Raw genomic sequence first — 57,671 nt, forward strand, 5'->3', positions numbered from 1 at the left:
GCAACGGAACCGAGACCATCCTGTGGCCCGGCGGGCGGGCCGGGGTTCCCTTATACCCTGTTCAGGTGACCGCCCCCCGTCACCCCGGCCGCCTCCGGAACGATCCGTGACTACCTCCAGTCGAAGGGAGTCAAGCTCGAGGCGCAGAAGCCCGAGGGGCTCAAGGCGCTCGACATCACCCTGCCGGTGCCGGCCCGCTGGACCCAGGTGCCCGACCCCAACGTGCCCGACGCGTTCGCGGTGATCGCCGACCGGCAAGGCAGCAGCATCTACACCTCGAATGCACAGGTGGTGGTGTACAAGCTGGTCGGCAACTTCGACCCCCGCGAGGCGATCAGCCACGGCTACGTCGACAGCCAGAAACTCCTGGCCTGGCAACCGACCAACGCCTCGATGGCCGATTTCGGCGGCTTCCCGTCGTCGATCGTCGAAGGCACGTACCGCGACGGCGACATGCTGCTGAACACCTCCCGGCGCCATGTCATCGCCACCTCCGGGAACGACAAGTACCTGGTGTCGCTCGCCGTGACCACCGACCGTGCGGTGGCCGTCGCCGACGCGCCCGCCACCGACGCCATCGTCAACGGCTTCCGGGTGACCGTTCCCGGCGCTCCCGTTCCCGCGCCGGTCCAGACCCCGGCAGCCTCGCCGGTCGGGCTGGCCCCGGCCCCGGTCCCGGCCGCGCAGGTGCCCCCGGTCGCGCAGGTACCGGCTACCGCTCCGGTGGCGCAGGTTCCGGCGACCGCTCCGGTGGCGCAGGTTCCGGCGACCCCGCCGCTCGGGCAGGCGCCCGCCGCGGCTCCGCTGCGGCAGACATCGGCGACGGCTCCGACGGGCCTGCCGGTACAGGGACCCGTGCCCAGCCGCCAGCCCATGCCGAACCTGTTGACGCTGGTCCCCGGCCTGCCCCCACTGCCGAACTTCTCGTTTCTGCAGCACTAGGGCGGTCCCGCGGCACCGCTGGAGCCCGCTGAGCGAACCGGCGGCCGGGCTCGTATTGTGAGGCCATGCTGATTGCGGGGGTGCTGTGCTTATGCGCGGCGGTGGCTTCGGCCGGGTTCGGAACGTGGTCGCTCGCGCGCGGCCAACATGTCGATCCCACCGCGTTGGCGTTGCGATCGGTGGCCCCCGCGCAACTGGCGGCGGCGATCATGCTGGCCGCCGGCGGGGTGGTGGCGCTGGCGGCCCCGCCGCACACCGCGCTGGTGGTGGTGATCGTCTGCGTAGCCGGCGCCTTCGGAACGCTGGCCGCCGGGTCGTGGCAAAGCGCGCGCTTCGCGCTCCAGCAGGAAGCGGCGGCGCCGACGTGCACCGGTACCTGCTCCGGCTGCACGCAGTCCTGCCACTGAGCTAGCGCGGACCCCCCGGGCGTGGGGGAGTGGCGTTAGTTGCGGCTGAGGTCGATCGGATGGGTCGCCAGCAATGACAGCGGCAGCGGCTGGCGACGCAGCACCTGCCCCCACAGATCGGACCTCGCCCCAACGAGAACGTCAGATGGCAACGCCGACAAGACAATCCAGTCGTCGCGTTCAATCTCGCCTTCCAGCTGACCGATGGTCCAGCCGGAGTAGCCGGCGAAGATTCGCACCCCCTCCACCACGGGCGCAATCGTGTCGGGGTCGGCGTCGAGATCGACCATCACCACCCGGCCGGCCACGTGCCGCAGGCCGGCCACACCCTGGGGGTCGGCACCGACCCGCAGCGTCGCCAGGCAGAGGGCCGCGTCGCGCTTCACCGGGCCGCCGATGAACATCGTTTTCGGCTTGGCGGCCAATTTGGTCCACTGCGGCAGCACGTTGTACACCGCCGTTTCGCTGGCGCGGTTGAGCACTACTCCCAGGGTGCCGCCGTCGTTGTGCTCGACGATGTAGATGACGCTGCGCCGGAACGTCGGCTCGAAAAGATCGGTGTTGGCAAGCAACAAGGTCCCCGCCCGCACCCGCTGCGCGGCCGGCGCGACATAGTCCTCTGGATCCTCGGGCGGCGGCACCACACCATCATCGCATCCAGCACTTGCCGCCCGGGGGAATCAAGCGCGGGACGCAAATATTTGTACTGTTGGTAAGTCAGCTCGGGCCGTGACGAGCTTGCTAGACCCTAATCGTGGAAGTCGGTTTTGTGATCCAATCCCGGATGCACTCAAGCGCACCCGCCGAAATCTGGCGGTCGGTGCGCGGTTTGCCGGACTTCTGGCGGTTGCTGCAAGTGCGCATGGCGAGTCAATTCGGCGATGGGCTGTTTCAGGCGGGTCTGGCCGGCGCGTTGTTGTTCAATCCCGACCGAGCCGCCGATCCCATGGCGATCGCGCGGGCGTTCACGGTGCTGTTCCTGCCCTACTCGTTGTTGGGTCCGTTCGCCGGCGCGCTGATGGACCGTTGGGACCGGCGGCTGGTGATCGTCGGCGCCAACGCCGGCCGCCTCGTCCTCATCGCCGCGATCGGCACGATCCTGGCGGTCAGAGCAGGCGACCTGCCGCTGCTGTTGGGCGCGTTGTTTGCCAACGGCTTGGCCCGATTCGTCGGCTCCGGGCTGTCGGCTTCCCTGCCGCACGTCGTGCCGCGCGAACAGGTGGTGACGATGAACGCCGTGGCCAACGCGTCGGGGGCGATCGCCGCCTTCATCGGCGCGAACTTCATGCTCGTGCCCCGGTTCGTGTTCGGCGCCGGGGACAAAGGCGCCTCGGCGATCATCTTTCTCACCGGCGTCCCCGTCGCGACCGCCTTGCTCCTGACCTTGCGATTCGGCGCCCGCGTGCTGGGCCCGGACGACACCAAGAGGGCAATCCACGGACCGGTTTTCTACGCAGTGATCACTGGCTGGTTGCACGGCGCGCGCACGGTGGCGCAGCGGCCCACGGTGGCCGCCACCCTGTCCGGATTGGCCGCCCACCGCATGGTGATCGGCATCAATTCGCTGCTGGTCTTGCTGCTGGTCCACCACATGAGAGACCCGCAGGCCGGGGGATTGGGCACCGCGCTGGTGTTTTTCGGTGCCGCCGGCCTCGGGGCGTTCCTGGCCAACGTGCTCACTCCGCCGGCGGTCCGGCGCTGGGGCCGCTACGCGACGGTGAACGGTGCGCTTGCGGCGTCGGCGGGCATCGAGGTGGCGGGAGCGGGATTACTGCTGCCGGTGATGGCGGTGTGCGGGTTCTTTCTCGGTGTGACCGGGCAGGTGGTCAAACTGTGCGCCGACTCTGCGATGCAGATGGACGTCGATGACGCCCTGCGTGGACACGTCTTCGCGGTGCAGGACGCGCTGTTCTGGGTCGCGTTCATCGCCTCCATCACGGTGGCCGCGGCGCTGATTCCCGCCGACGGGCATGCGCCCGCATTCGCCTTGTTCGGCTCGGGGCTCTACCTGGCCGGGCTGGCCATGCACAGTTTCCTGGGCCGGCGCGGCGATCAGGCGAATAATCGTTCCCCGGCGGGGGCGACCGACGAGCGGAGGCAATGATGGCGGGTCCCGAATCGATCGTGGCCGACCTTCGCGCCGAGAGCCACGACCTCGATGCCCTGGTCGCGCCGCTGCCGGCCGACCGCTGGGCCGACCCGACGCCCGCGCCGGGATGGTCGATCGCCCACCAGGTCGGCCACCTGTTGTGGACCGACCGGGTCGCGCTGACCTCGGTCACCGACGAGGCGGGGTTCGCCGACGCGCTCCGGGCCGCGGCCGCCGACCCGACGGGCTTCGTCGACGCGGGCGCCGAGGAATTGGCAGCTCTACCGCCGGCCGAACTGCTCGCCGACTGGCGGGCCACCCGGGGCCGGCTGCATGAGGAGCTCCTGACGGTTCCCGCCGGACGCAAACTTCCCTGGTTCGGGCCGCCGATGAGCGCGGCCTCGATGGCTACCGCTCGGCTGATGGAGACGTGGGCTCACGGACTGGACGTTGCCGATGCGCTGGGGATCAAGCGGGCCGCGACCGATCGGTTGCGGTCGATTGCTCACCTGGGGGTGCGCACCCGCGACTACGCCTTCTCCGTCAACAATCTGCCCGCCCCGGCCGAGCCCTTCCTGGTCGAACTGCGCGGACCCGGTGGGGACACCTGGACCTGGGGGCCGCCTGACGCGACGCAGCGGGTCACCGGTTCGGCGGAAGACTTCTGCTTCTTGGTCACCCAGCGGCGCCCGCTCAGCGCCCTCGACATCACTGCCGACGGGCCCGACGCCCAGCGTTGGCTGGAGATCGCGCAAGCCTTCGCGGGCCCGCCCGGCGCCGGTCGATGAGCGCGGCTACGCGCGAAGAGAGCCGGCGCCCATCCCAACCAAGCGCCGGTCGATGAGCGCGGCTACGCGCGAAGAGAGCCGGCGCCCATCCCAGCCAAGCGCCGGTCGATGAGCGCGGCTAGTGCAGCGGGCCGCCGTAACTCGCCCGGTTCTCGGCCTCGGCCTCTTCGCGCAGCGCCGAGATAGCAAGGTTCAGCCGGTCCGCCAGCTCACCGTGCGCATAGCCCGTCATCACGCCCGGGTGCAGAGTCAGCTTGAGCAGCCGGCCATCAGAGTTGGCCACCGCATAGATATCACCGAGATCGACGCTGTAGGTGACCGCCTCAGCCTGGGCCACGAGGGCTTCCCACTTGTCGGCCGCGGCGCTCAATTCGCGGAGAACTGATTCGACGAGATCCTTGTCGCTGAGATTCGCGCGACCGCCCGAATCCGACACGATCACAGTATGTCGACCCCTCCAACCAGCGTCAATTCAAACTCGCAGGCCACGAAAGCGCGTCGCGTCGGAGCTACGCGCCCGGTACCTGGGCGACGAGTTTCCGATACCAGGAGAGGTGGTAGTTCGCCGAAACCGGGTCTCCACTCGCGAGGCCTTCGGTTGCGGCCATCAGCAAACACTTCAGCAGGAGTGCCGGGTTCACGGCCGGATACTGGACCAGGAGCTGATAGCGCGCCGTATCGAGGTGCACCCGCAGCACGTCGACCTCCTGGTCGATGATGACGGCTTCGGCCGCAGCAGCATCCGCGAGCCTCTGCACAATGCGGGGGAGTCCGTCGAACCGGCGGGTGGTCTCGCTCAGCACTCTGCCCAGGTCCTCGATCGCGGGCAGCTCCCGCGGCTCGACCGACGACTTCGTCGTCGCGAAGTCCGCCGAGCGGCGCAGCGAATCACCGGGAGCGTAGGTCACGACGCGCGCAGCGTCGCCGATCAACGCGGCGACCCTGCCGGTGCGACGCTCGGGCCCCAACAGCCGCACGCCGGCCGGAAGGTTGATGCCCGCCGGTATCCAGCCGTGGGCCAGATCGGTTACCAGAACGGTCGCGCCGTCCGGAAGGTCGCCCACCGCCCAATTCAGCCGCGGCTCTTGGCGGACCACGAACTCAAGCAGTCGATTCAGCCGCTCTGCATCGAAACCCGTTGTAGTGAAACTTTTTTCGCGAGATAGGTGGGTGGGCTCCGGTTCATCCCGCGCAGCGACGGGTTCGTCGACGATAGCGTGATGGCGACCGCTGTCCGTCGGCTCGTCGACGACAGGGTGGGACTCGGTGATCGCCGGGATAACCTGGGTCTCCTCCATCGAAGCCGCCGGTGCGGCGTCGGCGGGCTCCGCCTCCTCAGCCGGCAGCGCCTCCGGGCCCGGCGCCGCCTCCTCGTCGACATGGTGGCGGCCGTTGGAAACCGGCTCCCACTCGGCCGCCGGGGTCGCGACCGGCGGCTCGACGACCGGACCGACCTCGGTCAACGCGGGAATGACCTGCGTCTCCTCCGTCGAGGCGAACGCTGATTCGTCCTCATCGAACGCTGATTCGTCCTTCTCGAAATGGGGGCGAACCGGCTCATCGAGCAAGGGTGGGCGCTCCCAGTCCGCCGCAGGCACGCTCTCGACCGGCTGGTCAGCGACCTGCTCGACTTCGGTGATCGCGGGAATGATCTGCGTCTCCTCGATCGCGGTCACCGCGGCGTCGGTGTCCACCGCCGAATCCGGTTCATCCCGCTCCGGCGCCGGCTCCTGCACCTCCACCTGGCGACGACCGTCGGCGACGGGCTCCCGGCCGGGCTCTGCGCGATCGGCCGGCGCTTCGACGATGTGCTTCACGTCAGTCACGCTCGGAATGACCTGCGTTTCGTCCATATCCGGCGTTTTCGGGGTGGTGGCAACCTCCGCAGCGACCTCTTGTGCAGTGGTTTCCGGTTGCGGCCCCGGCTCGACCGCACCGGGGTCCGGCACCATGGGAGCCGGCTTGTCGACCCGCCAGCGCGGCCTACTCGTCGTCCTGGTGGGCGCTTCGGAAGGTCTGGCGCCGCTGACCGCGGGAAGGATTCGGGTCTGCGTCATGTCCGGTGGCGACGGTTCGGCGAGCTGCCTGCGGGGATATCCGGCGCTCACTCCGCTCTTCGCCGCGTGCAGCTGGCGCATCGTCGACTCGACTCGCCGCACGGCGCGGCCGCGCGCTTCATCGATCACGCGGGCTTCTTCCGCCTGGCGGGACAGGTCGGCCAAGCCCGCGCGCTTGATCATCTTCAGCTGCTCGTTCGCGCTTTCGGCGATCCGCTGCAGGTCGGCTTTGAGATACTCTGCGAGCGTGGCGTTTTCGGCCGTCACCGTCGACAGTTCGGCAGGCCAAAGTCCACCGATCACCCATGGGGTGCAATCGATGGGAGAGCTGAAAGCCGGCATCGCCAGTGATTCCCGGGTAGCTCTCCGGAGGCGCTGGCGCGCCGTCATCCGACCGAAGATCGCCACCGGTTAAGGGTACCGGTATTTGATGGATCGCTTATTCGGTGAGTGAATTGTGCAGGTGTGAGGGCCTGGGTAGCGTGGGGACATGGCTGAATCTGCGCTGCAGCAGCAACTCGATGAAGTGCGTGCCTTGCTTGCCCGTGCGCGAGAGTTGTTCGGCCCCAACCCTGTAGAGCCGCCCACCGATATCGCTCCAGATCCCGAGGCGGCCAAGACATGGCTGTTGTAAGCCCTGCGAACCGGCTAGATGGCCCTGTTGCGGCGACGCAGTTTGTGTGCCAGTAGCTTCTCGATCGCCGCGTCGAGGTCTCGCGGGGTCGGAACCTCGGCCGAGGGCGTGTGTCCGGCCGCCACGATCTCGTCGCGGATTTCCAGCAATGCCTTGAGGCAAGAGACGTCGGCGGTCAGCAGAATGCCTCGTGCCAGCGTCTCGGCGTCGGTCTCCATCGCCTCTTCGCTCAGCGCAACGCTGTGCATATAGCCGCCGCGACAAGAGCGGACGAGGATGTGCCCACTCGGATGAACGGTGTCAAAAGCGGGATTCGCGTCCGTCATCGACCGCGGTCAGCGATGCCGCCGAGGTTGCGAGCCGCATCCTGCTCGTGCTGTTCCCAGATCGCCGCCGAGGCCGTCAGTTTGTCCGCCAGGTCGGCGTGGTCCGCGGCCTGTTGCTCGTAGCACTGGCGCCTGAGCTCGAGCAGTTCCCGTCCGGCGTCGCGAAGTTCACCGAAGATCGGCCCTAGCGAATCCAGGCTTTCCTGGATCGCCTCGTGCGACGAAGGAACCGTCCGCAGGTAATCGGAGGTTTCCTGGTGGCGCGCGGCGGCTTGACGCAAGTGCGCGGGTACCACATGGATCGAATCTGCCATCCGCTGTCTCCTGTTCCCGGCCGCCGGCGAAAACCGGCGAGATCACTATTGTCAGGTGGTCGACGAAGCCGCCGGCCGCGTGGGTGTGGGTGTATCGGGTCTCGTCGGCGGGGTCACGGCTGCGGCCGGCGCCGGCGGATGCTCCCAGCCTAGAAAGCTTGGCCCGGTCACGGTGGCGATGTCTTGAATTTGGCCGTCGAGAAGGGCCTTACCTGGACCGAGGGCAAGAGCATGCCGGTCGATGAAGATCCCGATATCCGCCGGGCTCACCCGCGTCGGCTCGATCGGGTTGGTGACCGCGGAGCCCGGGGGCGGAATCGTTATTCCCTGCTGTTGGAACGCATCTGGTATCGCCACTCCGCCGACCGCGGCTTTGATCGCCGCTGCCAATTGGGGGCTCGCGGCCGTCACCGACTCGCCGTCGGGCAGGGTCACCGTGGTGGGACCGGCCGCCGCCGGTTCATTCTCGGCCGCGGCCGCCTCCCGACCACCGTCGTCGTGCTGGTCGCCCGGTTCGTCTGATCCGGACTCGGTCTTCGGATCCGGCCGCTCGGAGGGGTCCACCGGGCCTTCGTCGTCGAGGCCTCGCAGCATCGGGTCCGTTCTCTCCTCACCGCCCAGCGCGGGAAGTGGCAGTCCGGTCGGTGTCGCGCCGAAGCTCGGCAGGCCTGGAGCGACGCTGGGCATCGGCGGCGGCACGGGAGCGATGGGCGCCGTCGGGGCGGTCCCGGCCTCCGGGGTACCCGTGCCCGATAGGTCATCGGTCGCCAGACCCGGGTCGTCGGCCAGCAACGAGTCCAGCAGCGGATCCCAGTCCGAGTCCCCTGTCGACGCTGCGGTTTCCGCATCGGTGCCAACCGCGCGGTCCGACGCACGCTCGTCGGGACTCTTGGATGCGTCGTACAGCGACGTCCATGCGGCCATCAGTGCCGACTTCGACGTGTCGTCGAGGCGAGCGTTGAGGACCACCGAGCGAATGTCACGGAGCTTGCCGATCAGGAAGCGCTGGAAGTCGCGTGCGCCTGCCGGGGTGTCGAGGTCCGATCGCATTCGGACCGCGGCTTCCGTGTCTTGCTGCAACCTCGTCAGCGCCTCGCTGCCATCGACGGCATTGAGATGGGCGTTCAGGATAGCCGTGATCACTTGCATGTCCAGCTGAGAGCTGGCCGAATTCTGGTGGGCGAGGGCTGCTTCGGCGTGCGCGATGGCTTCGGCCGCCTCACCCCTCTCTCGATCCGGCGGAGCCGCGAGTTGTTGGCGGATCTTCCCCGCGATCGCCTGGAGTTGTTCGGGACGTGTCGTCGGGGTGATCACGGCGGCCAGCTCACCGGGCGACAGGCCCGCCTGCCACGCGTTCGGGTCACCGGTGCGGTCTCGGACATCTTTCACCGCCGCGAGAAGCTCCTCATGCGCCGACATCAGCTACCCGACCACGGTTGCAGTCACGCGAAATGCGTGCGGGATGCGTTGCGACCTCTCCATGCCCGACGACCGTACCCAGGCGTTCGGACGTCGACAATTCACCGTGCCGTGCGGTTGTGGACGACACTGCGACCGTGCCTGCTAGCCGCCGCCGGCGCTGTACTGGTCCCGAAGCGCTTCCAGCACAGCCTTTTTCGCTCGACTGAGTTCGCGCGCGTCCTCGACGACGGAGGTGATCTCGCGGTGTTTGGCCAGCAAAAAGCGCTGAAACTCGCGCGCGCCCATCGGGGTATCGACGGCGAGGCTCGCCTGGTGCGCGGTGGCGTGGTCGAGCTGCTCGGCGATGGCATCCAGTCGACGGGCGCCTTCGCGCATCGCGGCGTGCGCACTAGAGAGCACTTCTCCCAGCACGCGGTCGGCGTCGGCTACCGTGCCGTGCTGGCCGGCGAGCGCCGACTGGCGCGCCTGTATCGCGGCGACCGAAGGTCCGCTTTGTTCCGTCATCGGCTCACCCTGTTCGTCATAGCGGTCGGCGAATAGCGACGTGGGGGCCCAGCGGGCTGATCCGCACCGAGGCACCCGCGTAGGGCGCCTCGATTACCAGATCGTTTCCGATGGCCAGCTGGACGTGTCCGGCGTGCGGGAAGACGAGATCACCGGGCCGGACCTGTGAGCGGGGCACCGGCATCCCGTCGTTGATCTGCTGATAAGTGGTGCGGTCCAAGTGAATTCCCGCGTGTGCGTAGCTCCATTGGACTAGACCCGAACAATCGAACTGGTCGGGCCCCGTCGCACCCCACACGTACGGGCAACCCAGACGCGACAGGGCAGCGCGCACCGCGGTCGCCGCCCGCGCGGTCAAGCCCAATCCCGCGGCGCGCCGGCGCCATAGTTGGTAGCGCAGCGCACGTAATTCGGCGAGGCGCCGACGAGCCCGCAGCCGGGCCGACACGACATGGGCGTGCTGCGCCCGTAGTCGTGCCGCGCGGCGGCGCATCGCTTCGCGCTGGGCCATCGGGGTCGCCGAAATGCCGGCGGGTTCGGCGCGGGCTTCGTCGACGACGTTTCGGGTCAGCTCGCGGGCCTGGGCCCGGTCCCGGTCGGCGCCGGCGATGACACCCGCCATCGCCGCGTCGGTGGCCGCGGCGGCGCCGAGCCGTTGCCGGCTGTGTTCCGCGGCGAACCGGTAGCCGCGAGCCAATCCGTCGTTCGCCCCGGCAGCCCCGAGCAGCACCTTGCGGTAGTGCGCGGCGCCCGCGTCGAGCGGCGGCTGCCGTGTGCCGCCGGCGAACAGGTCATGGGCGCGGCTCAACAGCGCGATTTCGCTTTGATTCACTGCGGCCCCTCGCCCTGTTGGTTTCCCGATTCGACGGCGTCGACGAACGCGCGCACGCGGGGGAGCGCTCCGGGCGGGATAACCCCCCGGTTGCGGATGTCCCACATCTCGTCGAGGCCGACACCGATCAGCGTGGCGACGATGGCCTCGGGCAAGGCCGACTGCGCGCACGCCCGGTCAAACCGGGCACTCAAGCTGGTCGGCATCCGTTTCAGCAGGGCGGTCCGCGTCGCCTCGAGGGCTTGGAGGTGGTCCATCAGCCGGCCCGTGGAGTCCGCGCCGGCGTTCACCGCGACCCGCCAGGAACCGGCGGCCAGCATCTCTGCCTTCACGCACTGAGCGATCACAGACAGAATATACGTCTCATATTCGTTTGATGTTGTCGCTGGCAACCGATCGATGACCGATTTGAGCGCTTCGAGCTGAGCTTCGGCATACCCTTCCAGCACTTCGGTGTCGCTGTGACGGTCCACGACCACGGGCCCGCTGCGCCTGGCGGGTACGGCGGCAGGCGGCTGCGCGGCCATCAGGCGCGCCAGTTCCGCATCCGGATCGGCCGCCACGAGCAGGCGAGAATAGGTGCCCGGCGGCAAGCCCAGCCCATTCTCAACCTTCTGAACTGTGCTTTTATGCGGCTTGCGGGCGCCGCGCTCCAGGAAGCTCAGCCCCATGATGCTGACACCGGTCGCGGCGGCAAGGTCGGCTAGGGACCAGTCGCGCGACTCTCGCAAAGCGCGGATGGCCGCGCCGGCCGATTCACGGCTCACCGCACGCTCCGGCCATAGGCCGGATATTACACAGCCGGTCCCGTATCGCTACGCATATACGTTTCTGTCACGTTTCTCTTGCGCGGAGCACCCGTCTGTGTATACGCTTTTGCCTACGTTTCACGTTCGACCAAGGAGACCGACATGGGACACCCGTGCGCTGCCAACCCGGAACTGTGGTTCGGCTACCCCGACGACGACGGTGGCGACGGCGCGGCGAAGGCCCGCGCGTATGAGCGGTCGGCCGTCGAGGCGCGTCTCCAGTGCCTGCGCCGCTGCCCGTTGGCGCAGCAGCGACGGTGCGCCCAACACGCCATCGCGCACCGCGAGGAGTACGGAGTCTGGGCCGGCGTCAAACTTCCCGGCGGCCAGTACCGCAAGCGCGACCAGTTGGCCCAGGCCCACGACGTCCTGCGGCGCATCGCGTCCGGAGAGATCAACTCCCGCCAGCTGCCGGAGAATGCGGCTCTGCTGGCAAATCATGAGCACGAGGCGGTTGCGGTGACCGCGGTGGTGCTGCACCTGCCCCTCGCAAAGGTGGGGCCTCGCTCGGCGGCCTGAAGCTCCGTCGTCCTCAGGGGCCGTTTGCTGGCGTAGCCAACGGGGTAGAGCTTCGGCACGACCGAGTCTGTCGACCCGAAGGCGGGATCCATGACGTTCGACCTGACCCCGACCGCAGCACAGCACGACCTGGCCCGGCGGGCCCACGAGTTCGCCGAAGACGTGATCCGGCCCGTGGCGCTCCACTACGACCAACGGCAAGAGTTCCCGTGGCCGGTCTTGGAGGAGGCGGCCCAGCGCGGCTTCTACAGCCCGCTGTTTTACCGCGATCTGATCGGCGACCCGACCGGCCTGTCGTTGCCGATGTTCATGGAGGAGCTGTTCTGGGGTTGCGCCGGGATCGGGCTGGCAATCGTGATGCCGGCGTTGGCCTTGTCGGCGATCGGCCAGGCAGCGTCACCGGAACAGATGTTGGAGTGGGCACCCGAATGCTTCGGAACCCCAGGCGATCTCAAGTTGGCGGCGCTGGCCATCTCGGAGCCCGAGGGCGGCAGCGACGTGCGGAATCTACGTACCCACGCTCGCCGCGACGGTGACGACTGGATCATCGACGGCCACAAGATGTGGATCGGCAACGGCGGAATCGCCGACGTGCACGTGGTCAACGCCGTCGTCGACGAGGAACTCGGTCATCGCGGGCAGGCGCTGTTCGTCGTGCCCGGTGGAACGCCCGGGCTCAAGCTCGTTCGTAAATTGGACAAGCTGGGCTGTCGCGCGTCCCACACCGCCGAGTTGCTGTTCGAGGGCGTCCGCGTCCCCGGCGCCAATCTGCTTGGCGGAGAAGAGAAGCTGGAGCACAAGCTCGCCAAGGCTCGCGAGGTCGTGGCGGGCGGCAAGCGGTCGGGCTCCGCCACACTGGGCACCTTCGAACAGACCCGCCCGATGGTCGCCGCGCAGGCTATCGGCATCGCGCGCGCTGCGCTGGAGTACGCGACGGCATACGCCACCGAGCGGGAGGCATTCGGCGCGCCGATCATCGACAACCAGGGCATCGCCTTCCCGCTGGCGGAGCTGGCCACCCAGATCGACGCGGCGCGGTTGCTGACCTGGCGAGCGTCGTGGATGGCCGCCAACAACGTGCCCTTCGAACGCGGGGAGGGGTCGATGTCGAAAATGGCCGCCAGCGAGGTGGCTGTCAAGGCCACCGAACGCGCCATTCAGACCATGGGCGGCTGGGGCTACATCACCGATCACCCGGTGGAGAAGTGGTATCGGGATGCCAAGCTATACACCATCTTTGAGGGCACCAGTGAGATCCAGCGTATGGTCATCGCCAATGCGCTGGGAGCCAGCGTCGGCACTCCGCCGCTGCACGTGGTGCTCGAACCGTCCGGCGGACCTTTGAACCGCGTCTTCGGTCGAGGCACTCCGCTGCGCTCCCGCGCCGCCGACACCGCGTTGTCGATGCAGGACCGGGTGCCCGAGCCCGTCATGCGGCTGGCGATGAAGGTGCTCCGACCCCCACGTAAGTAGCGAGTATGGGTACGGTCGGTGTGGACGATGAGCAACCTCGAGCCGGCGCCGATCGAAGTTGCCTGCGCTGCAGCACCGAGCGCGGGCACCGAGGTGCTGCGCCCCCGCGAGGTGCCGTTGGGCGGACCCCGGGCGATGCGCGTACGACGCTCGCTGCCGCAACGGCAGCGCTCGCTGATCGGCGCCTGGTGCTTCATCGACCATTACGGCCCGGCGTCCGCGCGCATGGACGTCCCCCCGCATCCGCACACCGGACTACAAACCGTCAGCTGGTTGTTCAGTGGGGAAGTGGAGCACAACGACAGCGCTGGCGTGTACGCGGCTGTACGTCCCGGCGAGTTGAATCTCATGACCGCCGGTGCCGGTATCTGCCACTCGGAGGTATCGGTTTCGTCGGCGGCGGCCTTGCACGGTGTCCAGCTCTGGGTGGCGCTGCCCGATTCCGATCGCGACACCGACCGGGGCTTCGATCACTATGCCCCCAAACCCGTACCGCTCCGGGGCGGGACGGCTCGCGTGTTCCTCGGGGACCTCACAGGCAGCCGAAGCCCGGTGCCCACCTTCACTCCCTTGCTGGGAGCCCAGCTCGATCTCGACGCCGGAACTCACCTGGACCTCGACGTCGATCCGGCTTTCGAGCATGGCGTGCTCTGCGATTCGGGTGCGGTCCAAGTGGAGGAAGCCGCTCTGACTGTCGCCGAACTGGCCTACCTCAGACCCGGCCGCTCGTCGTTGCGGCTTGGCAACGAGGGGGAGCGGCCCGCGCGGGTATTACTGCTCGGCGGGACACCGTTCGCCGAAGAACTGGTGATGTGGTGGAACTTCGTGGGACGAAGCCACGACGAGATCGTGGCTTACCGCCAACTGTGGGAGGCCGGCGACGAACGCTTTGGCGCCGTCAACGGCTACCGGGGTTCGCTCATCCGACTGCCCGCCCCGCCGCTGCCGACCACCCGGCTGCGGCCTCGACCGATACCGCAACGAAAGGAAGACACAAATGGCCACCGATAAGACCGGGGCAGAGACGACCGTCAGCCTCGAGGAGGGGCGATACACCATTGCCGTGGAAGGCAAGCAGGTCGGCCTCGCCGACTTCGCCGACCGCGGCGACCAGCGCGTCTTCTACCACACCGAAATCGACCCGGCGTATGGCGGACGCGGCCTGGCAACCATCCTCGTCGAAGAGGCGCTCAACGAGGCGCGCGGCGAGGGCAAGCGCATAGTTCCCGTGTGCTCGATGATCGGCACCGTGCTCAAGAAGCACCCCGAGTACGACGACATCACCGACGCCGTGACGCCGGATATTTTGCGGTGGGTGAATTCTTAGTCTGGTCGCGACGCAATGACGTAGCAGGTTCGGAGAATAGCAGTGCAGATGCGCTCCTGGTGGCAGTCCGCTCGTCAGCCCGCGCCGGATCGCTTAAGTAAGCCCTTGCTGCTCTCGCCAGCTTGACCAATACCTTTCCGCATTCGCACGACACAGCGCACACAGCCCGTCACATGTGGCTTTCAGTGTCGAATCGTCTGAGAAGAGTCTTTCGACGGCGTCGAGATTCTCACGCATCCAGATTGCTTCATCCGAAGCAGGCAAATATCGAATTACTGGATCGTTGTCAATATATTGTTTGATCAGCGAAGGCCAGAACCAGTTCTCTGGATCCATGAGTTTTGTTGGCGCGACCACGATTTCTATTTGGTCCCGTTCGTTGATGAGCTGAAATGTTGATGCTGGCCCGACTATCGTCAAAGAAGCACTGGGCGCCTGCTTCGCCACGTCTGAATCAGCGACCCGGTAGCGCGGGTCTAAGTACAGGAAATCGAAGTACTCCAGAAGAAATTCGAAAAGGGCCTTCATCGAAGGTGCCCCAATCGGACGATTCGAGTCAAGCACGCTCGACACGTTACTCGGCGCCCTTCATGATGTTAGCTACATCTCCTCAACTGACTGTTTCCGAAATCACTGACTACGGTTGCGCGCCGTGACATCGAGATCGCCTTCCCATCTCTTGACGCTGGCAGGGCAATGCCCTGGGCTATGCGGACGATTCTTACATCTCAGCCGGCATCTTAGATCTGAGTTTTCTACAGATACGCAGCTACCGAGACTCGGCCTAGATCGTGTCCGGTTTCGGCCATCCCCACTTCTTCGACGAATTGGACCGGCGTAGCGAGATCAACTCGTCAGCTGTGCGCTCAGCAGTGGGCGGATCGGCGAAAAGCTGCTCTACGCGTTTCAGATTTACCGACAGCCAATTGGCTTGATCGACGGGTGATGCGGCGCCAGTGTCGTCCCCGCCTTCAAGGTACTGACGAATTAAGGAAGCCGCGAACCAATTGTCGCCACCTCCCTGCAGCATGGGCACCGCCGCGAAGTAGATCTGTCCACGATCATTCACGACATCCCACCTGAGCAACTCACCGGTGAACGTAATCGACGCATCGATGTCAGCGAGGCCCCGGGTGTTGGAATTTGTGATTCGGTATTCAGGGTTGAGGTATAAGAATCCCGCGTGTTGCATAATGAACTCTAAAAGCGCCTTCATCATGGGCCTCCGGCCTTGGGGGGTACTAGTGTTGAACCGTCGATTGCTTCGTATCCGTGAGCTCGCAGATAACTGAGCTCGGCGGCAGTGTAAGTATCGTCGAGAACCTGATCGATTGGCACTGACAGCTTGATCGTATCTCGATTAGCAATTGCAATGTCGAGCACATGTTGGTTGGCGGCAAATCGCTCAACGGGCGTGGCAGCGTCCCATGCATCCCCAATGTCGAAGTAGCTGGCGCCACGTTGTTGCGCGAGCTCGATATAGGAGGGGCCGCCCAAAGGATTCCTGTACGGCCCAAGGACCGTTTCGCCGCTCCCGGTCAGGTGTTGCTCAGACAGCGCCCGCAACTCCGGCGTCATGTAGTCGAGGGGGTTGTGGAGGGTGAACTCCGGGTGGGCTGGGTCGATCACGACCGGTGGGGCACCGTCCGGTGCTACCGGCACATGCGGTCCCGCCGGAGGTCCGGCATCGGGCGGAAGCTCACCTCCGCCACCACCCCCCGGGTGCGGCGTGTGCTCCACCACGGGCGCGGGACCGGGGTGGGTGCCCGGCACCGGTTCCCCGCTCACGCCGGAAGTTGGCGAGCCATGCGGGCTCAGGTCCTCTTCGGCACTTGCCGCGCGCTCCTCCGCACCGACCAATGCGCGAGGAAAAACATTTTCGCCGGTCACGCCCTCAATCGCTTCGCGAGTGAAAAGCGTCTTCAGCCCCTGCCAGGCCACCTGACCGCCCGCCTTCAGCACAGCGCCGCCGCCGACCGCGGTGGTGATCGCGCTCCACAACGGCTCAGGGGTGGCTACCACCTTCCCGGGATCCAGCGTGCGCATGCCGGTCAACTTGCCACCGCTGAAGGCGTAGGACGTGCCCATGGCCTGATCGAAGAACTCACCCGTGCCGTCCTTGAGTTGCCCGTAGACCTGCACCGGCTGTCCATCCACGGTGTGGGTGAACATGAAATGACCGTCGGGAGCGATCGTGATCGACGCGGGGTCGACGTCCCTGTAGTCGGGGATCTTGCCCAGGTCGTCGAGCGCGTGAGCGAGGTCCTCCCTGAGCTTGGGCAGCCTCCCGCTCGCGGCCTCGCCCTCGGGCGACCCCGGGCCGTGCGTATAGAGGTCGGCCATCGCCTTGTTCAGGGCATCCTGCGCGGCACGCACCTTGCCCATTTGATCCACCACCGCCTCGTCGGTGCTCCGGCGCAGGTCGGCCAGCGCCTGCAGCTGGGCCTCAGTTGGCTTCGGTGAGCCGTCGGCGTCGAGATCGTGAAGGCGAGCCGGATCATAGCCCTCGATTCGTAGGTTGGTCAGTGAGTTCCGCAAGCCATCGGAGTAGCCATTCCGTATCGAATTGAGCTGTGCCAGTGCGGCTTTGGTGTCATCGATGGCATCCCTCTCGCAATTGCGGATGAGGGCATCGAGGGTGTGCCGGTCCTCCGCGCTCAGGTTGCCGGATCGTTCCATTGCGACGGCCTGCCCGATCAAGTCGTCGAGTGTTTGCAACTGGTTCTCGAGGGTCGCGATCTGTCCCGCCGCGGCCTTCTGCGCCTCGGCTAAGGAGGCCGCGATACTTTCCAGGTCGACGCCGATCTTGGGCAGCTGAAGCGACTGGGCACCAAGCGACTGCGTCACCCGTTGCACATCGGCGGAGTCGGTGATCGGATTGCCGCCGCCGCCCTGGCGATTCCATGCGGCGTCGAAGCGGTTGCGCGCTTGCTCGAAGGCGTGCTGGGCCTCGTCGGTGCATCGGCCCGCTCGGTGGAAGGCCTCGGCGAGCGAGGAGATCTCCCCGGGCCTACCGGCTTGCAAGCTTCCGTTGATTGCCCACGGATCACCGCCGGCCTCGGCGATCAGCGCCGCAATGCTTATGTAGCGCAGCTGCATCGCATCACCCGTAGCTGCGCAGCGCCACACGCCGCGACGACCATTGCCACCCCTCCTGAGCTGGCAATTACGCTACTAACGCGATAGCAGACGTCAATTCACTGCCGCGGCCAAGCGCAGGGCTCGGCACAACATGGCGGAAAACACGAAGGCCACGAACTCCTCGAGTCCGTGACCTCAGCGCATCGGTTCGGAGAACCGCTCAAATGTGGGCGAAGGGGGACTTGAACCCCCACGTCCCGAAGGACACTGGCACCTGAAGCCAGCGCGTCTGCCATTCCGCCACTCGCCCGGAAAAACAACCGATGGACCATACCACTCTAATGGCCGCGTCCCCCAACCCGCCTGGTCGGGCCCGGACGCCGTGGGGCGCTGGGAGACAACGCGTCTGAGCAGGGCCGACCAAGTTCTCAGAGTTTCGACGGTGCCGCGCCGTCGCGCTGTCCCGATAACATGCTGGGGTGAGGGACACGCGCCGAATCGTTTGCCGCGCGCCAGCGGCATGCTGCGGCAAGTGCATGCGAACGGCGGAGCATGAGTAGCCAACGAGGGTTGGCCGCGCGGATCGAGCGCAAGCTCGAGGCCACCGTCGACAACGCGTTCGCCCGCGTCTTCGGCGGATCGATCGTTCCGCAGGAAGTCGAGGCGCTCCTGCGCCGCGAAGCCCGCGACGGCGTCCAGAAACTCCACGGCAATCGGCTTTTGGCCCCCAACGAATACATCATTACCCTCGGTAGGCACGACTTCGAGAAGGTGGGCGCCGACCCTGATCTCACGTCGGGTGCTTTCGGTAGGTACTTGGTCGACTACATCCATGAACAGGGGTGGGAAACGTATGGTGATGTGGTCGTCCGGTTCGAGCGGTCGTCGGATTTGCGTACCGGGCAGTACCGCGCCCGCGGTGCTGTCAATCCCGATGTGCAGCCCCGCCCGACGGTCCACGATCCCGTCCCGCCACAATCAAATAGTGCGTTCGGCGCAGAACGAGGAGTAGCACCAATGACTGACGATTCGAGCTACCGCCCTCCGGGGCCGGGGCGGCCTGGCGACGAGTACTACGACGAGCGCTACGCGCGCCCGCAGGACGACGCGCGCGCCGGTGACCAGCCGCAGGGCGGCCCTGACCCGCGCGCGGGGTACCCGCCCGAGCAGGGCGGCTACCCGCCGCAGCAGGGCTACCCGCCGCCACGCCACCCCGAGCAGGGCGGCTATCCGGAGCAGGGCGGCTACCAAGGTCAGGGCGGCTACCCCGATCAGCGCGGCTACCAAGGCCCCGGCGGCGGCTATCCCGACCAGCGCGGCTACCAAGATCAAGGGGGCTACCCCGACCAGCGCGGCTACCAAGGCCCCGGCGGCGGCTATCCCGACCAAGCTCAGGGCGGCCCCCCGCCGCAGTATGAGCAGCGTCCTCCCGCGCCCACGGGATACGGCGGCCAAGGCTACGACCAGGGCTACCGTCAGGGCGGCGGCTACGCCCCGCCGCCCGGGGGAGGCCAGCAGGGTTATGGCGGCTACGGCGATTACGGCCGCGGGCCGGCCCGCCAAGACGAGGGCTACGCTCCGCCCGAGCAGCGGCAGGCCTATCCGGAGCAGGGCGCCGGCTATGAGCAAGGCGGCGGCTACGAGCAAGGCGGCGGCTACGAGCAGGGCTACCAACAGGGCGGCGGCTACGGCCGGCAGGAGTACGGGGCCGGCGACTACACGCAGTATGCCGAGAACGTGCCGGCCGGGGGATACCCCGGTCAGGCCGGCGGATACCCCGAGACCGCCCACCGCGACTACGAGTACGGCCAGCAAGCCGATTACGCCCAGCCGAGCGAGTACGGCCAGCCCGCCGACTACGGGCAGCCGGCGGACTACGGCCAGCAGGCCGGCGGCTACGGCGCTTACGGCGCCGGCGGTTACGGCGCGGCCGGAACGACGGTCACCCTGCAGCTCGACGACGGCAGCGGCCGCACCTACCAGCTGCGTGAGGGTTCCAACATCGTGGGCCGTGGACAAGACGCGCAGTTCCGGTTGCCCGACACCGGCGTCTCCCGGCGTCACCTCGAGATCCGCTGGGACGGGCAGGTGGCGCTCCTGTCGGACTTGAACTCCACCAACGGCACCACCGTCAACAACGCGCCGGTTCAGGAATGGCAGTTGGCGGACGGCGACGTGATCCGCCTGGGTCATTCGGAGATCATCGTCCGGATCCACTAAACCCGCTGGGCTCAACGCTGCCGTGCTTCGCCCCGCGTCGACCGCCGTCCAAGTATCGTGACGTTGCCGATGTGCTCGGGGTCACGGGCGCCAGGGGGACGCTGGATTTCGGGGCCAGGACGGAAAGGACGCCAGATGCAGGGACTCGTACTGCAGCTGACGCGCGCCGGATTTCTAATGTTGTTATGGGTATTCATCTGGTCCGTGTTGCGAATTCTGCGGACCGATATCTACGCGCCCACCGGGGCCGTCATGGTGCGCCGCGGCTTGGCGCTGCGCAGCACCCTGCTGCCCTCGCGGCAACGCAGGCACGCGGCGCGCTACCTGGTGGTCACCGAGGGCGCGTTGGCGGGGGCGCGCATCACACTCAGCGGGCAGCCGGTGTTGATCGGAAGAGCTGACGACTCGACGCTCGTGCTGACCGACGATTACGCCTCGACGCGGCACGCCCGCCTATCGCAGCGCGGTTCGGAATGGTACGTCGAGGATCTAGGATCGACCAACGGCACTTACCTTGACAGGGCAAAGGTGACGACTGCGGTACGAGTTCCGATAGGGACGCCGATTCGGATCGGCAAAACGGCGATCGAGTTGCGCCCGTGACCCTGGTCCTGCGATATGCCGCGCGCAGCGACCGCGGCCTGGTGCGCTCCAACAACGAAGACTCCGTATACGCCGGCGCGCGGCTCCTCGCGCTGGCCGACGGGATGGGCGGTCACGCCGCCGGCGAGGTGGCCTCCCAGTTGGTGATCGCCGCACTGGCCCACCTCGACGACGATGAGCCCGGCGGCGACCTGCTGGCCAAGCTCGACGCCGCGGTGCGCTCGGGCAACGCGGCCATCGCGGCGCAAGTGGAGGCCGAGCCCGAGCTCGAGGGGATGGGCACCACGCTCACCGCAATATTGTTCGCGGGCGACCGAATCGGGTTGGTGCACATCGGCGACTCGCGCGGCTATCTGCTGCGTGACGGCGAACTGACGCAGATCACCAAGGACGACACGTTCGTCCAAACCCTGGTCGACGAAGGGCGGATCACCCGGGAAGAGGCGCACAGCCACCCGCAGCGGTCGCTGATCATGCGCGCGCTGACCGGTCACGAGGTCGAGCCCACGTTGACCATGCGCGAGGCGCGCGCCGGTGACCGCTACCTGCTCTGCTCCGACGGGCTCAGCGACCCGGTAAGCGACGAGACCATCCTCGAGGCGCTGCAGATTCCCGACGTCGCCGAAGCCGCCTACCGCCTCATCGAGTTGGCGCTGCGCGGCGGCGGGCCGGACAACGTGACCGTGGTGGTGGCCGACGTCGTCGACTACGACTACGGCCAGACCCAGCCGATCCTTGCTGGAGCTGTTTCCGGGGACGACGACCAGATGACGTTGCCCAACACCTCCGCGGGCCGCGCCTCGGCGATCAGACCGCGCGAAGAGGCAGCGAAACGGGTTGCGCCGCAACCGGAAACGCCGAGCCGGCCGCGGTGGCCCCGTCGGCGGATGTTCTTCGTGGTGACGCTGGCGGTGCTGTTCGCCCTTTCCGGACTGGCCATCGGATGGTGGGTGATTCAGCGCAACTATTACGTCACCGAGTACGACGGCAAAGTTTCGATCGTCCGCGGAATCCAAGGGTCCTTGCTCGGCGTGCCCCTGCAGCAGCCGTATCTGGTGGGCTGCCTGACCGCGCGCAACGAACTCTCCCTGATCAGCTACGGCCAATCCGACCACTCGAACTGTCAGCTGATGACGTTGCGGGACTTGCGCCGTCCCGGCCAGGTCCAGGTTCAGACCGGACTGCCGGGCGGCAGCCTGGATCAAGCCGAGTCACAGCTGCGTCAACTGCTCGCCGAATACCTGCTGCCCACCTGCCCGTCCCCGCGCGCCACGTCACCGCCGGGGCAGCCGGCCCCCGGGAGCGGCACCCCCGAGTCCAGTGTCGCGACATCTCCAGCACCGACCACGCCACCGACCACCGCCCCTCCCGGCTCCAGCACCCCAGCTCCTACCAGTGCCACAAGCGGCCCCGCGCCCTCGTCGCAGGCGGGCCCCACGACCACATCTCAGACGGTCACCGCGCTTCCAGCGCCTCCACTTCAACCGGGCATCGACTGCCGGACGGTGGCATGACGACCCAACTCCAGCCGCCCGTCGCGGTCACGCCTCCGCTGCCCACCCGTCGCAACGCCGAGCTGCTGCTGCTGTGCTTCGCCGCAGCGATCACCGTCGCGGCGTTATTGATCGTCGAGGCAAACCAGGACCGTGTCTTGCGCTGGAACGTCATCAGCTACGGGCTGATATTCCTGCTCGTGTTCGGCTCCGCGCACCTGGCCATCAGACGGTTCGCCCCATATACCGATCCGCTGCTGTTGCCAATTGTGGCTCTGCTCAATGGACTTGGGCTGGTGATGATCCATCGGCTCGACCTCGTCAACAGCCAGACAAGCGGCCGCAATCATCCCAGCGCCACCCAGCAGTTGATGTGGACGGTGGTCGGCGTGGTCACGTTCGCGCTCGTGGTCACGTTTCTCAAAGACCATCGACAGTTGGCTCGCTATGGCTATATATGCGGCATCACCGGCCTGGTGCTGTTGGTGATTCCCGCGCTCCTGCCGGCTTCGCTGTCCGAACAGAACGGCGCAAAGATCTGGATCCGCCTCCCCGGCTTTTCCATTCAGCCCGCCGAATTCTCCAAAATCCTGTTGCTGATCTTCTTTTCCGCCGTGTTGATCGCCAAGCGGGGGCTATTCACCAGCGTAGGAAAGCATTTCATGGGTCTAACCCTGCCGCGCCCGCGAGACCTCGCGCCGCTGCTGGGCGCCTGGGTGGCCTCGATCGGTGTGATGGTCTTCGAGAAGGACCTCGGCACCTCGTTGTTGCTTTACGCGTCGTTCCTGGTGGTGGTTTACCTTGCGACGCAACGGATCAGCTGGGTGCTGATCGGCCTGGTGCTGTTCGCAGTGGGCAGCGTCATCGCCTACTTCATCTTCGCCCACGTCCGGGTCCGCGTGCAGATGTGGTGGGACCCGTTTTCCGACCCCGACGGCAACGGCTACCAGATCGTGCAGTCGCTGTTCAGCTTCGCCACGGGTGGAATCTTCGGCACCGGGCTCGGCAACGGTCAGCCGGACACCGTGCCGGCCGCGTCGACCGACTTCATCATCGCCGCATTCGGTGAAGAGCTCGGGCTCGTCGGGCTCGCCAGCATCTTGATGCTCTACACCATCGTCATCATCCGCGGCATGCGCACCGCGATCGCGACGCGAGACAGCTTCGGCAAGTTACTGGCCGCGGGCCTGGCCTCCACCCTGGCCATCCAGCTGTTCATCGTCGTCGGCGGCGTCACCCAACTCATCCCGCTGACGGGCCTGACCACACCGTGGATGTCCTACGGCGGATCGTCGCTCCTGGCGAACTACATACTGCTGGCGATCCTGGCTCGCATCTCCAACAGCGCCCGCCACCCCCTGCGCGGACGCGACCGCAAGGATTCCCCGATCGCGGCGGCGAAGACCGAGGTGATCGAGAAGGTATGAACACCTCTCTGCGCCGCATCTCGGTCACCGTCATGGCGTTGATCGTTCTGTTGCTGCTCAACGCCACCATGACGCAGGTGTTCGCCGCCGACTCGCTGCGCGCCGACCCGCGCAATCAGCGCGTGCTGTTGGACGAGTACTCGCGCCAACGCGGGCAGATCATCGCCGGCGGCCAACTGCTGGCCTACTCGGTGGCCACCGACAGCCGGTTCCGCTTCCTGCGGGTGTATCCCAACCCGTCGGTGTACGCGCCGATCACCGGCTTCTACTCCCTGCGCTATTCGAGCACCGGCTTGGAGCGCGCCGAGGATGCGCTGCTGAACGGATCCGACGAGCGGCTGTTCGGCCGCCGCCTGGCCGATTTCTTCACCGGCCGCGACCCCCGGGGCGGCAACGTCGACACCACAATCCGGCCGCGGGTCCAGCAAGCGGGGTGGGACGCAATGCAGCAGGGCTGCGGCGGGCCGCCGTGCAAGGGCGCCGTGGTCGCCCTCGAACCGTCCACCGGCAAGATCCTGGCCATGGTGTCATCGCCGTCGTATGACCCCAACCTGCTCGCGTCGCACGATCCTCAAGTGCAGGCGCAAGCATGGCAGCGGCTGCGCGACGACCCCGACAACCCGCTGACCAACCGCGCCATCTCGGAGACCTATCCGCCCGGTTCCACTTTCAAAGTCGTCACCACCGCGGCGGCGCTTGAGGCCGGGGCGACCGACGCCGAACAGCTCACCGCCGCTCCGTCAATCGCTCTGCCCGACAGCACCGCGACGTTGGAGAACTATGGCGGCCAGCCCTGCGGCAGCGAGGCCACGGTGTCGCTCAAGCAAGCGTTCGCCCTGTCGTGCAACACCGCCTTCGTGCAACTCGGCATGCACACCGGCGCCGACGCGTTGCGCAGCATGGCGCGCGCGTTCGGCCTGGACTCCACGCCGAGCGTCATCCCGCTGCAGGTCGCCGAATCGACCGTCGGAATCATCCCGGACGCCGCCGCCCTGGGCATGTCCAGCATCGGCCAGAAGGATGTCGCGCTGACACCGCTGGAGAACGCCGAGATCGCCGCGACCATCGCGAACGGCGGGGTACAGCTGCAGCCTTACCTGATCGACAGCCTCAAAGGGCCCGATCTGGCCAACATCAGCACCACCGTTCCCTATCAGCAGCGCCGCGCGGTGTCGCCCCAGGTCGCCGCTAAGCTAACAGAGCTGATGGTCGGCGCCGAGAAGGTCGCACAGCAGAAAGGGGCCATTCCCGGCGTGCAGATCGCATCGAAGACTGGTACCGCAGAGCATGGCACCGATCCGCGTAATACGCCGCCGCACGCGTGGTACATCGCCTTCGCGCCCGCGCAGACGCCGAGAGTCGCCGTGGCAGTGTTGGTGGAGAATGGCGGCGACCGCCTGTCCGCGACGGGAGGTGCACTCGCCGCGCCGATCGGACGGGCTGTGATCCAAGCCGCGCTACAGGGAGGACCATGAGCCCGCGAGTTGGTGTGACGCTGTCTGGCAGATACCGCCTGCAGCGCCTGATCGCCACCGGCGGCATGGGCCAAGTGTGGGAGGCGGTGGACAGTCGGCTCGGCCGGCGCGTGGCGGTCAAGGTGCTCAAGCAGGAGTTCTCCCAGGATCCGGAATTCATCGAGCGGTTCCGCGCCGAGGCGCGCACCACCGCGATGCTCAACCACCCCGGCATCGCCCAGGTCCACGACTATGGCGAGAGCCAGCTGGACGGGGAGGGCCGCACCGCCTACCTGGTGATGGAGCTGGTCAACGGCGAGCCGCTGAACTCGGTGCTCAAGCGCACCGGCCGGCTGTCGTTGCGGCACGCGCTGGACATGCTCGAACAGACCGGTCGTGCGCTGCAGGTCGCGCACGCGGCCGGTCTGGTGCACCGCGACGTCAAGCCGGGAAACATCCTGATCACGCCGACGGGCCAGGTGAAGATCACCGACTTCGGTATCGCCAAGGCCGTCGACGCCGCGCCCGTCACGCAGACGGGGATGGTGATGGGAACCGCCCAGTACATCGCCCCCGAGCAGGCCCTGGGTCATGACGCGACTCCCGCCAGCGACGTGTACTCGCTGGGAGTCGTCGGCTACGAGGTCGTCTCGGGGAAGCGGCCGTTCACCGGTGACGGTGCCCTGACGGTGGCGATGAAGCACATCAAGGAGCCCCCGCCGCCGCTGCCCGCGGAGCTGCCGCCCAACGTGCGCGAGCTGATCGAGATCACGCTGGTCAAGAACCCGGCGATGCGCTACCGCAGCGGCGGGCCGTTCGCCGATGCCGTTGCGGCGGTGCGGGCCGGCCGCCGGCCGCCGCGCCCCAGCCAGTCGCCCCCGCCCGGGCGGGCGTCGCCGGCGGCCATTCCGTCGAGCCCGACCACCAGGGCGGCCGCTGTGTCCAGCACCCGGGCCGCGGCGCCGCGCCGATCCCGGCCCGCCACCGGGGGCCATCGGCCACCCCCGGCCCGGCGCACCTTCTCGTCGGGCCAGCGCGCGTTGTTGTGGGCCGCCGGAGTGCTGGGGGCGCTGGCGATCATCATCGCCGTGCTCATCGTCATCAATTCCCGCGCCGATACCCAGCAGGCACCGCCGCCGCCGACGGTCACCGACACCGGGACTCCGCCGGCGCCGCCGGCCACCAACACCCCGAGCGGTGCCGCGTCCGGCCCCGTGCTGCGGCTGAATTGGACGGATCGCGGGACGATAGGTAATTCTGGACTGCAACGAGGGCCGGCCGAATACGGGCGGGTTGAACCACTGACGCCCAGCGCGTCACCGGCCCGACACGAGATACCACGATGACCACCCCTCAGCACCTGTCTGACCGCTATGAACTGGGCGAAATCCTCGGCTTCGGGGGTATGTCCGAGGTTCACCTGGCCCGCGACGTCCGGTTACACCGCGATGTAGCGGTCAAAGTGCTGCGCGCCGACCTGGCCCGCGATCCCAGCTTCTATCTCCGGTTCCGTCGCGAGGCCCAGAACGCCGCCGCGCTCAACCACCCGTCCATCGTCGCGGTGTACGACACCGGCGAGGCGGAGACCCCGACGGGTCCGCTGCCCTACATCGTCATGGAGTACGTCGACGGCGTCACCCTGCGCGACATCGTGCACACCGACGGGCCGTTACCCCCTCGCCGGGCGATCGAGATCATCGCCGACGCGTGCCAGGCGCTGAACTTCAGCCACCAGAACGGCATCATCCACCGCGACGTCAAGCCGGCCAACATCATGATCAGCAACACCAACGCGGTCAAGGTGATGGACTTCGGCATCGCGCGGGCGATCGCGGACAGCGGCAACAGCGTCACCCAGACCGCGGCGGTGATCGGGACGGCGCAGTACCTCTCGCCCGAACAGGCCCGCGGCGACAGCGTCGATGCCCGGTCCGACGTCTACTCGCTGGGCTGTGTGCTCTACGAAATCCTCACCGGCGAACCGCCTTTCACCGGGGACTCGCCCGTCGCGGTCGCGTACCAGCACGTGCGCGAGGACCCGATTCCGCCGTCGCAGCGGCACGAGGGCATCTCTGCCGACCTCGACGCGGTCGTGCTCAAGGCGTTGGCCAAGAACCCGGACAACCGCTACCAGACCGCGGCCGAGATGCGCGCAGACCTGGTGCGGGTGCACAACGGCGAACCGCCCGAGGCGCCCAAGGTGCTCACCGACGCCGACCGCAGCGGCCTGATCGCCTCCGGCGCCAACCAGCCCGGGCCGCGCACCGATCCGCTGCCCCGGCAACCCCTTCGTCGCATCGACGACGGCGACGGCGGGGGGGTCGGCCGGTGGATCGTCGCGGTCGCCGCGCTGGCGGTGCTGACGATCGTCGTCGTCATCGCCTTCAACACCTTCGGCGGCACCACCCGCGATGTCCAGGTCCCCGACATGCGGGGCCAAGTGTCCGCCGACGCGATTGCCGCGCTGCAGAATCGCGGCTTCAAGACGCGTACCTTGCAGAAGCCCGACTCTACGATCCCGCCCGACCATGTCATCAGCACCGATCCCGGCGCGAACGCAACGGTCGGCGCCGGCGACGAGATCACGATCAACGTTTCGACGGGTCCCGAGCAGCGCGAGGTGCCCGATGTCTCCTCGCTGAGCTACTCCGACGCGGTCAGCAAGCTCAAAGCCGCGGGATTCAGCAAATTCAAGCAGGCCAATTCTCCGTCGAGTCCCGAGTTGCTGGGCAAGGTGATCGGCACCAACCCGCCGGCCAACCAGACGTCCGCGATCACCAACGTGATCACCGTCATCGTCGGCTCCGGCCCCGAGACCAAGCAGGTGCCGGACGTCGCCGGTCAGACCGTCGACGTCGCACAGAAGAACCTCACGGTCTATGGCTTCACCAAGGTCACCCAGGCACAGGTGGACAGCACCCGCCCCGCCGGCGAGGTGATCGGCACCAATCCGCCCAAAGGTCAGACCGTTCCGGTGGATTCGGTGATCGAACTGCAGGTGTCCAAGGGCAACCAGTTCGTGATGCCCGACCTGAGCGGCATGTTCTGGACGGACGCCGAGCCGCGGTTACGGGCGCTGGGCTGGACCGGCGTGCTGGACAAGGGCCCGGACGTCGACGCGGGCGGCTCCCAGTCGCACCGGGTGGTCTATCAGAACCCGCCGGCCGGCACCGGCTGCAACCGGGACGGGATCATCACGCTGAAGTTCGGCCAGTAGCCGCGGGATCGGCCGGGAGATAGGGCTGCACCGCCGCCCGGACCTCGTTCTCGAGCCGGCGCACCAGCGTGTCGTTGCGGGCCCATCCGCAGTAGGCCAGCCAGTTGGCCAGCATGCGGTGGCCGCCCTCGGTCAGGATCGACTCGGGATGGAACTGGACTCCGTGGATCGGCAACTCCCGGTGGCGCACACCCATGATGACGCCGCCGCGGGTACGGGCCGTCACCTCCAGCACCGGCGGAAGCGACTCCGGAAGTATGGTCAGCGAGTGGTAGCGGGTCGCCGTGAAGGGATCTGGAAGTCCTTGCAGCACACCGGCGTTGGTGTGAAAGACGCTGCTGGTCTTGCCGTGCAGCAGTTCGGGGGCCCGGTCCACGGTCGCGCCGAAGGCGACGCCGATGGCTTGGTGGCCGAGGCAGACTCCGAGTAGCGGGGTGCGCTCCGCGGCGCACGCGTTCACCAGTCCGATGGACGCACCCGCGCGTTCCGGGGTGCCCGGGCCGGGGCTGAGCAGCACACCGTCGAACCGCTGGGCGATGGCGGCCTCGTCGGAGAGTCTGGCGTCGTCGTTGCGCCACACCTCGGCCTCGACGCCCAGCTGGCCGAGGTACTGCACCAGGTTGAACACGAAGCTGTCGTAGTTGTCGACGACCAGGATCCGCACCGTGCCAGGTTACCGTCCGGCCGAAATCAGTAGCCGATGGTTCCCATGGGCTGCGCGAAATGCAGCCGATCGGGCTCGGTGTGGCCGACGATCTGCACGTCCGGTTTGACCTCTTCGCGGTAGCCCAGCCCGAATCGGACCACGTACTGGCGGTACAGGGTGACCAGGGGAGCGGCGGCCAAGGCGGCCTGCATGGTGGCCGCGTTGCCGATCGCGGTGATCGTGTAGGGCGGGCTGTAGGTCCGGCCGTTGAGCAGCAGCGTGTTGCCGACGCAGCGGGGGACCGAGGTGGCGATGATGCGCTGGTCCTGCATCTGAATCGCCTCGGCGCCGGCGCTCCATAAGGCGTTGAGCACCGCCTCGATGTCCTGCTGATGCACCACCAGGTCGTCGGGGGACGCATCCCGCGGGAAGCGGCCGTTGGCGTCGCGCGGCGCGTCCTCCAGGGTGACGGTCAGCCCCGGGCCGTGCACCGGGTTCATCCCCGCATCGGCGGCCAGCTCGGCCGAGCGGCGCAGCATTGCCGCCAACGCCCGATCCGAGGACCGGCCGTGCGCGGCGTCGATCTTGCCGGCCAGCTCGTCGCGCTGGGCGTTCAGGTGATTCACCGAGGCCTGGGCCTCCCGGACCAGGTCGACCAACCGGGGCGCGTCGCTGCGGCGGATCTCGGCGCCGCCGGACACCCCGTGCGTGGCAGCCAGGAGCAATCCGGCCAGCAGGCACACCACCGGGACGCCGAAGCGCCAGGGCGACCGGCCTCCGTCGCTCATCTGCTCTCCAATTTCCTGGTCGCCGTGCCAGGTGGGTTAGTCTCGTAGCCAAGCTGTGCGTGCAGCTGCGGTCGTTATCGTTGCACCCCGTCCCGCTCACCGTCTTGTTGAGGTAATCATGCCCAAGTCCAAGGTCCGCAAGAAGAATGACTTCACCGTCAGCGCGGTCAGCCGCACGCCGGTGAAGGTGAAGGTCGGGCCGTCGAGCGTGTGGTTCGTCGCCTTGTTCGTCGGTCTCATGCTGATCGGATTGGTCTGGCTGATGGTCTTCCAGCTGGCGGCCGTCGGGAGTCAGGCGCCCGCCGCGCTCAACTGGATGGCACAACTGGGGCCGTGGAACTACGCCATCGCGTTCGCTTTCATGATCACTGGTTTGTTGCTGACGATGCGCTGGCACTGAGCACGACCAGCGGCCGAATGAATTCATTTTTGGGTTGCCCCGTTACTGCGCCAGCAACATTGCCGCCACCCAATCACACGCGTGTGATTTATCCCCACTGTTGATAGCGTCTGTGGATAACTCCATAGGCCGTGGTGGGAGGGCCTGAGCGGCGCATGCAGCAAACACAATGGGAGCCGCGTGTCCCCGGAATTGCTGGTTGTGGCCTTGCCGGGCTGCTGATGGCTATCGCGTCTGTGACCGTGGTCACAGACGCGCCGGGGCGCATTCTGACGGGGATTGCCGCGGTGGGTCTGATCTTGTTTGCGGGCGCGACGTGGCGCGCGCGGCCCAAGCTGGCAATTACCGCCGACGGCTTGGCGCTCCGGGGATGGTTCCGGACGCAGTTATTACGGCCGTCCGACATCAAGATCATCCGGATCACCGAGTTCCGCCGCTACGCACGCAAGGTGCGGCTGCTCGAGGTCGAGACGGCCGACGACAGCCTGGTGCTCTTCTCTCGGTGGGACCTCGGGACGGACCCGCTCGAGGTGCTCGACGCGCTGACGGCCGCCGGTTACGCGGGCCGAAACCCGCGTTGAGCGGACCGGGAAGGGCCGGGCTTAGGAGATCGTGATCGACTCGATGACGACCGGCTCGGTGGGGCGGTCGTTACTGTCGGTGGACGTCGTCGAGATCGCCTCGACAACCCGCTGCGACTCCGGGTCGGTGACTTCGCCGAAGATGGTGTGCCGGCGGTTCAGGTGCGGGGTCTTGCCGACCGTGATGAAGAACTGGGAGCCGTTGGTGCCCGGACCCGCGTTCGCCATCGCCAGCAGATACGGCTTGTCGAATTGCAGTTCGGGGTGGAACTCGTCGGCGAACTTGTAGCCCGGGCCGCCGCGACCCGTTCCGGTCGGGTCGCCGCCCTGGATCATGAAGCCCTGAATCACCCGGTGAAAGACCGCGCCATCGTAGAACGGACCGGAGGAGCCACCCGAGGCGTTCTGGGTCGAGTACTCCTTGGTGCCCTGGGCCAGGCCAACGAAGTTGGCGACGGTCTTGGGTGCGTGGTTTCCGAACAGAGCGACTTTGATGTCGCCGCGGTTGGTGTGCAGCGTGGCGGTAGCGGTCTGAAAGGGGCTGTTGGTCACGGCATGAGAGTCTGCCACTCCGCGCCGGGATGCCCGCACCCGGTGTCACCCCGAGCCGGGCGACGACCGAAAAGGCGGCGCGCGCAGAACAGTTCCGCCGGCATCCCTATGCTGGCAGTCTGTTCGAGTACCCACGAGCCGGTCCCGCGACGGGCTTGCCCGGCGGCGCAGAAAGGCGGCAGATGAGCGCGAAGGCGGAATCCCGGCTGACCCCGCGCGAGCGACTCGCTCGCGGGCTGACCTACTCGACGCTGGGCCCGGTGGACGTCACCCGGGGGATCGTCGGCCTGAGCGCCCAGTCAGCGCAGTCGACCGCGGCGCAGATTCGTCACAAATATCAAGAGGGGCGCCTCGCCAAGGAACTCGCCGCTGCCCAGGAAACCCTCGCGCAGGAGCTGGCCGCCGCCCAGGAGGTCGTTTCGAACCTGCCTCAGGCGCTGCAGGACGCGCGGCGCGCACAGCGTCGGACCAGGCGCCCGTTGGTGCTCGCGGGAGCGGCCGTTGTGGTCCTCGCCGGCGGCGCAGTCGCGTTCAGCCTGGTGCGGCGCTCGGTTCGCGCCAAGCCCCAAGAGCCGCAGTCCCGCCCGCCCAGCGTCGACGTGCAGCCGCGCCCCTGACGGCGGTCGGCCCTACCGCATCGCCTCGGCCCAGTCGGCGTGTCCTACGAAGCCAAGCGTCCTCGCCATGTCGCGGTAGCGATCTCGGAAACACGCGTAGGCGTCCGACTCGCCTCGCGCCCGCGCCATGAGGGCGCGCATCCGGTACAGCCAGATTTCACGTATCGCCAGGCCCTCATCGGCCGGTGCGGCGGCTAACCGCTCGATTGCCGCCTCGGCGTCGGCGACGTCACGGTCGCTTCCCCGGTCCAGCAATGTCTCCACCAGTACCCCCGTCGCCAGAATGCCCCAGGACAGCAGCTGCCCCCCGCGGGCGAGGTGGTCGACCGCGGCGGACATCAGCGGTATCGCTTCGTCATGCTCCCCGCGGCGCGCCGCCTGACGCGCCACGTAGACATCGATCATCGGTAGATCGCACAAGAAGTGGCCCCCGCGCACGAACACGTCGCGAACCCCCAACAACAGTCGCTGCCCGCGATCCCGGTCGGCATCCGTATCGCGGTGCAGCAGCGCAAGGCCCAAGGTCAGCCATGCCACACCTACCTGGAGGTTGTCGCCGGACCGTTCGGCGATCGCCAGCGCGTCCTGGATCTCGCGGACGACGGAATCGTCCGGCCGCAGCGCGCCGGCCGGTACCGCGGCCGTGTACACGTAGCTGACGACCGTGACGTAGGACAGCGAGTCGGCGCCGTGGGCCACCGCCAGGCCCCGCCGCTGATCGTCCCGCCAGCCGGCAAGGCCCAGCGCGTAGCGGGCGGTCGCCCGCTGCGCGTAGGCAAGCGCCAGGGGCGACCCGAAAAGAAAATTGCCCTTCGCGGGATCGCCGTCGGCCAGGTCGATCACCCGCTGGGACAAACGCAGCATCTCTGACCACTCGCCGCTTGCCATCTTCGCGCGGATCGGCGTGAAGGACAGCCCCACTGTCAGGGTCGGATCGCCAATGGACTCGATCAGGGCGATGGCTTCGGAGGCCAGCCGTGACGCCTCGCCCACCCTGTCCTGGAAGGCGTGGTCCACGACCAGCCCCGCCATCGCGATGGCCAGCGACGGCTTGTCGCCCGCGGCGCTGCACAACTTGCGCAACTCGTCGAACCGGTCGCCGACGTTGTTGACGTGCAGCCGCCAGGCGATCCCGCACAACATGGTGCGAGGAGCAATGCACATGGCCGCTAGGTCCGGGTCATCGGCAGTCAATGCGTCGGCGATCGTCGTGGCGCTCTCCCAACTCAGACGCGCCGCGGCGATATCGCGGTACGTCGCCCACTTGGCCGCGCGCATGTGCCAGCCGTAGGCACCCCGCAGGTCACCCGCGGCTTCCAGATGTTCGGCGATCAGCGCCGCATTCTGGTCGGCCGATTCCGGCTCGCGGGCCTCGATAGCGGCGGCGAGCCGCCCGTGCATCTCCGCGCGATCGGATTTGAGTTGTGATTCATAGGCCACCGCCCGTATCAGCGGGTGGCGGAAGGCGAACTCGGCACCCGGGGTGAACCGGACCTGATCGATCAGCGCGGCGCTGAGCAGTGCGTCGAGGGCAGGGGCGTTGCCCACCGCAGCGAGTAACTCGGGGGTGAACCGCGACCCGATCACCGCGGCGGCGTTCAGCGTCTGCTTGGCATCCGGATCCAACCGATCGATCCGCGCCGCGATGGTTGCCTGCAGGCTGGCCGGTACGGTGACGTCGGCCACGTCTGTGCTGCAGGTGAATTCGCCGCGCTCGCCCTCGAGCACGCCGCGCTCGGCGAGCTCGTGAATCATCTCCTGCGCATAAAACGGGTTCCCGCCGGCCCGTTCGGCGACGAGCGCTTTGATTCCGGAGACCGACGGATCCGAGCCCAACAACTCGTCGAGCAGCGCAGCGGTTTCCGAATCACTCAAAGGGGCGAGCGAGATCGTTTGGGTGCCAGGGACTCTCGCCAAAGCGCCGTGATAGTCGGGGCGATAGGTGATCAGGACCATCGACGGCGTCTGGGGGATGACGGTGAGGAACTCGGCCAGCATCGAGTCGCTGACCTCATCGATCCAGTGCGCGTCCTCGATGACGTAGAGGACCGGTTGGGTGCGGTTCAGCGACAGGGAGTTGATCAAAGCGGTCAGCCGACGCCGCCGCGCGTCGGGATGGATCGTGGGAGGCGGCGTCTCGGGGTCTCGAATGCCCATCAGGTCATAGAGCAGCAGCACGTCCTCGTCGGAGGCGTCGGGGAGGCCCGCGCGCACCTGTGCTCGCGCCGCCTCGTCGTCGAGCTCGGTGATCCGGGCGGCTTCGCGCAACAGTCCTGCCGCGACCAGGAAGGGGACATCGCTGGTGTGCGACTCGCAGTACACCGAGGACACTTCGACACCGCGCCGGCTGGCCATCGCGACAACTTCGTCAGCGAGTCGCGTCTTGCCGATACCCGGCGGCCCGGCAACGCAGACCACACATCCCCGACCGCTCATCGATCGGTCCAAAAGCCCTGCGGCCGTTGTCACTTCGAGGTCACGCCCTACCAATGCGCCTTGGGGCAAGCCGGTTCGGCGGTGCCCGTCCGTCATGCGCAGCAGACGCCGGGCCAGCACCGGGCCGTCGCTGCCCTTGAAGCGCACCTCCTCGGGATCGCCTAGCTCGGTGGCGTGTTGGACGAGCCGGGCGGTCGACTCGCTGAGCATCACCCCACCCGGCGGTGCCACAGACTCCATCCGTTGGGCCATCCCGACTTGCTCGCCGATCGCGGTGTAGCGGAACGGACCGGACCCGATTTCGCCCGCTATCACCTGACCGGAGTTCAGTCCCACCCGCAACTGCAGGTCCACACCGTCGCGCTGTCGGACCTCGCCCGCCAGCCCCTTGATCTCCTCCTGAACCCCCAAGGCCGCCAGACAGGCGCGAACCGCGTGGTCCTCCATTGCTACGGGCGCCCCGAACACCGCCATGATTCCGTCACCGGTGAAGTTGTCCAGGGTGCCCCGGTAGTGCTGCACGACGTCGGTGCAGCGGTCGACAAGCTCGGCCATGATTTCTCGCAACCGCTCCGCACCGACGGCCGCGGCGATGTCCATGGAGTGCACCACGTCGGCGAACAGCACCGACACCTGCTTGTACTCCGCATGCGCGGCGGGCTGGGCAACCGGCGAACCACACCCGTGACAGAACCGCGCATTCTCGAGAAGCTCGGTGCCACACGCGTGGCACGCCGCTACGGCCGTCATCCGACCTCCGCCAATCCGGCCCCCTGCGTTTGCTGTGGTGATCAAAGAATAGGCCGTCGGGCACGGCGCGAGGGAGTGTTGGCTTCACACGGGGTGACGCCGACGCGAAGTCTCAAGACCCGGACGGATCAGTCCTTGGCAAAGCAGAACAACCGGTACGAAGCCTCGCCGTTCTCCAGACGCCGGTAGATCAGCGAACCGCGCCCCCCTGCATAGTCCTCGGCGATGCCGCGTACGAATGGGACGCTGGGCAGACGCCGGGTGATCTGGTCGAACAACCGATTCTGCTCGAGCCCGCGCATGACTTCCGCGTTGATCGTTGTCGCTGAAATCCGGCGCATCGCGATGCCGGCGAGGTCCGCTTCCCAGGAGGCGATCTCGTCGGCGTAGCGGATATCCGCGTACAGGAAATGCCCTCCCGGCCGCAGCACGCGTTTCACTTCGGCGAAGAACCGGCGCACGTCGCGGTAATTGATCGCGGCTTCGACATTGATCACCGCGTCGAAGGACCCCTCGGGAAAGGGCAGGCTTTCGGCGTTACCCTGCACGAAGTTCAGGCCGGGCAGACGGTGCCTCTTTTGGCAGAACGCTATGCCGACCGTATTGAGATCCAGGCCCGTGTAAGACGCCGGGTGCAGCGTCCGCATCAGATACGAGGCCCCACCGCCGTGGCCGCAACTGACTTCCAGCACATCCTTGCCGGTGAGATCCACCTGGGTCGCGGTGCGGTGATAGAGCTGGATGGGGAACCGGTCGGGCTCGTCGGAGGCCGCCAGCGGCAGGGCCATCGGCGGATCCTCCTCGTACCCGTAATTGAGGAATAGGACGTCATCTCTTGTGAGGAGACGGCTGAGGAACCGGTACCCGTATTTGAAGCGCAAATCCAACAGCGCCACCAAGATTGGCGTGCCGTTCAGCCGGCTGATGACGTTTTCTATAGGCGTACGTTGCAACTGCCCATCGTCTCGAGCCCAAAGCCGACGCAGTGTTAATGGCCCGGGTAACCTGACGCCCATGCTTAAGTGTCCCATTCCGACACTGCTGCGCGAACGCGCCAGTCTGCAGCCCAATCGGACAGCGTTCACGTTTATGGATTACGAGCGCGATCGCAACGGAATTGCCGAGAGCGTGACATGGTCACAGCTCTACCGGCGAGTGCTTGACGTCGCACAGGAGTTGAGGATTCACGGATCGCCGGGCGACCGCGCTGTGATCCTGGCGCCGCACGGGCTCGACTACATCGCCGCGTTCCTTGCGGCATTACAGGCAGGGCTGATTGCGGTTCCACTCGGTGGGGCCAGCGACGAACGCGTCGCCGCCGTACTGAAAGACACCGCACCCTCCGTCGTTCTCACGGTATCGTCCGCCGCAGGCGATGCCGCCCGGTACGTCGAGTCGGGGGCCGGGAGATCCGTTCCGTCGATCGTCGCGGTTGATTCGCTGGCTTCGGGCTCGAGGGCCGGGCCGCGCGGCCGGGTCGGCAGCGGGATCGACACCGTCTATCTGCAATACACGTCCGGGTCGACGCGCACCCCCGTCGGAGTGATGGTCTCCGACAGGAACATCCTGGCCAATTTCGAGCAGATCAACGCCGCCTTCTTCGGCGACCACGGCGGCGTTGCGCCACCGGACACCACCGTGGTGTCCTGGCTGCCCTTCTACCACGACATGGGGTTGCATCTCGGAATCATCTTTCCGGTGCTCACGGGATTCCACACCGTACTCACGACTCCAGTGGCGTTCCTGCAGCGGCCGGCCCGGTGGATTCAACTGCTGGCCGGCAACAGTCACGCACTTTCGGCAGGACCCAACTTCGCCTTCGAACTAGCCGCAAGAAAGGCCTCCGACGACGACCTGGCAGGGCTTGATCTCGGCAACGTGCTCAGCATCCTCAACGGCAGTGAGCGAGTCCAGCCCGCGACGCTGCGGCGCTTCACCGAGCGATTCGCCACCTTCGGCCTCCAGGACCGGGTGTTGCGGCCCTCATACGGAATGGCGGAGGCGACGTTGTACATCGCCACCCGCGAGGCGGGTCAATCACCACGAGTCGCGCATTTCGACTCCGAAGAACTGACCGCCGGCCGCGCGAAGCGGTGTGCGGGCGGGGGCGGTACAGCACTGATTAGTTACGGCGCGGCGCGCTCACCCCTCGTGCGCATCGTAGATCCGGAGACGAGAATCGAATGTCCGGCCGGAATAACCGGCGAAATCTGGGTGCAAGGCGACAACGTCGCTTCCGGCTACTGGCAGAACCCACAAGCGTCTGAAACGACGTTCGGCGCAACGCTTGTCGATCCGTCGGCCGGCACGCCGGAGGGACCGTGGCTGCGTACCGGTGACATGGGCTTCTTCGCCGACGGCGAACTGTTCATCATCGGCCGGATCAAGGATCTATTGATCGTGTACGGACGCAACCACTCTCCCGACGACCTCGAGGCAACGATCCAAAGCATCGCGCCGGGGCGTTGTGCAGCCATCGCCGTTCCGGACGAGGGCACGGAGAAACTCGTCGCCATCATCGAGTTGAAGAGCCGCGACGATTCCGGCCAGGAGGCTTTCGATCTCGTCCGGCGCAAGGTCACTTCCGCGATATCCACCGTCCACGGGTTGAGCATCGCCGATCTCGTTGTGGTAGCGCCCGGTTCGATCCCCATCACCACCAGCGGCAAGGTCCGTCGGGCGGCCTGTGTCGAGCGGTATCGACAGAATCAGTTCGCCCGGTTGGATGCGCAGCGCCGAGGGCCGGCCGTTCACGCCGACTGAGCACTCACGGACGCCACGGGGACGTGATGAAATTCTCGGAGATGCTGCGCACCGAAAGCGAGCGCGCTTCGGCCGCGGCGCGTTACCGCCGCAGCGGCAACGCTTTCCGCTTCCTATGCGAAACCCACCTGGAGCTTCCGCCGGATCCTCCACCCGGCCGCCGCACGCTTGCTCTGTTTGCGCACTTTGACCCGCAGGGCGTCGTCGATCCGTACGTCGCCTATTACCTGAAAGCCTTGCGGGAGCAGGGCGCGGCCATCGTCTTCGTCTCCGGCTCGCCCACTCTCACACCGGAGTCGGTGGCTTCCATCCGCTCCCTCTGTGATGGCATCTACACCCGCCGAACGCTTTCCTACGATTTCGGCTCGTGGCACCTCGCGTGGTGCATTCTCACGCACCACGGGTGGTCGCTCAATCAATTCGACCGGTTTCTGGTCGCCAACGACAGCGTCTTCGGTCCGCTCTTTCCCCTGGAAGACATGTGGAGTTCGTTTCACGGCGCCGACATGTACGGCGCTGTCGAGAACACCCAATTGGTTCCGCATCTCCAATCTTTCTTTCTCGTCTGGGATCTCGACTCGCACACCCGCACGTTCCTCGAAGACTTCTGGGATGGCTTCCAGTACGTGGTCCACAAGGGGATGGTCATCTGGCGATACGAGATCGGCATATCCGCCCGCGCCCGTGGAGCCGGACTCAGCCTCAACCCGTTCGTCTCCGCCGCCGCCATCGAACTCACCTACGGCCGCCCATCGGCCCGCCCGTGGGCCACCAGACGCTCTGCTCGCAACAACGGCACCCTGCACTTTTGGGATGGCCTCATCAAGGACTTCCGGTTTCCGTTCCTCAAGGCGAACCTGGCCCGCTACGACATGCCGTGGCACGCGTCCATGGCGGACCTGCGCGACGTCATCGAGCGACACACCGACTATCCCTTCCAGCTCATCCAGTCGAACGTGGACAGGCTCGGCCGGAGAGCGCCGTCCCTGATGAGCGGCTACGCCCGGCCCGGCGCCGGGCGGATGAACGGGCGCATGGGATCTGCTCGGCGAGGGCCGCGCGGTTCGAACTGAACGACATCGACCGCTCAGAGGCTGCTTACGCCCGAGGCCACCAGCATGATCCCGGCGAGAGCGGGTGCGGCGATCAGAAGCCGGCGACGGTGAATGGCAAACCACCTTTGCAGCTGCACCATCGCCAGCTGGGTCTGCGCCGGCGCGAGAAGATAGCTGACGAGGGGGACCTCTACCAGGACGAGGACCACGATCGTGAAGATCACGACCGCGCCGAGCTGAGCGCCGATCGCTGCTCTCGAGGAGACAATGATGGTGAGCACCACGAGATAATCGGCGAGTGGCATGGTCGTCACCAGTCCAATCCCAAACGCCACCCACGGGTTCCCGCCTTGCAACGCGCGGCGGACGCGGGCCGTCAGCCGGGCGGCCGCGGTCGGTCGGGGCGGCTGCGGGGCTCGGGACGGTGGGGCGCCGCGGTACGCCCACACTCCGGTCGCGATCGCCAGGGCAAGCACGCCGATCGCGATTTGGAAGTACCCGCCCGTGAAGCGCACGACCGTGGACCTCGCGTCTTCCATAACCGTCGCTGGCGAATCCCGCAGGAGTACGAAGGCGCCGACGCCCGGGGCTACGCCCGCTGTGAGGCCGCCCCACCAGTAGGCGAGGAGGTTGTGCCGGGGCCGGGGGCGTGACATCAAGATTCCGCCGATGACCAGTCGCGTCGGGTCCAGCGACAGCCAAACTGCGATCGGCAGCACCGTTCCCCACATCATCAAGCACGCTCCCCGACGGCGACCTTCTCCAAGAGATCCGCTGCCGCGGTGACACTTTCGGCGGGCTTGGTCATCTGGGCGGCGAATTCACGGGCTCGGCCGGCGTAGTGCGGCGCGAGGATCTCGCGGAGATGCCGGGCGAGTGACTCCACGGTGGTGCTCACCAACCGCTGGGCGCGGCCAACTCGCATCCGGCTGACCTGCGCGGCCCACAGCGGCTGCTCGGCCACATCCCAGAGGATCAGCATCGGGATTCCGGCTCGCAGGCCGGCGGCCGTGGTGCCCCCGCCACCGTGGTGGACCATGGCGCGGCAGAGTGGAAGCGTGGCCGCGTAATTCAGCGGGCCGACGAGCTTTATTCGGTCGGATTGTGAAGTACGGTGTGGGGCGCCCTCGCCCGAATAGACCAAGGCCCGTTCGCCAAGCTGCGTGCAGGCGGCGGCGATCATGGCGATCGTGTCGGCAGGGGATCGGACCGGTGTGCTGCCAAACCCGAAGTAGACGGGGGGCGTTCCAGCGGTAGCCCAGGCGGCCGCCTCACCGTCGTCACAGGTCGGTAGATCCATCGTGAGCGCACCGACGAACGGGCGCCGGCCATCCCATTCCTTCGCCAGGCCCGGAAAACAGGCTCGGTCGTAGGCCTGGATTTCGAGCGATCCGCGATGCGCCATTCGCTTCGCCGCCGGGGCGGCGGCCCGCGGAAGGCCCAGTTGACGGCGTTGCTCGTCGTCGACCTCCTTGGTGATGCGCCAGTACAGCCACCACGCCGTCCTCAACGCGGTGCGGACCAGGGGGGCCGGCGATGGTACCGACGGAAGGGCCAGCTGGCCATTGACGCAGATCGGCATGTGGTGCAGTGTCGCCACTGGGATGTCGTAGTACTCAGCCACATTGGCGACGACCCCGTGGTAGGTCTGGCCGGTTACCAGCAGGTCTGCGCCGTCCGCCACCGAAGTCAGCGTCGTGCCCATCTGCGCCCAGCCCTCGATGAAGAGCTCCCTGCCCGAGCGGACCAAGCTGAGCGGATTCTGCGGCTTGAAGGCGCGGTGGTGGAAGTCCGCGAGCGCGTTCACCTGCTCCTGCGAATCCGGCCCGTAGGCGACCGCAGGCAGCCCGGCGGCCTCCACGAGGCCGATCAGGTTGGGCGGCACCGCCATACGCACTTCGTGCCCGCGCCGCATCAGCTCGAGGCCGGCGGCGGCGCAGGGCTCGACGTCACCGCGAGTTCCGTGGGCGGCCAAGACAACCTTCATCGCTGCTACCGGCTCCGTCAGTCGTCGTCCGCGTAGGCGAGGTCCGTGGTTTTGGTCGGCGCATTCGAGCCGGGGCCTTCCAAGACTCGCTTGAACACGCCTTGCAACGCGTTCAGAAATCGGATGACGGAGTCCCTGGCCACCGGGTTGTTGGGGAAATTCACCCATATCGATACCGCATCGAAGAGACGGATCACCGAGATGTACAGGTGCGCCGGATCCCTTGGATCGCAGTAGATTTTGAGATTCGCGTTCTTCATGTGGGAGGAGACGGTGGCAGAGAACGGCGGCAGGCCGGCATCCATGTAGTTGACCATGGTGCAATTCGGCCCCCACGGTCTGAGCCAGGGCGCCAACTTCAGCACGTCGTTGAACGACACATTCGCGAGATCCAGATTCGAGTCGAAGGATGCCTGCGCGGCACGCGCGGTCTCTGCAAACGATGTCGGGTCGACGGGGACGGTGAACGGGACCACGCCGGTGAACCAGCCCATGGTCGAGAATTCCGCCAGGGTTCTGCGTTTGTCGATGGGTGCGAGGCCGTAATACGTTGTCGCACCAGTTAGCTCGTATTGCGCGAGAGCAACGCAGGCGAACAACCCCCCGCTGATGCGCGCGGCCGCCCGGATGCAGAGTGATTCGAAAGCCGCGGTCTGTTCCTGGTCCATCAGCCGTTCGACCATGAGGTCACCACCGGAGGACACCGACAAGTCACCGAGGGGAAGCGGGAAGTCCGGGAGCGTTCCGCCATTCCGTTCGGCGAATTCGATCCATTTCCGCACCTCGGGGGAAGCGGACGTCAGGCCGGCCAGGTGTTGCTTCTCGCGCACGCAGAAGTCGTCGTGGCTGGCGGGCGGGGGGGAGGCGACGAGCGCGCCGCCGGTGATCAGGACCCGGTAGTTCATCAAGATTTCCGTGTACAGCCCCGAGATGATCGTCGGATCGCAGTGCACGTGGTCGACGATCGCAAAGAAGCTGAAGTGGTCCGCGCGCTGGATGATGCCGAACCTGAAGCAGTCCCATTGCACCGGGTCCGGGGTGGACAGCACGAACTGGCGCCACTCGTTGGGTGTCATCGCGTCATGCCGGATCGGAACGAACTCGATATCGGCGGGATCTTGGATGGTGTGGCGCACAATGCGTTCCGCGTCTTCGTACGCGAACCAACTGTGATACGTCTTGTGCCGGCGCAGGTGTGCATTGATGACGTAATTCATCGCGCGGACGTCGCACCGGCCCGGTTCGTCGCCGCACCCGATGACCAGCCGGGCATAGTCTAGGCCCCGGGCGGCGTATCGCGAAAAGCCGCGCAGGTGCGCCTCCTGCATGGCGCTCAGCGGCACATCGCTTGCCGGCGCGTGCCGGGCTTTCTCGAGGGAGGCCGGAGCTGCTTGCCAGGACACGATTCTGCCCGCCTCCGGCATCCAGTCATGAACGGTTCCCACGAACAGCCCGCGCGCCGGCCCTGCACCTACGAACACCCTGCCCCCTTCGGCACGTTTGCTCCGGCGTCGAGATCGGCGGTGGCGGAGAGAGTCTCACACAGCAGCCCGGCCAAACCGCGGATCGTGGTGATGTCGTTGGTGGTGACGCGGACCCCTGTTTCCGCCTCGATACGGGTCCGTAGCTCCAGGTTGCCCATTGAGTCGAGGCCATACTCGGACAGTGGGTGATCCGGGTCTATGGTTCGCCTGAGAATCAGGCTGACCGCGTCGGAAACCATGCGCCGGAGCCGGGCCGGCCAGTCCTCGCGCGGTAGCGCGTGCAACTCGGCCACCAATTCGCCTGCCCCCTTGGGGCTTTGGCTTCTGGAGCGAAATAACTCGGCGAACCTGCTGCGCTGTGCGTATGCGGCGAACCACGGTGTACCCGTCAACTTCGCATAACCGGCGTACGGCCGGTCGTGGCGCAAGAGCGCCTGAAACGCGTAGGCGCCCTCCTCGGCGGTGAAGGCCGTGTCCCGCCAGTGCGCAATCGCGGTGCCTTCGCCGTCCTGCCCGGGAGTCACCTCTTCGCCGGTCTCCGACCTGACCTCGGCGGCGCGACCGACCTCTGCCCACAATGCCCAGCCGATCGCGGTGGCTGGAAGGCCGCGGGCGCGGCGCCACCGCGCGAACGCGTCCAGCCAGCTGTTAGCCGCGGCGTACGCCGTTTGTCCGGGCGAGCCCACAAGACCCACCGCCGAGGAGAACACGCAGAACCAGTCCAGGTGGAGGTGGGCCGTCGCCTGGTGTAAGTTCCACGCCCCGAACACCTTCGGAGCCCAGTTGCGGTTGACGAGCTCGTCGCTCATGGTGGCGAGCATCGCGTTCTCGAACACCGCGGCGGCGTGCAACACCCCCCGCAACGGCAGACCGGTGGCAGTCGCCGCCCTCACCAAACGCGTAGCCGTGCCGTCCTCGGCGATGTCGCCGCACTCCACCTCGATGTCGGTGCCCATCGCCCGGATGAGTTCGATCGTTTCCAACGCCTTGGCATCCGGCCGCGACCGGGAGCTCAGTACGATGCGGCCGCAGCCGGCCGCGGCCATCCTTTCGGCGAGGAAGAGCCCGATGCCGCCCAGGCCACCGGTAATGATGTAGGAGCCGTCGTTCCGGAAGGTCCGGGCTTGACCGGGTGGTACGACGACGTTGGTGTGACCGGTCTGCGGCACATCGAGGAGGACCCTGCCCGTATGCTCGGCCTCGCTTTTCGCTCGGAGGGCCGCGGCGGCATCGCCGAGCGCGTGGTGGGTGATGTCCGGTGTCGGCAGCTCACCCTGTGCGACAAGGCGGTACACGGTGTCCAGCAACCCGCCCACTCGCTTTGGATGGCTCTGCGACATCAACGCCAGATCGACGTAGTGGAACGTGTGGTTTCGCCGGAATGGAAAGAGCTCCACCCTGGTATTCGCATCGACATCCCGCTTACCGATCTCCACGAATCGTCCGCCGGCGGCCAACACCTCCAGGCTGGCACGTTGCGCCGCGCCCGACAGCGAGTTGAGCACGATGTCGACACCATATCCGTCGGTGTCGCGGCGGATCTGTTCCGCGAACTCGACACCGCGGGAGTCATAGACGTGGTTGATTCCGATGTCGCGCAACAACTCCCGCCGTTCCTCGCTTCCGGCGGTGGCGAAGATTTCGGCTCCCGCGGCGCGGGCGATCGCGATCGCTGCCCGCCCTACGCCGCCCGCGGCGGAATGGATCAACACCCGTTCGCCGTTGGCGATCCTTGCCTGCTCGTGCAAGGCGTACCAGGCGATCGTGTGCGGAGTGGTCACCGCAGCCGCCCGGTCGTCGGTGAGGCCCGGCGGCAGTGTCGCAGCCAGGCGGGCGTCGCAGGTGACGAACGTTGCCCAGCAACCACTTTCAGAGAACCCGCCGACGTGGTCACCCACCCGATGGGTGGAGACGTCGGGACCCACGGCGGTCACGACGCCCGCGAAGTCCGTCCCGAGGCGTGCTGCATCGCCGTTACCACCGGCCTGCCCGCCTGCTGCGACCAGAACGTCGGAGAAGTTGATGCTGGATGCGGTGACCGCGACCTCAATCTCCCCCCGCCCCGGCGGGAATCGTTCAAACGCCGCCAGTTCCAGCGTTTCCAAATCGCCGGGCGTGCGGATCCGCATGCGCATCCCGTCGTAGGGGTGATCCGCCACGCCGGTACGCCGCTCCTCAGGCCGCAGCGGCCCGGGGGCCACGCGGGCGGTGTGCCACCGACCGTTCCGCCAGGCCGTCTCGTCCTCGTCCGAAGGCCCCAACAGTTGTCTGGCCAGTTGCTCGGCGTCGGACTCCTCGTCCGTGTCGATCAGCGTTGGGCGCAGGTGCGGATATTCGGTGCCGATAGCTCGCACCAGGCCGCGCAGCCCGGCCTGCTCCAGGTTGTTCATGTCCCCCGGCACAACGGCCTGGGCATTGCGCGTCACGACATAAAGACGCGGCGGCTCTTGGTCGATCTTGGTGATATGCCTGGCAATTCGCGTGAGATGACGGACATAGTCTCCGCCACGCTGGGCGCACTCCTCATCGGGGTTACCGTTTTTCGGCCCGGTCAGGATGACCACCCGGCGGACTTTGCCGGCACCAAGGTGCGAGGCCAGGGTTTCGGAGTTGGACAAATGGTCGCAGTGCTGCGGCCATGTCATGGTCGCGCAGTCGGTGCCCGCGGACTTCACCGCATCGGCCAGGCTGGTCGCCATCACGTCCGCCGTGGCGGAAGTGCTGATCAGCAAGCATGATTCCCGGCCCAGGTGTTCCACGTCGGGCAGTGTTCGCTGTGTCCACTCGATGGTCAGCAGTCGTTCGTTCAGCACGCGATCGCGATGGGCACCCTCGGCGGCTCCGGTGCTGACTTGCAGTCCGTCCACGGCCAGCAGCACGGTCCCTTGTTCGTCAAGCACCTCGAGGTCGGCCTCAACGCCGGCCCCGTCGGCGGTTGACACCTTCGTGTAGCAGTACCGCGCTCCGCGGGTCTCGGCGTAGAGCCGGATACCGCGGACGCGAAGCGGTAACAGCAGCCCGGCGCTGCCCGCGACTCGGGCCGCGGGGTGCGCCGCAACCGATTGAAAGCACGCGTCAAGCAGCGCGGGGTGGACGCCGTAGGCGCTGTGTTGCGAGCGGATGGCACCGGGCAGCGCGACCTCCGCCAGCACCGTGGCGGCGCCCTCGCCCGCGCTGTGCGCCGCGGCCAGTCCGGCGAAGGCCGCGCCATACTGCAAACCGTGGTCGTCGAACTGGTTCCGCAGCTCGACCCCGTCCAGCCGGCACGAGTGGGCCGCGAGCAGGCCTGCGATGTCGTAAGCCGCCGGGCGGTCCTCCCGTCCTCCCGCCCGCAGCACCGCCGTCGCCCGCCGAATCGGCTTGCGCTGCTGAAAGCTCTGCACCACGAAACCGGCGACGCCGGGCGCGGTCATCGACGCGTCCGCGCACACTGGAGTCTCGTCGTCCAACAGCAGCGTCGCCTCGAATGCGATGTCGCGAACCTCCGACTTCTCACCGAAGATCGTGCGAGCCGCGGCCAACGCCATCTCGCAGTACGCCGCCCCCGGGAGAACGGCCACGTGGTGGATGCGGTGGTCGCCCAGCCAGGGCTGCGCCACGGTTCCAACCTCGCCCTGCCAGACGTGGCGCTCGGGTTCCTCGGGCAGCCGCACATGTGGCCCCATCAGCGGGTGCACCGGGACGGTCCAGGCGCCGCGTGCCCGCGAATCCTGACCGTCGCGGTTCAGCAGCAGTCGGCGGTGGCTCCACGTCGGGAGCGGAACGTCCACCAGTTGGCCCCCCGGATAGAGCACCGAGAAGTCGACGGCCGCGCCGGCATCGTGCAGATCCGCCAGAAAGCCGCGCAGCCCGTGCGGGAGTTCCTGCTCTCGGCGCATGGCGCTGAGGGCGGCCAGCGGCATACCGAGGCTGGCCGCGGTCTGTTCGACCGCATGGGTGAGTAGCGGATGCGGCGCCAACTCCGCGAACACGCGGTGGCCGTCCTCCAACGCCGCCTGCACGGCGGCCGCGAAACGCACCATGTGGCGCAGATTGTCCGACCAATACCAGGCGTCACACACGGGCTGCTCGCGCGGGTCGAATGCGGTCGCGGAGTAGAAGGGTACGTCGGGTGTCCTGGGGTCGACCTCTGCGAGGGCGTCGGACAGCTCGTCGAGGATCGGATCCACCTGCGGGGAGTGCGATGCCACGTCGACGGCGATCTCGCGCGCAGGCACGTCGCGTTGCTCCCACGCGGTGACCAGGTCGCGCACGGCCTGCGCGGCGCCGCCGACCACCGTCGACTGCGGTGAGGCCACCACCGCCAGCACGACGTCGTCGACACCCCGGGCCATGAGTTCCAAAAGGACCTGCTCGGCCGGCAGTTCCACCGACGCCATTGCGCCGGAGCCGGCGATTGTCGACATCAGCCGGGAGCGGCGGCAGATCACGCGGACGCCGTCCTCCAGCGACAACGCCCCGGCCACGACCGCGGCCGCGGCCTCGCCCATCGAGTGGCCGATCACGGCGCCCGGCCGCACCCCGTAGCCCCTCATCGTGGCCGCCAGCGCGACCTGCATGGCGAACAACGCCGGCTGGATCCGGTCGATCCCGGTCACCGTGGCGGCTGTCGAAATCGCCTGGGTGACTGAGAAACCCGATTCCCGGGCGATCAGCGGCTCCACCGTCGCGACCGTCGCGGCGAACACCGGTTCGGTAGTGAGCAACTCCGCGCCCATCGCCGCCCACTGCGAGCCCTGGCCGGAAAACAACCAGACCGGTCCTCGGTCGTCCTGCCCGACCGCCGGCTGATAAGGGAAGTCGCCGGCGGCGACCCCCCGCAGCCCCGTGGTCAGCTCGTCGAGCGTGCCGGCGATGACCGCGGTGCGCACCGTCCGGTGCGCCCTCCGCCGGGCGAGCGTGTACGCCAGGTCCGATGCGGCGAGCCCGGGAGCGTGTTTTTCGACCCAGTCCGCGAGCCGTCCGGCGGTGCGCCGCAGCCCGTCTGCCGACGTGGCGGACAGCGGGAAGAGCAGCGGGCCATCGATCGCCGGGGGAGTCGGCGGGGCGCCCGATGTGACCGGTGCTTGCTCCACGATCGCATGCACATTGGTCCCCGAGAACCCGTACGACGACACCGCCGCCCGGCGCGGTCCGTGCTGGCTGGGCCACGGTGTATTAGCCTGCGGCACAAAGAGATTGGTCTTGATACGGGACAGTTCGTCGGGTAATTGGGTGAAGTGCAGGTTGCGCGGGATCACCCCGTGTTGCAGCGCGAGAACGGCTTTCATCAGGCCGAGGGCTCCGGCGGCCGACTGGGTGTGCCCGAAGTTGGTCTTGATGGATGCGAGCGCGCACGGCCCGTCCGCGCCGTACACCTCCGCCAGGCTGGCGTATTCGACGGGGTCACCCACCGGCGTTCCGGGACCGTGTGCTTCCACCATGCCGACGGTGCGGGCGTCCACATCCGCCGCGGCCAGGGCGGCCCGATAGGCCTCGACCTGTGCGGCCCGTGACGGCGTCACGATGTTCACCGTGTGGCCATCCTGGTTTGCCGCGGTGCCGCGGAGCACAGCCAAGATTCGGTCGCCCGCGCGCAAGGCATCCGCCAACCGTTTGAGCAACAAGACGACGCAGCCCTCGCCGGCCACGAACCCGTCGGCGCCGACGTCGAAGGCGCGGCAGCGTCCCGTGGCAGACAGCATTCCGATGGCGGAACCCGAGCAGGACTTACGCGGTTCGAACGACACCGAGGCGCCGCCCGCCAATGCGAGCTCGCTTTCGCCGTCATGCAGGCTGCGGCACGCCATATGCACCGCCGCAAGCCCCGACGAGCAGGCGGTATCCACCGTCATCGCCGGACCGCGTAGCCCCATCGTGTAGGCAACGCGTCCGGAGCCCATGGCGAAGCTATTGCCCAGGTAGCCGTACGGGCCCTCCAGGGCGTTGGCGTCCGCGTGCACCAATTGGTAGTCGTCGTGCATCAGTCCCATGAAGACGCCGGTGCGGGAACCGGCCAGCGTCTCTCGGGTCAGGCCGCCGTGCTCCATGGCCTCCCACGAGGTTTCCAGCAGCAGGCGGTGCTGCGGGTCCATCGCGGTCGCCTCGTTGTCGGTGATGCCGAAGAACTCCGGGTCGAAGCCGGCGACGTCGTCCAGAAACGCGCCCCATTTGCAGACGGACCGACCGGGCACACCGGGCTGGGGATCGTAGAACTCGTCGGCGTCCCACCGCTCGGGTGGAATTTCGGTGACCAGGTCATCGCCGCGGAGCAAGGCCTCCCACAACTGTTCTGGAGAATCGATGCCTCCGGGCAGGCGGCAAGCCATGCCGATGACCGCGACGGGAGTGGCTACCGGGTGCGAAGACATAGCCCGCCCCGCACACGCGCCCTTGATATTGGCCCGAACAAAGCCGTTTCCTCCTCACAGCAAAGGCGGAGTCGCGCTGTCGGCTGCCTATCGCGCGATAGCAACTGTCGGGTTGTGGGGCTGCCTACTGCGACGTCGATATCGAGGGTGTGTGGTTTGGCGGTGGGCTTTCTCGCAGGTCAACCGCTTTCGCTGCGGCTGCGACTTATTCGGCACGCGATCAGTGCTTACACACTAGCGGGATAGCTATCGATCCGGGACGCAAAACCCGCGCCAAATTCGGGCGGGTCGCGAGTTACGCCAACCGTTTCCGTTGGCTGTTCCCGGCGGCGTGGACGCACGTCGGCGCGCCCACGATTTGTGGAGCCTAGGGGAATCGAACCCCTGACACCCGCCTTGCAAAGGCGGTGCTCTACCAACTGAGCTAAGGCCCCTCGCCGGGCTCGGGTGGTGGCTGACCCGTGGTGTCGTCCACCGCCACGTGCCAGATCTCGACCCCGCGTCGGGACCACGCCACCGCCGCCACCACAGCGATCAGTGTGATTGGCAGGGCAAGTCTTACGCAACGTCTTGATGGGCACATGGTTGTGGGCCTAGGAGGACTCGAACCTCCGACCTCTTCGTTATCAGCGAAGCGCTCTAACCGCCTGAGCTATAGGCCCGTACACGCGTACGGCCGAGCGACGAGATTACCGCAATTGCCGCCCGACCCCCAAAAACGCTAGTCGCGGTCGGCCAACGTCACCTCGATGCCGCCGATCAGATCGGTGGTCAGGTTGTAGACGAACGCGGCGATGGTGGCCATCGCCGTCAACAACACGATGTTGACCAGGCCGATCAACACGGCCCCGCCGAAGATGGTGCCGCTGGAGACCAGTTCGCCGCTGCTGCCGCTGGTGTTGTTCAGCAGGTCGCCGACGTTGCTGTTCAGCTTCGACCACACGCCCATGCCGCCGAGGACGAGATACAGGAACGCCACGGCGATCATCCAGACGAAGAACAACGCGACCGAGAGCAACAGCGAGACCTTCAGCGTGCTCCACGGATCGATCCGGCGGATCTGCATGCTGGCCCGCACGGGCCCGCGCGGTCGCCGCGACACCTGGGTGCGGCTCTCGCGGGTCTCGCGGCCCTCCCGGTTTTCCGTGGCCGACGACCGGCCGGATCCCGCCTGGGTCGACGGCTCCGGCGCGCGGTCGGGTGACGCTTTGCGCTGGGGGCCCCGCGGAATCGGGCCGGACAGGTCGGGCAACTCGCTGGCGTAAGCCTCCGCCGGCGGCCCGTCGCCACGCCCCTGCGGGGCGTCGTTGTCGTGCGGCGGGTTTTTGCCCTGCGCGGGTGCACCGGGGGCCGCGGTGCCGGAGATGAACCGGTTGAGCCGCGCCTCGACACCACTGGGCGGGCCGGACTGGCGCGCCTCGGTGGGCGGCTCGGTCTGCCGTTGCGGCGCCTGCAGGGGCCGGGGACCGCCACGCTGCCACGGCGGTGAGTCCCCGGCGTCCGGAGCGCGGCCGGCCGGTGCGGGCGGCGTCGCGCGGTGGGCGCCGGCACGCTCGGCCGAGCCATCCCCATTAAGGCCATCGCCCTGTTTGGGGGCGCCCGGCTCGTTCGGTGAGGTCACCCCGACTCCTTAGCTCTCCTGCCACGGCCGCGGGGGCGTCGCATTTTGTCCGGTCGGGCCGAGTCTAATTGCCCGGCCGTTCGTCGGACCGCGCGGATTGTCAACGACTAGCCGTCTGCGTCCGCGGCGCCTTCCGCTTCGTCGACGACTTCGTCCGCGTTCTCCTCGGCGTTGCGCGCGATGGCCAGCAGCGTGTTGTCCTCGCCCAGGTTCATCAGGCGAACACCCTTGGTCTGCCGTCCCGCCTTACGGACCTGCCTCGCCGCCGTGCGGATTACCCCGCCGCCGGAGGTGATGGCGTAGAGCTCGCTGTCTTCGTCGACGATCAGCGCGCCCACCAGCTTGCCGCGCCGCCGGTCGTACATCACCGTCAGCACGCCCTTGCCGCCGCGGCCCTGCACCGGATACTCCTCGATCGCGGTGCGCTTGGCGTAGCCGCCGGACGTCGCCACCAATAGGTACGTGCCCTCGCGAACCACGTTGAGCGACAACAGGTAATCGTCGGTGTTGAACCGCATGCCCTGGACGCCGGAGGTGGCGCGGCCCATCGGGCGCAGCGCCTCGTCGGTCGCCGAGAACCGGATGGATTGGCCGTTGGCCGATACCAGCAGCAGGTCCTCGTCCGACGAGCACAGCACCGCGCCGACGAGCTCGTCGTTGTCGCGCAGGTTGATCGCGACGATTCCACCCGATCGGTTCGAGTCGAAGTCGGTCAGCTTGGTCTTCTTGACCAGGCCGTTGCGCGTGGCCAGCACCAGGTACGGGGCGTCCTCGTAACTTCGGATCTGGATGACCTGGGCGATGCGCTCCTCGGGCTGGAAGGCCAGCAGGTTCGCCACGTGCTGACCGCGCGCCGTCCTGGACGCCTCGGGCAGTTCGTACGCCTTGGCGCGATAGACCCGGCCCTGCGTGGTGAAAAACAGGATCCAGTCGTGCGTCGAGCTGACGAAGAAGTGCTTGACGATGTCGTCCTGCTTGAGACCGGCGCCCTGCACGCCCTTGCCGCCGCGCTTCTGGCTGCGGTAGAGGTCGGACTTGGTTCGCTTGGCATAACCGGTCTCGGTGATGGTGACGACGACCTCTTCGCGGGCGATCAGGTCCTCATCGTTGACGTCACCGTCGGCCGCGATGATCCGGGTCCGCCGATCGTCGCCGTGCTTGTCGACGATCTCGGCGAGCTCGTCGTGAACGATCCCGCGCTGCCGTTCCGGCTTGGCCAGGATGTCTTCCAGGTCGGCGATCTCGGCCTCGATCTTGGCCAGGTCGTCGATGATGCGCTGGCGCTCCAGAGCGGCCAGGCGACGCAACTGCATGTCGAGGATGGCCTGGGCCTGGATCTCATCGATGTCGAGCAGCTCGATAAGTCCGGCCCGGGCGATGTCGACGGTTTCCGACGCCCGTATCAGCGCGATGACCTCGTCCAGCGCGTCGAGCGCCTTGACCAGACCGCGCAGGATGTGGGCGCGTTCGTTGGCCTTGCGCAGCCGGTAGGTGGTGCGCCGGACGATGACGTCGAGTTGGTGCGCGACGTAGTAGCGGATCATCTGGTCGAGCCGCAACGTGCGCGGCACCCCGTCGACGATCGACAACATGTTGGCGCCGAAGCTGGTTTGCAGCTGGGTGTGCTTGTAGAGGTTGTTCAGCACCACCTTGGCCACCGCGTCGCGCTTAATCTCGACGACGATGCGCAGGCCGACCCGATCGCTGGACTGGTCCTCGATGTTGGCGATTCCGGTAAGCCTGCCGTCGCGGACCTGCTCTGCGATCGACGTGATGAAGTTGTCGTGGTTGACCTGATAGGGCAACTCGGTGATGACGATCGAGGTGCGGCCCCGCGAATCTTCTTCTATCTCAACGACTCCGCGCATCCGGATCGATCCCCGACCGGTGGTGTAGGCATCGTGGATGCCCTGCGACCCGACGATCAGACCGTGGGTGGGGAAGTCCGGGCCCTTGACCCGCTCGCAGACTGCGGCCAGGGTGGCTTCTTCGTCGGCCTCGTGGTTGTCCAGGCACCAGTAGACGGCCTCGGCCAGCTCGCGCAAGTTGTGTGGCGGGATGTTGGTCGCCATCCCGACCGCGATGCCGCCGGAGCCGTTGGCCAGCAGGTTGGGGAACCGGCTGGGCAGCACGGTCGGCTCCTGCACCCGGCCGTCGTAGTTCGGGATGAAATCGACTGTCTCCTCGTCGATTTCACGCAGCATCTCCATGGCAAGCGGGGTTAGCCGCGCCTCGGTGTAGCGCATCGCGGCTGGTGGATCGTTGCCCGGAGAGCCGAAGTTACCCTGACCGTCGACCAGTGGGTACCGCAGCGACCACGGCTGCGCCATCCGCACCAGGGTGTCGTAGATCGACGCGTCGCCGTGGGGGTGGTAGTTGCCCATCGTCTCGGCGACCGAGCGCGCCGACTTGGCGTGACTGCGGTCCGGGCGGAAGCCCGAGTCGTACATCGCATAAAGCACGCGGCGGTGTACCGGCTTGAGCCCGTCACGCACCTCTGGCAGCGCGCGCCCGACGATCACGCTCATCGCGTAATCGATGTAGCTGCGCTGCATCTCCTGCTGAATGTCGACCGGTTCGATGCGGTCGCCGGCCTCGTCGCCGGGTGGCAGCGTGGTGTCAGTCATCTATTCCCCTTTGTGGGTTGGCGTGCCTGACGAGTACGTCAGACATCCAGGAAGCGAACGTCTTTGGCGTTGCGGGTGATGAAGCTGCGGCGCGCGTCGACGTCCTCGCCCATCAGGATCGAGAACAACTCGTCGGCGGCCGCGGCGTCGTCCAGGGTGACCTGGCGCAGCACCCGGACCGACGGGTCCATCGTGGTCTCCCACAATTCTTTCGCGTCCATCTCACCCAGGCCTTTGTAGCGCTGGATGCCGTCCTCTTTGTTGATCTTCTTGCCGGCTTTGAGCCCGGCCTCGAGCAGGCCGTCGCGTTCGCGATCGGAGTAGGCGAACTCCGGGTCGGTCCGCTGCCACTTCAGCTTGTACAGCGGCGGCTGCGCGAGGAAGACGTGCCCGTTTTCGATCAGCGGCCGCATGAAGCGGAACAGCAACGTCAGCAGCAGGGTCGAGATGTGCTGGCCGTCGACGTCCGCGTCGGCCATCAACACGATCTTGTGGTAGCGCAACTTGCTGATGTCGAATTCGTCGTGGATGCCGGTGCCGAGCGCGGTGATGATCGCCTGGACCTCCGTGTTCTTCAGCACCCGGTCGATGCGCGCCTTTTCGACGTTGATGATCTTGCCTCGCAACGGCAGGATCGCCTGGAACATCGAGTCGCGGCCACTCTTCGCCGAGCCGCCCGCCGAATCGCCCTCCACCACATATAGTTCGGATTTCCGCGGGTCGGTAGAGCGGCAGTCCGCGAGCTTCCCGGGCAGCCCGCCGAGGTCGGTGGCGCTCTTGCGGCGCACCAGCTCGCGCGCCTTGCGGGCTGCGATCCGCGCTTGTGCCGACGAAACCGCCTTGTTCACAACGGTTTTCGCCTCAGAGGGGTTGGCCTCGAACCAGTGCGTCAACTGTTCGTTGCACACCCTCTGCACGAACGATTTGACCTCGGTGTTACCCAGTTTGGTCTTGGTCTGGCCCTCGAACTGGGGCTCAGCGACCTTGACCGAGATGACCGCCGCCAGGCCTTCCCGGATGTCGTCGCCGGTGAGGTTGGCGTCCTTCTCCTTGAGCAACTTCTTGTCTTTGGCGTACTTGTTCACCACCGAGGTCAGGGCGCTGCGGAAGCCCTCTTCATGGGTGCCGCCCTCATGGGTGTTGATGGTGTTGGCGAAGGTGTGGACCGACTCCGAGTAGCCGCCGTTCCATTGCATGGCGATTTCGACCTCGTGACCGGTGCCTTTTCCGTCGAAGTCGATGACGCTCTGCTGGATCGGGCTCTTGGTGCGATTGATGTGCTTGACGAAGTCGACCAGGCCGCCGGGGTAGTGGAACGTGCGGTGCTTGACCTTGTGCGGCGCAGCGTTTTCCGCCGCCTTCTCCTCCGCGGACTTGGGCGCTTCGGCGGTGTCGCTGACCACTTCGTCGACGACCTCGTCCTGCTCGACTCGTTCGTCGGTGAGGTTGATCGTGAGGCCCTTGTTCAGAAACGCCATCTCCTGCAGGCGGCGTGCGACGGTCTCGAAGTCGTACTCCAGCGTTTCGAAGATCTCAGGGTCGGCCCAGAACCTGATCGTGGTTCCGGTCTTCTTGGTCGACTCACCCTGCTTGAGGGTGCCGGGCACGGCACGGTCGTAATACTGGAACCATTCGTGGCCGTCGCGTTTGATGTTGACTTCCAGCCGGGTGGACAGCGCGTTGACCACCGACACGCCGACGCCGTGCAACCCACCACTAACCGTGTAGCCGCTGTTTTCGCCACCGAACTTGCCGCCGGCGTGCAGCTGCGTCATCACCACGTCGACGGTTGGGGCGCCGGTCGCGTGCATGGCCACCGGGATGCCGCGCCCGTCGTCGGCCACCTCCACGCTGCCGTCGTCGAGGAGCCGCACATCGACCCGGGTGGCGTAACCGGCCATCGCCTCGTCCACCGAGTTGTCGACTACCTCCCAAATGAGGTGGTGCAGACCGCGCTCACCGGTGGACCCGATGTACATGCCGGGGCGTTTGCGGACGGCCTCCAGGCCCTCGAGCACGGTGATCGCTGACGCGCCGTATTCGTCTTGCGCCTTCTTCTTCTGGGCAGCCACGGTCGGAATGCTCTCCTTGGGGTTTCATGCGGGCGGTTCCAGTCACCGCATCAGCCGCATGCAGCCAGTCTACCGTGATGAGCCGCCCGCACCGATTCTCTGGGCGCGTTTCCACCTAGCTAACTGCGCCGTGCGGGCGATTTCTCTGTTGACGCCGCGTCCCGACGTGCGTCAACCCGCTTCACGTCGTCCTGGCGGCTTTCAGCGGCCTGTTGATGAAACCGTGTCTGGGGATGGTTCGTCGCCGGTCGCGCCGTTAACCGTAGGTGTCGCGCGGGCCCCTTCCGGCGATGTGGCGCGGCCCCTTGCGCCACGACGGCGCCACGGGCCCGGTGATTTTCAACTGCGTGACCACACCGTTGCCCACGGCCGCGGCGATCTTGGCCAACAGTTGCGACTGAATCATCCGCAATTGCGTGGCCCACGCGGTCGATTCGGCGGCCACGCTGAGGACCCCGTCGCTCAACGCCGTCGGCGTCGCGTGGTCGGCGATCTGCTGACCGACCACGGACGCCCAGTTTCCGAGCACGGTTCCTTCGGCCACCTGCGCCGACCACCCGCGCTTCTTGGCCAAGTCCCGGGCGAGACGGCCGAGGGGCTGGGGATCGCGGGCGTCCGGGCCGGGCCCCGACCAGCTTCGGCGATGTCCCGCGACGCGGCGGCTCGGCGCCGGGGTCGCGCGGCCGCGGCCGGCATCCTTGCCTTGCGCGCGGGCCGCGGCGCGGGCTTCCTCGAGCGTGCGCCGAACCAAGTCGATGCCGCGCAGCAGGCCCGGGTCGGCCGGCGTCGATTCTTGTTCGTCGCCGCTGCCCGTCATGACCTCACCACCGAGACCCGGCCGAGGTCGTCGTCGCGCAAATCAATCGGTATCTGCCTGGCGGCCCAGTCCGCCGGAATGTCCTCGACCACCGCGGCGGTGACCAACACCTGCTCCGCGGATTCCGCCACCGTCGCCAACGCCCTACGGCGGGCCGCATCGAGTTCGGCGAATACGTCATCGAGTAAGAGCACCGGTTCGCTGCCGTCGGCGCGCAACAACTCGTAGGAGGCCAGCCGCAGCGCCACCGCGAAGGACCATGATTCCCCATGGCTGGCAAAGCCTTTGGCGGGTTGGACACCGAGCCAGAGGTCGAGATCGTCGCGATGGGGGCCCACCAGAGACATGCCCCGCTCCAATTCCGCGGCACGGCGCTCGGCCAGCGCCGCCAACAAAGCGGTTTCCAGGAAATCGCGATCGGTCCCCGCCGCGTCCGGTGTGGCGTGCGCCCCGAGGCTGGTTCGGTAGGCGATCGAGGCGGGCCGCGAGGCCGGCGCGAGCAGTTGGTAGGCCTTCTCCACTTCGGGTGCCAACTCATTCACCAGGTCGATCCGCGCGGCCATCAACTCGGCGCCGTGTTCCGCCAACCGGCTGTCCCACACGTCGAGGGTGTCCAGGGCGCTGCGGTCAGCCCGGTGCCGGATTCCGGCCGCGGATTTCAACAGCGCCGCACGCTGGCGCAGCACCTTCTCGTAGTCCGACCGCACCGCGGCGACCGCCGGCCGCCGCACCGTCGCCAAATCGTCGAGGTAGCGTCGCCGCTCCGACGGATCCCCCCGGACCAGGGCCAGGTCTTCGGGAGCAAAAAGCACGGCGCGCAAGACGCCGATCACCTCCCGCGTGCTGCGCACGGGCGAACGATTGAGCCGCGCCTTATTAGCCCGCCCCGCCGCGATCTCCAGGTCGATCGCGCACTCTCGACCCTCGTTGACGACGATCGTCGACACCACAGCCCGTTCGGCGCCCGCCCTGATCAGGGGGGTATCGGTGCCAACCCGATGCGACCCCAACGTGGTCGAAAACCACAGCGCCTCAATGAGATTCGTTTTACCGAACCCGTTGGAACCGACAAACACCGTCCGGCCCGGCTCCAATTCGAGGTCGGCGTGCGCCCAGGACCGGAAATCGCGCAGTCCCAAATGCCGGACGTACACCTATCCGGGCAACCGAACTGGCATCAGCAGGTAGACGTAATCCGTCGGTAATGCCGCGAAGGGTCCGCTGCCGGTGGGTGAACTGTCGTCACCCGACGCCGGACGCAGCAGCGCCGGCTTCCCGGGGGTGGTGAAACCGAATGACACCCGTTCGGAATGGACCGCGGCCAGCCCGTCGGTGAGGTAGGTCGGGTTGAACGCGATCGTCAACGGCTCGCCCACGAAGTCGACGGCGAGGTCCTCTTCGGCGCGGCCCACGTCGTCGGCACCCGCAGACAACCGCAGCGAGCCTTCGGAGAATTCCATCCGCACCTGGGCACCCCGGTCCGCGACCAACGCCACCAGCTTGATCGCCTCGGTCAGCTCGGCGACGTTGATGGTCGCCACCGCCGTGTGCTCGGCGGGCAACAGTTGACGGAACTTCGGGAACTCCGCATCCAACAGCCGCGTCGTGCTCCGCTTGCCGTTGCCGCTGATGCCGAGCAACCCGTCCTTGCCAACGCCGCTGCCGGCCCCCAAGGACAACCGAACCTCGGAACCGTCGGCACCCGCCCGGGCGGCCTCGGCCAAAGTCTTCGCCGGCACCAGCACCGCGGCTTCGATGTCGGGCGACGACGCCGACCAAGTCAGCTCGCGCACCGCCAGCCGGAACCTGTCGGTGGCGGCCAAAACCACCGTGTTGCCCGAGATCTCGACCCGGATTCCGGTCAACATCGGCAACGTGTCATCACGGCCGGCCGCGATGGCCACCTGGCTGATGGCCTCCGCGAAGAGATCCGCGGCCAATGCGCCGGTCTCTTCCGGCAAGCCCGGCAGCGTCGGGTAATCCTCGACCGCCATCGTCGGCAGCGAGAATCGGGCACTTCCGCAGTTCAACGCGACGCGGTTGCCGTCGACGTAGAAGTCGACCGGCTTGTTCGGCAGCGCGCGGGTGATGTCCGATAACAACCTTCCGGAAACCAAAACACTTCCGGGAGAAGCTATTTCGGCTGCCACCTGCGCTTCGGCGGAAACTTCGTAGTCGAATCCGGAG

At 67.1% G+C, this 57,671-nt stretch carries 47 protein-coding genes, 3 tRNA genes and 1 pseudogene (1 of these 51 running past the window's edge); 21 read left to right on the plus strand and 30 right to left on the minus strand.

Annotated features, from left to right (window positions below; translation table 11 throughout):
• Positions 1 to 69: 69 nt before the first annotated feature.
• A pseudogene (locus tag A9X05_RS02780) lies at positions 70 to 942 on the plus strand (LpqN/LpqT family lipoprotein); the annotation flags it as partial.
• Between the two features lie 65 nt (positions 943 to 1,007).
• Positions 1,008 to 1,349, plus strand: coding sequence for a hypothetical protein (locus A9X05_RS02785; protein ID WP_067756197.1), 342 nt, complete (start codon positions 1,008 to 1,010; stop codon positions 1,347 to 1,349).
• Between the two features lie 35 nt (positions 1,350 to 1,384).
• Here A9X05_RS02785 and A9X05_RS02790 read toward each other — a convergent pair whose 3' ends face one another.
• A complete protein-coding gene (locus tag A9X05_RS02790; protein ID WP_156670136.1) occupies positions 1,385 to 1,993 on the minus strand; it encodes a YqgE/AlgH family protein in 609 nt (202 codons plus the stop codon).
• Positions 1,994 to 2,133: 140 nt separating this feature from the next.
• Between A9X05_RS02790 and A9X05_RS02795 the strand changes: the two genes are divergently transcribed.
• Together A9X05_RS02795 and A9X05_RS02800 are read left to right on the plus strand one after the other, a co-directional pair.
• Positions 2,134 to 3,453 (plus strand): MFS transporter, encoded by a 1,320-nt coding sequence (locus A9X05_RS02795; RefSeq protein ID WP_067756199.1) that lies wholly within the window; start codon positions 2,134 to 2,136, stop codon positions 3,451 to 3,453.
• Positions 3,453 to 4,226: a TIGR03084 family metal-binding protein gene (locus A9X05_RS02800; RefSeq protein ID WP_067756348.1), complete on the plus strand. Its 774-nt coding sequence runs from the start codon at positions 3,453 to 3,455 to the stop codon at positions 4,224 to 4,226. Before A9X05_RS02795 ends, A9X05_RS02800 begins: the two co-directional genes overlap by 1 nt.
• A 118-nt stretch (positions 4,227 to 4,344) precedes the next feature.
• Here the strand turns inward: A9X05_RS02800 and A9X05_RS02805 are convergent, their stop codons facing one another.
• Positions 4,345 to 4,668, minus strand: coding sequence for a DUF2710 family protein (locus A9X05_RS02805; RefSeq protein ID WP_197498890.1), 324 nt, complete (start codon positions 4,666 to 4,668; stop codon positions 4,345 to 4,347).
• Between the two features lie 67 nt (positions 4,669 to 4,735).
• Positions 4,736 to 6,673: a DUF5631 domain-containing protein gene (locus tag A9X05_RS02810; protein ID WP_067779111.1), complete on the minus strand. Its 1,938-nt coding sequence runs from the start codon at positions 6,671 to 6,673 to the stop codon at positions 4,736 to 4,738.
• Positions 6,674 to 6,773: 100 nt separating this feature from the next.
• On the opposite strand from A9X05_RS02810, the gene A9X05_RS31480 reads away from it, so the two are divergent.
• The gene (locus tag A9X05_RS31480) at positions 6,774 to 6,917 is read left to right on the plus strand and encodes a hypothetical protein (RefSeq protein WP_167374087.1); all 144 of its coding nucleotides are present in this window, start codon (positions 6,774 to 6,776) and stop codon (positions 6,915 to 6,917) included.
• Between the two features lie 14 nt (positions 6,918 to 6,931).
• Here A9X05_RS31480 and A9X05_RS02815 read toward each other — a convergent pair whose 3' ends face one another.
• From A9X05_RS02815 to A9X05_RS02840, 6 genes are all read right to left on the minus strand, one after another.
• Positions 6,932 to 7,243 carry a DUF2694 family protein gene (locus A9X05_RS02815; RefSeq protein WP_067279683.1) on the minus strand — a complete coding sequence of 104 codons (312 nt, stop codon included), beginning with the start codon at positions 7,241 to 7,243 and terminating at the stop codon, positions 6,932 to 6,934.
• Positions 7,240 to 7,557, minus strand: coding sequence for an ESX-1 secretion-associated protein (locus A9X05_RS02820; protein WP_067756202.1), 318 nt, complete (start codon positions 7,555 to 7,557; stop codon positions 7,240 to 7,242). The genes A9X05_RS02815 and A9X05_RS02820 overlap by 4 nt, the downstream gene beginning before the upstream one ends.
• A gap of 51 nt (positions 7,558 to 7,608) precedes the next feature.
• Positions 7,609 to 8,976 (minus strand): DUF4226 domain-containing protein, encoded by a 1,368-nt coding sequence (locus tag A9X05_RS02825; protein ID WP_067779069.1) that lies wholly within the window; start codon positions 8,974 to 8,976, stop codon positions 7,609 to 7,611.
• A 144-nt stretch (positions 8,977 to 9,120) separates the two neighbouring features.
• Positions 9,121 to 9,483, minus strand: a complete 363-nt coding sequence (locus tag A9X05_RS02830) for a DUF4226 domain-containing protein (protein WP_067756208.1) — start codon at positions 9,481 to 9,483, stop codon at positions 9,121 to 9,123.
• A gap of 16 nt (positions 9,484 to 9,499) precedes the next feature.
• The gene (locus A9X05_RS02835; protein ID WP_067779072.1) at positions 9,500 to 10,315 is read right to left on the minus strand and encodes a C40 family peptidase; all 816 of its coding nucleotides are present in this window, start codon (positions 10,313 to 10,315) and stop codon (positions 9,500 to 9,502) included.
• Positions 10,312 to 11,082, minus strand: a complete 771-nt coding sequence (locus A9X05_RS02840; protein WP_067756216.1) for a helix-turn-helix domain-containing protein — start codon at positions 11,080 to 11,082, stop codon at positions 10,312 to 10,314. Before A9X05_RS02840 ends, A9X05_RS02835 begins: the two co-directional genes overlap by 4 nt.
• A gap of 144 nt (positions 11,083 to 11,226) precedes the next feature.
• Here A9X05_RS02840 and A9X05_RS02845 point away from each other — a divergent pair, with 144 nt between their 5' ends.
• From A9X05_RS02845 to A9X05_RS02860, 4 genes are all read left to right on the plus strand, one after another.
• Positions 11,227 to 11,643 (plus strand): WhiB family transcriptional regulator, encoded by a 417-nt coding sequence (locus tag A9X05_RS02845; protein ID WP_067756218.1) that lies wholly within the window; start codon positions 11,227 to 11,229, stop codon positions 11,641 to 11,643.
• 90 nt (positions 11,644 to 11,733) lie between these two features.
• Positions 11,734 to 13,116, plus strand: coding sequence for an acyl-CoA dehydrogenase family protein (locus tag A9X05_RS02850; RefSeq protein ID WP_067756220.1), 1,383 nt, complete (start codon positions 11,734 to 11,736; stop codon positions 13,114 to 13,116).
• Between the two features lie 27 nt (positions 13,117 to 13,143).
• Positions 13,144 to 14,127 carry a pirin family protein gene (locus A9X05_RS02855; RefSeq protein ID WP_067779075.1) on the plus strand — a complete coding sequence of 328 codons (984 nt, stop codon included), beginning with the start codon at positions 13,144 to 13,146 and terminating at the stop codon, positions 14,125 to 14,127.
• Positions 14,114 to 14,443, plus strand: coding sequence for a GNAT family N-acetyltransferase (locus A9X05_RS02860; RefSeq protein WP_067756226.1), 330 nt, complete (start codon positions 14,114 to 14,116; stop codon positions 14,441 to 14,443). The genes A9X05_RS02855 and A9X05_RS02860 overlap by 14 nt, the downstream gene beginning before the upstream one ends.
• Before the next feature lie 93 nt (positions 14,444 to 14,536).
• Here the strand turns inward: A9X05_RS02860 and A9X05_RS30325 are convergent, their stop codons facing one another.
• The 4 genes from A9X05_RS30325 to A9X05_RS02875 form a co-directional block, all read right to left on the minus strand.
• Positions 14,537 to 15,007: a hypothetical protein gene (locus tag A9X05_RS30325; protein WP_156670137.1), complete on the minus strand. Its 471-nt coding sequence runs from the start codon at positions 15,005 to 15,007 to the stop codon at positions 14,537 to 14,539.
• Between the two features lie 220 nt (positions 15,008 to 15,227).
• Positions 15,228 to 15,662 (minus strand): hypothetical protein, encoded by a 435-nt coding sequence (locus A9X05_RS02865; protein WP_231972844.1) that lies wholly within the window; start codon positions 15,660 to 15,662, stop codon positions 15,228 to 15,230.
• Positions 15,659 to 17,542, minus strand: coding sequence for a hypothetical protein (locus tag A9X05_RS02870; protein WP_067779079.1), 1,884 nt, complete (start codon positions 17,540 to 17,542; stop codon positions 15,659 to 15,661). The genes A9X05_RS02865 and A9X05_RS02870 overlap by 4 nt, the downstream gene beginning before the upstream one ends.
• A 209-nt stretch (positions 17,543 to 17,751) precedes the next feature.
• A tRNA-Leu gene (locus tag A9X05_RS02875) sits at positions 17,752 to 17,834 on the minus strand.
• 242 nt (positions 17,835 to 18,076) lie between these two features.
• Here A9X05_RS02875 and A9X05_RS02880 point away from each other — a divergent pair.
• The 7 genes from A9X05_RS02880 (at position 18,077) to pknB (ending at position 27,938) form a co-directional block, all read left to right on the plus strand.
• Positions 18,077 to 19,744 carry a DUF3662 and FHA domain-containing protein gene (locus tag A9X05_RS02880; RefSeq protein WP_067779081.1) on the plus strand — a complete coding sequence of 556 codons (1,668 nt, stop codon included), beginning with the start codon at positions 18,077 to 18,079 and terminating at the stop codon, positions 19,742 to 19,744.
• A gap of 135 nt (positions 19,745 to 19,879) precedes the next feature.
• Positions 19,880 to 20,347, plus strand: a complete 468-nt coding sequence (locus tag A9X05_RS02885) for an FHA domain-containing protein (RefSeq protein ID WP_046183038.1) — start codon at positions 19,880 to 19,882, stop codon at positions 20,345 to 20,347.
• Positions 20,344 to 21,861 (plus strand): PP2C family serine/threonine-protein phosphatase, encoded by a 1,518-nt coding sequence (locus A9X05_RS02890; RefSeq protein ID WP_067779084.1) that lies wholly within the window; start codon positions 20,344 to 20,346, stop codon positions 21,859 to 21,861. Before A9X05_RS02885 ends, A9X05_RS02890 begins: the two co-directional genes overlap by 4 nt.
• Positions 21,858 to 23,267 carry an FtsW/RodA/SpoVE family cell cycle protein gene (locus A9X05_RS02895; RefSeq protein ID WP_067756239.1) on the plus strand — a complete coding sequence of 470 codons (1,410 nt, stop codon included), beginning with the start codon at positions 21,858 to 21,860 and terminating at the stop codon, positions 23,265 to 23,267. Before A9X05_RS02890 ends, A9X05_RS02895 begins: the two co-directional genes overlap by 4 nt.
• On the plus strand, positions 23,264 to 24,742 hold the full coding sequence (gene pbpA / locus A9X05_RS02900; protein WP_067779087.1) for a D,D-transpeptidase PbpA: 1,479 nt from the start codon (positions 23,264 to 23,266) through the stop codon (positions 24,740 to 24,742). The genes A9X05_RS02895 and pbpA overlap by 4 nt, the downstream gene beginning before the upstream one ends.
• Positions 24,739 to 26,067, plus strand: a complete 1,329-nt coding sequence (locus tag A9X05_RS02905; RefSeq protein ID WP_067779088.1) for a serine/threonine-protein kinase — start codon at positions 24,739 to 24,741, stop codon at positions 26,065 to 26,067. Before pbpA ends, A9X05_RS02905 begins: the two co-directional genes overlap by 4 nt.
• A complete protein-coding gene (gene pknB / locus A9X05_RS02910) occupies positions 26,064 to 27,938 on the plus strand; it encodes a Stk1 family PASTA domain-containing Ser/Thr kinase (protein WP_067779091.1) in 1,875 nt (624 codons plus the stop codon). The genes A9X05_RS02905 and pknB overlap by 4 nt, the downstream gene beginning before the upstream one ends.
• On the opposite strand, the gene A9X05_RS02915 is transcribed toward pknB, so the two are convergent.
• Together A9X05_RS02915 and A9X05_RS02920 are read right to left on the minus strand one after the other, a co-directional pair.
• Positions 27,916 to 28,602, minus strand: coding sequence for an aminodeoxychorismate/anthranilate synthase component II (locus A9X05_RS02915; protein ID WP_067756248.1), 687 nt, complete (start codon positions 28,600 to 28,602; stop codon positions 27,916 to 27,918). The genes pknB and A9X05_RS02915 overlap by 23 nt on opposite strands.
• A 26-nt stretch (positions 28,603 to 28,628) precedes the next feature.
• Positions 28,629 to 29,372, minus strand: coding sequence for a DUF881 domain-containing protein (locus A9X05_RS02920; RefSeq protein WP_067779094.1), 744 nt, complete (start codon positions 29,370 to 29,372; stop codon positions 28,629 to 28,631).
• A 118-nt stretch (positions 29,373 to 29,490) separates the two neighbouring features.
• On the opposite strand from A9X05_RS02920, the gene crgA reads away from it, so the two are divergent.
• Both crgA and A9X05_RS02930 read left to right on the plus strand, forming a co-directional pair.
• A complete protein-coding gene (crgA, locus tag A9X05_RS02925) occupies positions 29,491 to 29,772 on the plus strand; it encodes a cell division protein CrgA (RefSeq protein ID WP_067756253.1) in 282 nt (93 codons plus the stop codon).
• Positions 29,773 to 29,927: 155 nt separating this feature from the next.
• Positions 29,928 to 30,353: a PH domain-containing protein gene (locus tag A9X05_RS02930; protein WP_067756360.1), complete on the plus strand. Its 426-nt coding sequence runs from the start codon at positions 29,928 to 29,930 to the stop codon at positions 30,351 to 30,353.
• Positions 30,354 to 30,374: 21 nt separating this feature from the next.
• Here A9X05_RS02930 and A9X05_RS02935 read toward each other — a convergent pair whose 3' ends face one another.
• Entirely contained in the window at positions 30,375 to 30,923 is a 549-nt protein-coding gene (locus A9X05_RS02935; RefSeq protein WP_067756256.1) for a peptidylprolyl isomerase, read from the minus strand.
• Between the two features lie 164 nt (positions 30,924 to 31,087).
• Between A9X05_RS02935 and cwsA the strand changes: the two genes are divergently transcribed.
• Positions 31,088 to 31,522, plus strand: coding sequence for a cell wall synthesis protein CwsA (gene cwsA, locus A9X05_RS02940; protein ID WP_067779114.1), 435 nt, complete (start codon positions 31,088 to 31,090; stop codon positions 31,520 to 31,522).
• A gap of 12 nt (positions 31,523 to 31,534) precedes the next feature.
• Here the strand turns inward: cwsA and A9X05_RS02945 are convergent, their stop codons facing one another.
• The gene (locus A9X05_RS02945; RefSeq protein WP_067756263.1) at positions 31,535 to 34,708 is read right to left on the minus strand and encodes an adenylate/guanylate cyclase domain-containing protein; all 3,174 of its coding nucleotides are present in this window, start codon (positions 34,706 to 34,708) and stop codon (positions 31,535 to 31,537) included.
• A 128-nt stretch (positions 34,709 to 34,836) separates the two neighbouring features.
• Positions 34,837 to 35,625 carry a phthiotriol/phenolphthiotriol dimycocerosates methyltransferase gene (locus tag A9X05_RS02950; protein WP_368664915.1) on the minus strand — a complete coding sequence of 263 codons (789 nt, stop codon included), beginning with the start codon at positions 35,623 to 35,625 and terminating at the stop codon, positions 34,837 to 34,839.
• 97 nt (positions 35,626 to 35,722) lie between these two features.
• Between A9X05_RS02950 and A9X05_RS02955 the strand changes: the two genes are divergently transcribed.
• Both A9X05_RS02955 and A9X05_RS02960 read left to right on the plus strand, forming a co-directional pair.
• Entirely contained in the window at positions 35,723 to 37,471 is a 1,749-nt protein-coding gene (locus A9X05_RS02955; protein WP_067779097.1) for an AMP-binding protein, read from the plus strand.
• 26 nt (positions 37,472 to 37,497) lie between these two features.
• Positions 37,498 to 38,544 carry a rhamnan synthesis F family protein gene (locus tag A9X05_RS02960; protein WP_067756273.1) on the plus strand — a complete coding sequence of 349 codons (1,047 nt, stop codon included), beginning with the start codon at positions 37,498 to 37,500 and terminating at the stop codon, positions 38,542 to 38,544.
• Positions 38,545 to 38,558: 14 nt separating this feature from the next.
• Here the strand turns inward: A9X05_RS02960 and A9X05_RS02965 are convergent, their stop codons facing one another.
• From A9X05_RS02965 to dnaN, 12 genes are all read right to left on the minus strand, one after another.
• Positions 38,559 to 39,260, minus strand: a complete 702-nt coding sequence (locus A9X05_RS02965; protein WP_067756276.1) for a GAP family protein — start codon at positions 39,258 to 39,260, stop codon at positions 38,559 to 38,561.
• Positions 39,260 to 40,513: a glycosyltransferase gene (locus A9X05_RS02970; RefSeq protein WP_067756284.1), complete on the minus strand. Its 1,254-nt coding sequence runs from the start codon at positions 40,511 to 40,513 to the stop codon at positions 39,260 to 39,262. Before A9X05_RS02970 ends, A9X05_RS02965 begins: the two co-directional genes overlap by 1 nt.
• A 17-nt stretch (positions 40,514 to 40,530) precedes the next feature.
• Positions 40,531 to 41,994 carry an acyltransferase gene (locus A9X05_RS02975; protein ID WP_231969188.1) on the minus strand — a complete coding sequence of 488 codons (1,464 nt, stop codon included), beginning with the start codon at positions 41,992 to 41,994 and terminating at the stop codon, positions 40,531 to 40,533.
• Positions 41,985 to 48,347 (minus strand): type I polyketide synthase, encoded by a 6,363-nt coding sequence (gene pks2 / locus A9X05_RS02980; RefSeq protein WP_067779100.1) that lies wholly within the window; start codon positions 48,345 to 48,347, stop codon positions 41,985 to 41,987. The genes A9X05_RS02975 and pks2 overlap by 10 nt, the downstream gene beginning before the upstream one ends.
• A gap of 361 nt (positions 48,348 to 48,708) precedes the next feature.
• Positions 48,709 to 48,781, minus strand: a tRNA-Ala gene (locus A9X05_RS02985).
• A 154-nt stretch (positions 48,782 to 48,935) separates the two neighbouring features.
• Positions 48,936 to 49,009, minus strand: a tRNA-Ile gene (locus A9X05_RS02990).
• A 59-nt stretch (positions 49,010 to 49,068) separates the two neighbouring features.
• Positions 49,069 to 49,968, minus strand: a complete 900-nt coding sequence (locus A9X05_RS02995; RefSeq protein ID WP_067779102.1) for a DUF3566 domain-containing protein — start codon at positions 49,966 to 49,968, stop codon at positions 49,069 to 49,071.
• Positions 49,969 to 50,075: 107 nt separating this feature from the next.
• Entirely contained in the window at positions 50,076 to 52,595 is a 2,520-nt protein-coding gene (gene gyrA, locus A9X05_RS03000; protein WP_067756296.1) for a DNA gyrase subunit A, read from the minus strand.
• Positions 52,596 to 52,633: 38 nt separating this feature from the next.
• On the minus strand, positions 52,634 to 54,667 hold the full coding sequence (gene gyrB, locus A9X05_RS03005; protein WP_067779105.1) for a DNA topoisomerase (ATP-hydrolyzing) subunit B: 2,034 nt from the start codon (positions 54,665 to 54,667) through the stop codon (positions 52,634 to 52,636).
• 256 nt (positions 54,668 to 54,923) lie between these two features.
• On the minus strand, positions 54,924 to 55,484 hold the full coding sequence (locus A9X05_RS03010) for a DUF721 family protein (protein ID WP_067756303.1): 561 nt from the start codon (positions 55,482 to 55,484) through the stop codon (positions 54,924 to 54,926).
• Positions 55,481 to 56,638, minus strand: coding sequence for a DNA replication/repair protein RecF (gene recF / locus A9X05_RS03015; protein ID WP_067779108.1), 1,158 nt, complete (start codon positions 56,636 to 56,638; stop codon positions 55,481 to 55,483). Before recF ends, A9X05_RS03010 begins: the two co-directional genes overlap by 4 nt.
• On the minus strand, positions 56,639 to 57,671 hold the 3' portion of the coding sequence (dnaN, locus tag A9X05_RS03020) for a DNA polymerase III subunit beta (RefSeq protein ID WP_067756308.1). It continues 167 nt past the right edge of the window; the window shows 1,033 of its 1,200 coding nt (coding positions 168–1,200); its start codon lies off the right edge, out of view; its stop codon occupies positions 56,639 to 56,641.

The organism is Mycobacterium sp. E3298, assembly GCF_001666895.1.
Lineage (GTDB): Bacteria > Actinomycetota > Actinomycetes > Mycobacteriales > Mycobacteriaceae > Mycobacterium.

Excerpts from the sequence above, each read along its gene's own strand:
- A9X05_RS02820 (WP_067756202.1), bottom strand. The coding sequence starts at position 7,557 with ATGGCAGATTCGATCCATGTGGTACCCGCGCACTTGCGTCAAGCCGCC.
- A9X05_RS02895 (WP_067756239.1), top strand. The coding sequence starts at position 21,858 with ATGACGACCCAACTCCAGCCGCCCGTCGCGGTCACGCCTCCGCTGCCC.
- A9X05_RS02905 (WP_067779088.1), top strand. The coding sequence starts at position 24,739 with ATGAGCCCGCGAGTTGGTGTGACGCTGTCTGGCAGATACCGCCTGCAG.
- pks2 (WP_067779100.1), bottom strand. The coding sequence starts at position 48,347 with ATGTCTTCGCACCCGGTAGCCACTCCCGTCGCGGTCATCGGCATGGCT.
- A9X05_RS02965 (WP_067756276.1), bottom strand. The coding sequence starts at position 39,260 with ATGATGTGGGGAACGGTGCTGCCGATCGCAGTTTGGCTGTCGCTGGAC.
- A9X05_RS02830 (WP_067756208.1), bottom strand. The coding sequence starts at position 9,483 with ATGACGGAACAAAGCGGACCTTCGGTCGCCGCGATACAGGCGCGCCAG.
- A9X05_RS02865 (WP_231972844.1), bottom strand. The coding sequence starts at position 15,662 with ATGATGAAGGCGCTTTTAGAGTTCATTATGCAACACGCGGGATTCTTA.
- A9X05_RS02885 (WP_046183038.1), top strand. The coding sequence starts at position 19,880 with ATGCAGGGACTCGTACTGCAGCTGACGCGCGCCGGATTTCTAATGTTG.
- A9X05_RS02945 (WP_067756263.1), bottom strand. The coding sequence starts at position 34,708 with ATGACGGCCGTAGCGGCGTGCCACGCGTGTGGCACCGAGCTTCTCGAG.
- A9X05_RS02815 (WP_067279683.1), bottom strand. The coding sequence starts at position 7,243 with ATGACGGACGCGAATCCCGCTTTTGACACCGTTCATCCGAGTGGGCAC.
- crgA (WP_067756253.1), top strand. The coding sequence starts at position 29,491 with ATGCCCAAGTCCAAGGTCCGCAAGAAGAATGACTTCACCGTCAGCGCG.
- A9X05_RS02960 (WP_067756273.1), top strand. The coding sequence starts at position 37,498 with ATGAAATTCTCGGAGATGCTGCGCACCGAAAGCGAGCGCGCTTCGGCC.
- A9X05_RS02970 (WP_067756284.1), bottom strand. The coding sequence starts at position 40,513 with ATGAAGGTTGTCTTGGCCGCCCACGGAACTCGCGGTGACGTCGAGCCC.
- cwsA (WP_067779114.1), top strand. The coding sequence starts at position 31,088 with ATGAGCGCGAAGGCGGAATCCCGGCTGACCCCGCGCGAGCGACTCGCT.
- A9X05_RS02850 (WP_067756220.1), top strand. The coding sequence starts at position 11,734 with ATGACGTTCGACCTGACCCCGACCGCAGCACAGCACGACCTGGCCCGG.
- A9X05_RS02880 (WP_067779081.1), top strand. The coding sequence starts at position 18,077 with ATGAGTAGCCAACGAGGGTTGGCCGCGCGGATCGAGCGCAAGCTCGAG.
- A9X05_RS02845 (WP_067756218.1), top strand. The coding sequence starts at position 11,227 with ATGGGACACCCGTGCGCTGCCAACCCGGAACTGTGGTTCGGCTACCCC.
- A9X05_RS02870 (WP_067779079.1), bottom strand. The coding sequence starts at position 17,542 with ATGCAGCTGCGCTACATAAGCATTGCGGCGCTGATCGCCGAGGCCGGC.
- A9X05_RS02825 (WP_067779069.1), bottom strand. The coding sequence starts at position 8,976 with ATGTCGGCGCATGAGGAGCTTCTCGCGGCGGTGAAAGATGTCCGAGAC.
- A9X05_RS02795 (WP_067756199.1), top strand. The coding sequence starts at position 2,134 with ATGCACTCAAGCGCACCCGCCGAAATCTGGCGGTCGGTGCGCGGTTTG.
- A9X05_RS02800 (WP_067756348.1), top strand. The coding sequence starts at position 3,453 with ATGGCGGGTCCCGAATCGATCGTGGCCGACCTTCGCGCCGAGAGCCAC.
- A9X05_RS02920 (WP_067779094.1), bottom strand. The coding sequence starts at position 29,372 with ATGAGCGACGGAGGCCGGTCGCCCTGGCGCTTCGGCGTCCCGGTGGTG.
- A9X05_RS03010 (WP_067756303.1), bottom strand. The coding sequence starts at position 55,484 with ATGACGGGCAGCGGCGACGAACAAGAATCGACGCCGGCCGACCCGGGC.
- gyrA (WP_067756296.1), bottom strand. The coding sequence starts at position 52,595 with ATGACTGACACCACGCTGCCACCCGGCGACGAGGCCGGCGACCGCATC.
- A9X05_RS02860 (WP_067756226.1), top strand. The coding sequence starts at position 14,114 with ATGGCCACCGATAAGACCGGGGCAGAGACGACCGTCAGCCTCGAGGAG.
- pbpA (WP_067779087.1), top strand. The coding sequence starts at position 23,264 with ATGAACACCTCTCTGCGCCGCATCTCGGTCACCGTCATGGCGTTGATC.
- A9X05_RS31480 (WP_167374087.1), top strand. The coding sequence starts at position 6,774 with ATGGCTGAATCTGCGCTGCAGCAGCAACTCGATGAAGTGCGTGCCTTG.
- A9X05_RS02785 (WP_067756197.1), top strand. The coding sequence starts at position 1,008 with ATGCTGATTGCGGGGGTGCTGTGCTTATGCGCGGCGGTGGCTTCGGCC.
- A9X05_RS02855 (WP_067779075.1), top strand. The coding sequence starts at position 13,144 with ATGAGCAACCTCGAGCCGGCGCCGATCGAAGTTGCCTGCGCTGCAGCA.
- pknB (WP_067779091.1), top strand. The coding sequence starts at position 26,064 with ATGACCACCCCTCAGCACCTGTCTGACCGCTATGAACTGGGCGAAATC.
- A9X05_RS02955 (WP_067779097.1), top strand. The coding sequence starts at position 35,723 with ATGCTTAAGTGTCCCATTCCGACACTGCTGCGCGAACGCGCCAGTCTG.
- A9X05_RS02810 (WP_067779111.1), bottom strand. The coding sequence starts at position 6,673 with ATGACGGCGCGCCAGCGCCTCCGGAGAGCTACCCGGGAATCACTGGCG.
- A9X05_RS02930 (WP_067756360.1), top strand. The coding sequence starts at position 29,928 with ATGCAGCAAACACAATGGGAGCCGCGTGTCCCCGGAATTGCTGGTTGT.